This window comes from Bordetella trematum, assembly GCF_900078335.1.
Taxonomy (GTDB): Bacteria; Pseudomonadota; Gammaproteobacteria; order Burkholderiales; family Burkholderiaceae_B; genus Bordetella; species Bordetella trematum.
In genome coordinates, this window is record NZ_FKBR01000012.1 from 57000 (window position 1) to 112250 (window position 55251).

Here is a 55251-nt window from a genome sequence, read left to right on the forward strand (position 1 = left end):
TTCTATCCTAACCCGTGGCCGATTCTCCGGCCCAATCAAACTTGGCGAGCATGCTTCGATACGCCCAAACTGCGTCACCCGATTCGTTCTCCCTACTCGCCAAGCGCGGGGCACGCCTGCTTGCTTCGCTGGGTTGCCTGGCCGTGATGGCCGGCTGCGCCAGCAGCACAGCCCAGAAGTCCGCGGCCTTCGTCTCCGACACCGACGAAACCCGCGCCGAATGGCTCGCCGCCTCCGACGACCCCATCGGCATGCTGGTGTCGCGCAGCTCGCTCAAGCGCGACCGCAGCAGCGGCCAGGGCCTGAAAGCCTCGTTCGGCGGCGACGCCCTGCTGGCCGAGGCCATGAATCAACTCGGCGTGCGCTACCGTTTCGGCGGCACCAGCCCGGACAGCGGCTTTGACTGCAGCGGCCTGATCCTCTACTCGGCAGAACGCTCGCTGGGCCTCAAGCTGCCCCGCAACGCAGCGGAAATGGCCCGCCAGTCGCAGGTCATCGACCGTAGCGAACTGCGCCCCGGCGATCTGGTGTTCTTCAATACGCTCGGCCGACGCTACTCGCACGTCGGCATCTACATTGGCGAAGACAGCTTCATCCACTCGCCCAGCTCCGGCGGCGTCGTGCGCATCGAAAAAATGACGGTGGCCTACTGGAACAAGCGCTATAACGGCGCCCGTCGCGTCGTCAAGGACAACCGCCTGGCGTCGGCCCAGGCCCGCGACTGATCCAAACCCGTTCCCCCGGACCAGCTTTTTTCAACCAGGACGGAATAAACCGCCGCCCCCGGCCGTCTGCCTCCATGACTGCCTGTGCCAACCGGCGACAGGCTCACCCCTTGTCAGGAGCCATGATGAGAAAGATGCTGCGCCTCACCACGATTGCATTGCCGCTGGCCTTGCTGGCCGCCCAGGGCCACGCCGCCGCGCTCGACCAGGCCCAGGCCCGCCTGAAGGCCATCGCCGCCAACGACCTGCCCGCCGTAATGGCCGAGTATGGCGCCCAGCCGCGCTTCGAATGGGTCGGCGGCCCGCTGGACGGCAGCTACGCCGACGCCCAGGCCATCAATGCCGTCTGGCAACGTTTCTTCGCCGCCCAGGGGCCGCTCAAGGTCACCGTGGGAACCATCGACGAAGCCGCCAACCCCAAGGGGGCGACGGTCAGCGCCGACCTGCTGCTGGAAGGCAAGTCCGCCCTGACGCTGCGCTACGTCCTGACCTATCGTGATGGCAAGCTCGTCAACGAGGTCTGGCAGGTCGCCCCGCGTGCCGGGCTGACGGCGCCGCGCTGACCTCCACACTGCGCCATGCCCACGCTCTCGGTGGACCGCCTGCTGGACTGGATCCCCCGGCTCAGACGTTATGCGCGCCTGGCTTTTCACCTTGATGCACCATCTGCACGTCGACCGCGCACGCCGTCCCGGTCTTGCCACCGTGCCCTGGGATGAAAGCGGCGCTGAAAACGTCTGCGGCCCGGCAGCGCCGGAATCCGGCCTGCAGCTGCTCGACCTGGATCAGGCCCTCGCCCAGCTTCCTCCCGAGCAACGCGAGATCCTTCTGCTGGTAGCCCTGGAAGACATGAGCTATGCGGACATCGCCCGCAACCTGGGCATCCCACCGGGCACCGTCATGTCGCGCCTGTCGCGCGGACGTGAGCGCCTGCGGCAACTGATGGGCGGCGCGCGTCCCGCCGCACACATGCGAGTCGTGAAATGACCCCTGACGCCAAGCCTTCCCCAATCACCGAAGACGACCTGCACGCCTGGGTCGACGGTCAACTGGATCCGGCCCGGGCTGACGCGCTGGGGGCCTATCTCGCCGACCACCCCGAACAGGCGCGCCGCGTACAGGCCTGGCAGGCACAACGCCTGGCCCTGCGCGCCCGCTTCGCAGGCGTGCTCGACGAACCCATTCCCGAACGACTGCGCCAGGCCGCTAGTCCCCCGCGAACCGCCCGCGCTTCGCAAGGCCTGTGGCGACTGGCCGCCAGCCTGCTCATTGCCCTGGCCGGCGGTGTGCTGGGCTGGGGCCTGCGCGCCCAATGGCCGCAACCGACCCTGCTCGCCAGCGCCGCGCCGGCCAACGCCGGCGCCTTCGCCCTGCGGGCTGCCGTCGCCCATACCGTCTTTGTGCCGGACCTGCGTCGTCCGGTCGAAATCTCCGCCGACCATGAAGACCAGCTGGTCACCTGGCTGTCGAAACGCATGGGCGCGCGCCTGACACCCCCCAGACTGCAAGCGCTCGGCTACCGCTTGCAGGGCGGGCGGCTGCTGCCCGGCGGCCAGGGGCCGGTGGCACAGTTCATGTACGAAGATGCTGCCGGCATGCGGCTGACGCTCTATGTCACCAACGAAGACACTGCCACGGCGGCCCGGGGTGCGCCCACCACGTTCCAGTTCACCCACGACGGCCCGGTCAACGTTTTCTACTGGATCGAGGACGGCTTCGGCTATGCCCTGTCCTCCTATGCCGGCCGCAGCGAACTGGCGCGGATTTCGGCCGAGGTGTATCGCCAGCTCAACCCAGGGCAGTCACCCGCCCTGTCCGGCGGCGCCACGCCGGGCTGAGACGGACCCGCCACCCGGCGGCGATCGGCGGCAAGGATTAGAATGACGCCGGCGCGCCCGGCCTGACCGGGCACGCCCTCCCCTCCCGAGGCTTGCACCGATGTCCAATTCAAAAATTGCAGGATTGCTATGGCCCGCCGTGCTGTGCACGGTCACCGTGCTTGTCTACACCTTTCATGCCGACCTGTTCCGGCGCTTTCTGCCAGGCTGGAGCCCGGAAGCCTTCCGACGCGTCAGCGCCGCCCTGAGCTTTTACGCCTTCGCCTGGCTGGTCGGGCGCATGGCCACCGCCACCCTGACACGCCGGGCGCGGCGCAAGCGCAAAACGCCCCGGCTGCTGCGCGAGCTGATCACCGCCTCTCTGTTCGCCGTGGCGACAGTGGCCGCCATCGGCTTGCTGCTGGGGCAGACCGCTGGCGGCATCATTGCCAGCTCGGGCCTGATCATCGCCATCCTGGGCTTTGCCATCCGCAACGTGCTGGCCGACGTGCTGGCCGGGATCGCCATTGGCGTGGAAGCCCCTTACCGCATCGGCGACTGGGTCGGCTTCGATGCCACCACCCGGGGCCGCGTCACCGAGATCGGTTGGCGAACTACCCGCATCCTGACGCCCAACGGCACCTACATGATCCTGCCCAACAGCCAGATATCGCGGCAGATGCTGACCAACTACAGCGCACCCCGCAAGCAATACCAGGGTGATCTGGAAATCGTGCTCGGCCATGACATCTCCATCGCCGAAGGCAAGCTGCTGCTCTACGAAGCCGCCTTGAACAGCATGCCCAAGGCGGGCCTCGATCCCGACCAGACGCCACGCGTACGCGCCATTGCCTATGCCGCCGAGGGCGTGACTTACCGCATCAAATACTGGGTGCCGCAGTTTTCCGACAGCACCGACTGCCGCGATGCGATCCTGATCGCCATCGATGAAGCCGTCCGGGCCCGCGGCCTGCGCCTGCCCTGGCTGGACCCGCGCTGCCCCCCTGCCCCCGTGAACGCCGAAAAAACCTGAAAAAAAACGCCTCCCCAGGGAGGCGTTGTCAGTTTCCGGGCGGCGGATCGCCGCTGTTTCAGCGTCGGCCTGAACGGCCGGCTGTGGCACCGGTGAAATCGTGACGGCAGGTGCCGCCAAGGAGATTACGGGCTGGCTGGATCCTTTCAGTGACGGGTAAGCGGCTTTTCATAGGCCTGCTTCTCACAAGCCTTGGTGCACAGCCCGCATTGCTGCAAGGCCTGCTGCATGCTGCAGACCGAGCGGCGACAAGCCACGACCTTGATTCCGCCGCGCTGCGCCGCGTTGCGGAAGGTCTTCATGACGTTATGCCCCAGGAAGTCGGTCAACAGGATCACCAGTTGGGTGCCGGTGGGCAACTGCAGGGTCTTCTTCTGATGCGAAGGATCACGCCCGCTGATGTGATGCGTGATCGAAATGTTGTGTCCTTTCAGTAGATCCGGGATGTTGCCCAGACGATCTGCACCGACCACTACCGCGCTCAAGCCAGCCACCATGATTCACCTCATTGGTTGTTGCGTATGCGGTAATGATAATGATTCCCATTGATTAGTCAAATCAAATGAGAGTCATTCCCATTTTATTATTTCAATGGAGTCGACCCGGCGCATAGTCCCTGACTCGATGGCTTAGCGCCCTCCGCCCTGCACGGCGTCGTTGACGACCTGCCGGGTGAGCTGCGGCGCCAGCATCTCCAGAAAGGTATAGATGTAGTCACGCAGGAACACCCCGGACTTGACGCCCACGCGTGTGGTGTGAGTGCCGAACAGATGCCCCACGGGCAGTCCCACCAGATTGCTGTCGCGCCGCGGATCGTAGGCCACCCCGGCGATGATGCCGATGCCCAGGCCCACATCGACATAGGTCTTGATCACGTCGGCATCGATGGCTTCCAGAACGATATCGGGATGAATGCCCTGGTTGGCGAAGATCTCGTCGATCGTGCTGCGGCCCGTGAAGGCACGGTCGTAGGTCACGATGGGGAACTCGGCCAATTGCGCAAGCGTCAGGTTGCGCGCCTGTGACGACCTCAATTCGGCCAGCGGATGATCGGGCCGCACCACCACCGTGTGCTCCCAGGTATAGACGGGCAACGTGGCCAGGCCCGGCGTCAAAGCCAGCGATTCGGTCGCCAGGGCCAGGTCTGCCTGCTCGTGCAACACCATCTCGGCGAGCTGCGCCGGGCTGCCCTCGGCCAGCGACAGATGAACCTTGGGAAACTGCTGACGAAACGCAGGGATGACGCGCGGCAGGAGATAGCGTGCCTGGGTGTGCGTGCAGGCGATCACCAGTCCGCCCTCGTCGCGGCGCGCGAACTCATCGCTGACCTTCTTGAGATTGTCGACCTCGCGCATGATGCGGTCGATCACCTGCGAGACGGCCAGCCCCGGCTTGGTGAGGCCCTTGATGCGCTTGCCGTGGCGCTCGAAGATCTTGATGCCCAGCTCGTCCTCGAACTCGATGATGGCCTTGGACACCCCTGGCTGAGAGGTATAGAGCATACGGGCGGCTTCCGTCAGGTTGAAGTCGCGGCGTATCGTTTCCCGCACGAATCGGAATTGCTGAAGGTTCATGTCCGTAATTCCCCTTGCCTTGTGATGAACCTGATTATAAGTAATATAAAACAGTGCCTATATAACTTATAAGAATATGTTTAGTCATCGGAACGCAGGCGGGGAAGGGCTGGCGCTTCGATTACTATGCCCAGGTTCCGGCAACGGATATCCGAGTTTGTTTTCTTCTCTCAGGCTGCCATGCACGAAGACATCGCGACCCTCGTCAAGGACTCTCTGGCCAAGGCCAGAAAGCAGATCGGGCACGCCAATGTGCTGATCGCCGGCAAGACCGGCGTGGGCAAGAGCACGCTGGTCAATGCCATTTTTCAGGGCGAGCTGGCCACCACCGGCATTGGCCGGCCGGTCACGCAGAATACCCGCGAATACCGCAAGGATGGCATTCCGCTGACCATCATCGACACCAAGGGCATCGAGGCCGGCGCCTATCAGCAGACCCGCAGCCAGCTCGAAGAAGCGCTCAGAACACGCAATGCCTCGCGCGACGCCGGCCAGCACGTGCACGTGGCCTGGCTGTGCATCGCCGAGGACTCGCGCCGGGTGGAGCAGGCCGAAATCGACCTGCTGGCCCTGCTGGAGAAGTACCGCATCCCGACCGTGGTCGTCATCACCAAGGCGCGCAGCGACAACGGTTTTCGCGCCGAGGTCGAGAAGTTGCTGCCCGGCGCGCGCCAGTTTGTCCGGGTACGCGCACTGCGCGAAGAACTCGACGACGGGCCGGTGCTCGAACCCATGGGGCTGCGCCAGCTCGTGGAGGTCACCGCCCAGCTTTTTCCTGACGGCCACAAAAATGCCTTTGTGGCCGCCCAGAAAGTCGATCTGCAGCACAAGGTCGAACGCAGCCACGTTGCCGTAGGCACTGCAGCCCTGGCTGCCGGCACCGTGGGCGCCACGCCCATCCCCTTTGCCGATGCCGTCGGCATCGTCCCCGTCCAGGTCACCATGATCGTGACCATCTCGGGCATCTTCGGCCTGAAACTCTCGGAATCCTTCGTGACCACGCTCGTGGCGACGGCCGTCACGACCGTCGGCGGCACGCTGGCCGGTCGCGCAGCTGTCGGCTCGCTGCTCAAGCTGATCCCGGGCGTCGGCTCGGTCGTCGGCGGCGCGGTGTCCGCGGCCACCGCCGCCGCCCTGACCACCGCCTTCGGCGAAGCCTACATCCTGACGCTGCGAAAACTGTTCGCGGCCAAGATGCCGGCCGAGATCAGCGCCGAGGAAGTGGCTCGCGAGTTCGTCCACACGCTCAAGGCGCCCAAATGAAAACGGGGCAGGCTGCGCTCTTGCGAACGCAGCCCGCCCCGCCCTCACCCGCGCCGGATCAACGCATGGTGATGGTGGTATTGACCGAGCGGCCGTGCGCCGACCAGCGCGCCGTCACCGTCTTGGTCTGGGTCCAGAACTGCACTGCCTGCTTGCCGTTGGGGCCCAGGTCGCCCAGCTTGGAGGCGCGCGAACCCGTAAAGCTGAACCAGGCGACCGGCACAGGGATCGGAATATTGATGCCGATCTGGCCGACGTCGATGTTGTTCTGGAAGTAGCGCGCCGCGCCACCGTCCTGGGTGAACAGCGCCACGCCGTTGCCGTTGGGGTTGCGGTTGATGAAGGCGACCGCGTCCTCCAGCGTGTCCACACCCACCACGCACAGCACCGGGCCGAACACTTCTTCCTGGTAGATGGTCATCGACTGCGTCACGCCGTCGAAAATCGTCGGGCCCACGAAGTTGCCGTCGGCATAGCCTTCCACTTTGACGCCGCGGCCGTCCAGCAGCAGCTTGGCGCCCTCGTCCACGCCTTGCTGGATGAGGCTCTCGACGCGCTTGCGCGCATTGGGCGACACCAGCGGGCCGAGATCGGCCTGACGGTCCGTGCCGGCATTGACCTTGAGCTTCTTGGCGCGCTCGACGAAATCCGGCAGCCAATTGCGGGCCTCGCCCACCAGCACCGCCACCGACGTCGCCATGCAGCGCTGACCGGCAGCGCCGAAGGCTGCGCCCACCAGCTGATTCAGGGCGACTTCCGGATCGGCGTCCGGCAAGATGACGCAGTGGTTCTTGGCGCCCATCATCGACTGGCAGCGCTTGCCTGCCTTGGAGGCGCGCTCATAGATTTCCGTACCTACGCGGGTCGAACCGATGAAGGACACGGCCTTGATGTCGGGATGCTCGCACAGGCCATTGGCGATGTCCGGGCCGCCATGCACCACGTTCAGCACACCCGGCGGCAGGCCGGCTTCCAGAGCCAGTTCGGCAAGGTAAAGCGAGGCAGTGGGGTCTTGCTCGGAGGGCTTGAGCACGAAGGTGTTGCCGCAAGCCACTGCGATGGGGAACATGAAGCAAGGCAGCATCACGGGGAAGTTGAAGGCCGTGATGCCGGCGCACACGCCCAGGGGCTGGATCAGCGTGTAAACGTCGATGCCGGAAGCGGCATTCTCGGCATACTCGCCCAGTTGCAGGCTGACCATGGAGCAGGCGTGCTCGACCACTTCCAGGCCGCGGCCGACTTCGCCCTCGGCGTCCGGCAGGGTCTTGCCGTGCTCGCGGGTGATCATCTCCGCCAACTTGGTGGTGTTCTCGCGCAGCAGTTGCTGAAACTTCAGCATGACGCGCATGCGCTGGCCCTGGCCGGCGTTACGCCAGGTCTGGAAGGCCTCCTGGGCGTTGGCTACCGCCAGATCCAACTCTTCGCGCGTGGCGAACGGCACCTGGGCCACCACTTCCTGCGTGGCCGGATTGATGACATCACGCCACTGCGTGGTCTTGGACTGCACCAGCTTGCCGCCGATCAGCAACGGAACGCGGGGGACTTCACTCATTGCTTGCTCCTCATACTGCCAGGGAAAGCGGCCGCAAGGCCGCATGTTTCAAAAGAAAATCAGGGTTTGACCAACGGGCAGGTCGAGTCCGCCAGCGGCTGGAATGCTTCCTCGGCCGGGATCGTCGCCACCAGCTTGGAGTAGTCCCAGCCGCCCTTCGAATCGGCCGGCTTTTTGACTTCGTACAGATACATATCGTGGATCACCCGACCATCCGGGCGGATGGAGGCATTACGCATGATCGGGTCCTTGATGGGCAGCTCGCGCATCTTGTCGGCCACGACCTTGCCTTCGGTGCTGCCCGTGGCGGCGACCGCGCGCAGATAGTGCAGCACGCTGGAATACACGCCCGCCTGCGTCATGGTCGGCTTCAGCCCGCGGAAAGCCTTCTCGAAGCGATCCGACCACTGGCGCGTGTCGTCGTCATAATCCCAATAAAAGCCGTCGACGTACGACAGGCCCTGGGCATTGTCCAGGCCCAACGCGCGCAGATCCGACAGGAAGATCAGCAGCGATACCAGGCGTTGCCCGCCATCGACCACGCCGAACTCGCGCGCCTGCTTGACCGCGTTGACCGTATCCTGCCCGCCGTTGGCCAGGGCCACGACCTGGGCCTTGGAGCTTTGCGCCTGCAGCAGGTAGGAAGCGAAATCCGGAGCATTCAGGGGGTGGCGCACGCCACCGTTGACCTTGCCGCCCAGCGCCTGCACCGCCTTGGCGGTATCGGCCTCCAGCGAATGGCCAAAGGCATAGTCCACCGTGATGAAGTACCACGACTTGCCGCCGTCGCGCACAGTCGCCTTGGCGCCGCCTGCAGACTGCGAATAGGTGTCGAACATCCAGTGAAAGCCGACGGGCGAGCAGTCTTTATTGGTCAGGGCGGTCGTGGCCGGCCCCGAGAACAGCACGACCTTGTCCTTCTCGCGTGCGATGCCCTGCACCGCCAGCGCCACCGCCGAGTTGGTCAGGTCGGCAATCGCCGAGACACCATCGCGGTCGAACCACTCACGGGCGCGCGCCGCGCCCACGTCAGCCTTGTTCTGGTTGTCGGCCGACACCAGCTCGATCTTCATGCCCTTGCACTCGGCAGCCAGGCAGTCGTCGATGGCAAGCTGGGCTGCCGCCACCGACCCCGGACCGCCCATGGCGGCATAGTTACCAGACATATCGGTCAGGACGCCGATCTTCACCACCGGCTTGTCGGCGGCCAAGGCCTGCCCGACCAGCAAGGCGCCCAGACACAGGCCTGCGGCCGTTCCGCGTGCACGCAATTTCATGAGCTTGTCTCCTGTCATTTTTTTGGACCTCCTGCCGCTGGAGCCGCAGTGGTGAACCTAGTGTAGATGTGTGAAAATCAACAAGCAACGACACGAATGCACATGGATTGTGCATAAATAAACAAGGACAGCCCCATGCCGGCGCCAACGGCACAAAGGGCCGGGAGACTCCATGCTGGACTGGGACAGCCTGCGTTATTTTCTGGAAGTCGCACGCAGCCAGCGCGTAAGCGCCGCCGCCCGCACACTGGGGGTGGAACACACCACCGTGGCACGCCGCGTGCGTGCCCTCGAAGCCGAGCTGGGCAGCCTGCTGTTCGAGAAATCCCGCAGCGCCGGCTTCGTCCTGACCGAGGACGGCCAGCGCCTGCTGGTCTATGCCGAACAGCTGGAAAGCACCATTCACACGGCCCGGGAAAGCCTCTCCGGTATCGGCCAGGCGCTTTCGGGTCATATCCGGGTCGGGGCCACCGAGGGCTTCGGCAGCTACGTGGTCACGCCCCTGGCGGCAGACTTCCAGCGCCGCTACCCCCACATCACTCTGGACATCCTGCCTGTGCCGCGCTTTGTCAGCCTGTCCAAGCGCGAAGCCGACCTGGCCATCACCATCGAGCGGCCGCAACGCGGCCCCTACGTCTGCAGCCGGTTGTGCGACTACACCTTGCGGCTCTACGGCACGCGGCAATATCTGGAGCGCCACCCGCCCATCCGCGAACGCGCCGACCTGGCCGGCCACAGTTTCATTGGATATGTAGACGAGCTGCTCTTCAGCGAACGCCTTCGCTATCTGGAAGACCTGCTGCCCAACAGCCGTGTCGTGCTGCGCAGCACCAGCGTCGTGGCGCAGTACCATGCGGCACTGCAGGGCCAGTCACTGGCGATCCTGCCCGGTTTCATTGCCGCGCAGGATCCCCGCCTGGTCCCGGTGCTGGGCGACGAGCTCAGCATCACACGCAGCTTCTGGATGTACTGCCACGAAGATCTCTATCGCCTCAAGCGCGTGAGTCTCCTGTGGGATTTCATGCGCGAGGCGGCCGAACGCAACCGCGCGCTGCTTGCCGGGGCCAGCGGCCAGTTGCTGACCGACCCCGGCTGAGTCGACGCCCTCAGGCCGCCTGAGGGCTGCGCGGCGGCGCCTTCACGCGCAGGCGGCGATAGAGCAGCCAGCCCGTCAGGGCGAGCACCAGCGCATGGATGAGCCACACCCCCACCCCGAACGGCAGCTTGCCGCTGCTGATCCAGGCGCGCGAAAGATTGATCAGATTCATATAGAGCAGGCCCACCAGGCCTGCGATCAGCAGATCGCCGGAACGCCCCAGCCGTGGATTGACCGCGCCCAGCGGCACCGCCAGCAAGGCAAGGTTGAGCGCCGCCAGCGGCATGGAAATACGCCACATGACCTGCGACCAGGAGCTATTGGTATTGTCTTCCATCAGTTGCAGGGTGGAGCGCGCCTTGCTTGAGCGCTCGGCGGCCGCCCGCGCCTCGCCGATGGGGTCCTCGCCCGCCTTGCTCTCCAGGCGCATGCCATACTGATCGAAGGTGGTCACGCGCAGCTCCGGCGTACCCGGCTTCAGATCGTAGCGATGCCCGCCCGACAGCACCAGGAAGCGGTCGCCATTGGGCAGGGTCTCGCCACGCGCGCTGTTGGCCGTGAGCACGCTGAGCCACTCCGGATCGATGGCACGCGCAAACACCGCCCCCAACTCATCGCCCGGCTCGGTGGGGTCTTCGGCGAAGAACACGCGATCGCCACGCCCGGATTCGACAAACTGGCCGGCCGCGACCTTGGACAGATCGGAACGCTGTTCAAAGCGCTCGCGATACTCGCCGATCTGACGATAGGCCCAGGGCGAAGCCACCAGCGTCAGCCCCGCGACCATCAGGGCCACCGGCACCGCCACGCGCAGCACCGGGCGCAGCCAGTCGGCCAGCGACAGGCCGCTGGCAAACCACACCACCATTTCCGATTCGCGATAATTGCGCGTGACCGTGGTCAGCACCGCGATGAACAGCGCCACCGCCAGAATCGTGGGCAAGGCGGTGATCGTGGAGAAGGCCGCCAGGCCGAACACCACATCGGCGCCGATGCTGCCGCCTGCCGCTTCGCCCAACAGGCGCACCAGCAGAACACTCAGCCAGACGACGACGAGCGTAGAAAACACCACGCCGGCGTGACTGGTAATCTCGCTGACGACAGACCGTTTGAATAGAGACATGGGAGAATATGCGGGATAATCGACCGCATCGTTCGACGCACTCGGGAAATCTTCATGGAATTTAGCACACAGACCACCGCTTCCCTGCATCAACTCAAGACGGCGGCGCTGGCCGTGGGCGTTTACGCCGACGGCGTACTGAGCCCGGCCGCTGAATTGATCGACCGCGCCAGCAACGGCGCCCTGCAAAGCGTCATCAAAACCGAGTTCCGCGCCCGTCTGGGCGCCACTCTGGTACTGCGCGCGCTGCCGGGCGTCACCGCCCAGCGCGTGGTTCTGGTCGGCCTGGGCAAACAGGCCGAGTATTCTACCCGCGCGCATGCCAGCGCCGAGCAGGCCTTCGCCAACTATTGCGCCGGCGCCCAGCTCGCCGAAGGCGTGTCCACGCTGGCGGCACTGCCCATCGAGCACAGCACCATCCGTGACCGCGCCCGCGCTGCGGCCATCGCCGCCGGCCAGGCCACCTACTACTATGACGCCACGGTCGGCAAGACCGAGCGCGACGCACGGCCCAAGCTCAAGAAGATCACCCAGATCGTCGATCGCGCCGAAACCGCGCAGGCCCAGCTCGGCCTGCGCGAAGGCACGGCCATCAGCAACGGCATGGAGCTGACCCGCACGCTGGGCAACCTGCCGGGCAACATCTGCACGCCCACCTATCTGGGCGAGACAGCCCGCAAGCTGGCACGCAACTACAAGACCCTGATCAAAGCCGAAGTCCTCGACCGCAAACAGGTCGAAGCCCTGGGCATGGGCTCCTTCCTTTCGGTGGCGCGCGGCTCCGACGAACCGCTGCGCTTCATCGTGCTGCGCTACAACGGCAAGACCGCTACGGCCAAGAAGGCCAAGGACAACGGCCCGATCGTGCTGGTGGGCAAGGGCATCACCTTCGATGCCGGCGGCATTTCGCTCAAGCCCGCCGCCACCATGGACGAAATGAAATACGACATGTGCGGCGCGGCCAGCGTGATGGGCACCTTCCGTGCCCTGGCCGAATTGGCGCCCGCCCTGGATGTGGTGGGTCTGATCCCGGCCTGCGAGAACCTGCCCAGCGGCAAGGCCAACAAACCCGGTGACGTGGTCACCAGCATGTCCGGCCAGACCATCGAGATCCTCAACACCGACGCCGAAGGCCGCCTGGTGCTGTGCGACGCCCTCACCTATGCCGAGCGCTTCAAGCCCTCCGCCGTGATCGACATCGCCACCCTGACCGGCGCTTGCGTGGTGGCCCTGGGCAGTGTCAATTCCGGCCTGTTCTCCACGGATGACACGCTGGCCGAGGCGCTGCTGGCCGCCGGCCGCCAGACCCAGGACACCGCCTGGCGCATGCCTCTCGAAGACGCCTACCAGGATCAGTTGAAATCCAACTTCGCCGATATCGCCAATATCGGCAGCCCGGGCGCCGGCGCAGTCACGGCAGCCTGCTTCCTGTCGCGCTTCACCAAGGCCTATCCCTGGGCGCACCTGGACATCGCCGGCACGGCCTGGCGTGGCGGCAAGGACAAAGGCGCCACCGGCCGCCCGGTCCCGCTGCTGATGCAATACCTGCTCAATCAGGCCAATTGAGGCCGGCGCCGTCCGCATGACCCGGATCGATTTTGCCTTCGGCGCCCCGGATCGCCTGCGGGCGGCCTGCCAGACCGCCCAAAAGCGCTACCTGGCGGGCCAGCGACTGGTGGTGTACTGCACCGACGTCAATCGCCTGTCGGCCTTTGACCGGCTGCTGTGGGCCTTTGACGACAGCACCTTCGTGCCGCATGTCTCGGCGCGCGATCCGCTCGCCGCCGAGACGCCCATCCTGCTGACGGCAGCCGATCCCGGCCAGGCGCTGACGCTTGCCCCACAGGCCTGGCTGCTCAACCTGGACGACGCCTGTCCGCCGAACTACGATGGCTACCTCCGCGTGCTGGAAGTCGTCTCGGCTCAGGAAGCCGACAAGGCCGCCGCCCGCGTACGCTGGCGCGACTACGTCGCGGCCGGCCATAGCCCGCACAGCCACGATCTCAGCCGCAGCGCCTGACCCGCCCATTCATGTCCTCCCCCTACCCCGACTCCGGCATCCCAACCCTGACACAACGTGCCGAGCTGCCGACGCAGCCGCCCGGCCCTCCTCCTGCGGCCACGCCGGAGGTCCCTGCGCCAGTGCTTCGCGCCCTGTTGCATGCCGAGCTGGAGCAAGTCATCGAACAGGCCGTCGCCGACATGCGCGCGCGCCTGGAGGCCGAGCTGCCCGGCATCGTCGAGCGCGTACTGCAACGTACCCGCCCTGGATGAAAACCCTGCCCCCAAAACTGGATTTTTCAGGGAACCGTCAGTTATTCTTGCGTTCTAAGCTATTTGGGCAACCCTTTGCCACTCAGGAGTTCACATGAGCGAATACCGCCCCTCCCCCTTTGACCGCTCCGGCCCCCTGGCCGGCGCGCCGGGCGAAGTCGTCCGGAACAAGGTTCTACGCAACACCTACTGGCTGCTCGCCCTGTCGCTGATCCCGACGGTGCTCGGCGCCGCCGTGGGCCTGAATACCGGCCTGAACAAGATCATGGGCGCCAGCCCCGGCATGTCGGCCATCGTGTTCCTGGCCGGCGCCTTCGGCCTGATGTTCGCCATCGAGAAAAACAAGAACAACTCGATGGGCGTCGTGCTTCTGCTGGCCTTCACATTCTTCATGGGTGTGATGCTCTCGCGACTGCTGGGCTTCGTGCTCGGCATGAGCAACGGTTCGCAACTGGTGATGACCGCCTTCGGTGGCACCGCCGTGGTGTTCGGCACCATGGCCACCCTGGCCAGCACCATCAAGCGTGATCTTTCCAGCATGCAGAAATGGCTGTTCACCGGCGCCGTGGTGATCATCCTGGCCGCCCTGGCCAACATCTTCCTGCAGATGCCGGCCCTCATGCTGACCATCTCCGTGCTGGCCGTGGTGATCTTCTCGGCCTTCATGCTGGTGGACCTGCAGCGCGTGGTCAATGGCGGCGAAACCAACTACGTGTCCGCCACCCTGGCCATCTACCTGGACGTCTACAACGTCTTCTCCAACCTGCTGATGCTGCTGGGGATTTTCGGCGGCAACCGCGACTGAGCGACGCGCACGCCCGCAAGCCGGGGCCATCCCGCCCCGGCCTCAAGAGCCGCCCGCCAACGGGCGGCTTTTTTGCTCCCGAAGCACCGGCTGACATGAACTCCGGGGGCACGAGCGCCGGCACAGCCGCGGCGACGGGCCGTGCAAGGCACTGCGGAAGATCATGCCGGGAAAAGGGCTGAAATGCGGCCCCACTCAGAGGCGCTGCAACTCCATCAGCACACGACGGGTAGACAGAGGCCGACCCACCAGTTGCGCTTCAAGCCGCTGGCGCAGATCGCGCCGCAAGGCGGGTTCGATCCGGGCATCCTCGAAGTCCGGTTCGTCTTCATCCAGGCCATAACCCGTCTCGCGCAACAGCACCCACTCGAAGCGGCGCAAGGCGCCGGCCGCACGCGAGCCGCCCGCCAGCTGTTGCAATGCCGTCTCGTAGGCGTCAAACAGCACCGGGTGCGCATCCTCGCGAGGCAGCAGCCGCAACAACAGTTCGTTCATGTACCAGGCGGACATGAGGGCGGCGCCGCCCAGCCGGTGCACGCCGGCCACTTCGGCCCGGGTGAGCGTCTTGACCTCGCCACCGCCGCTCCAGGACATCAGAATGGGCTGAAAGGCCGACAGTACCGGCCTGAGGGTGGAGTAAGGGCGCTTGGCCCCCTTGGCCACCAGGGCCACGCAACCGTGATCGCGCGAGAATCCCTGCACGATGAGGGAAGTCTCGCGCCAGGCCGTCGCATGCAGCATATAGGCCCGGTTGTCATGCACGCGCTGGGCGCGTTTACTCATTGTGCTTACTCATAGCCCAGGTCGCGCAGGGCGCTTTCGCGCTCTGACCAACCCTTGCGCACCTTGATGTAGACCTCCAGGTGCACAGGCTTGTCCAGCAGCTTGGCGATATCCTGGCGCGCCTCGGTGGCAATGCGTTTCATGTGCTGGCCGCCCGCGCCCAACAGGATGGGCCGATGGCTTTCACGCTCGACCACCACGCAGGCGGCGATGCGCACGCCCCTTTCGTTCTCTTCCCATTGCTCGATCACGACCGTACAGCCATAGGGGAGCTCGTCGCCCACCAGGCGGAAGATCTTCTCGCGCACCAGCTCGGCGGCGATGAAGCGCATCGGCCGATCGGTCAACGCATCCTCTTCGAACATCGGTTCGCCTTCGGGAAGGCGCTGGGCGATCTCATCGAGCAGCTGATCCAGCTGATGGTTCTTGGTGGCGCTCACCGGCACCACGGCGCCGTACTGATGCTGCGCCATGATCTTGGCCACGAAGGGAAAAAGATCATCGCGGTGCTTCAGGGCATCGATCTTGCTGATCGCAAGAATGGTGCGCTCGGGCTTGGGCAGCAGCGGCAGCAGCTTGGCATCGCCTTCCGACCATTTCCCGGCCTCGACCACATGCACCACCACGTCGACATCGGCCAGCGCCTGCGTCACGACGCGGTTCATCATGCGATTCATCGCGCCGCCATGACGGGTCTGGAACCCGGGCGTATCGACGAAGACGAACTGCTCGTGCTCGCGCGTCAACACCCCGTGGATGCGATGACGCGTCGTCTGCGCCTTGCGCGAGACGATCGAAATCTTGGAACCGATCAAGGCGTTGGTCAGGGTGGACTTGCCCACATTGGGGCGCCCCACGATGGCGACGAAGCCGGTGCGGAACGGTTGAGTACTCATTTCACCTCTTGAGCCACTGCCACAGGCAGCGACAGTTGTGCGGTCTTGCGTCCGCGGGCGGGTTTGCGTGCCACGCGGGGGTTGACGGCCTGCACCGCCTCCAGCACCAGCTTGGCGGCGGATTGCTCGGCGGCGCGGCGGCTTGCGCCGGCAGCCGTCACCTTGATTTCGAGCGCCGGGATGGCGCACTCGACTTCGAACTGCTGGCTATGGGCCGCGCCATGGGTGGCGACCACCGTATAGACGGGCAACGCCATCTTGCGTCCCTGCAGGAACTCCTGCAACAGGGTCTTGGCGTCCTTGCCCAGCGTTTGCAGGTCGACGCTGGCCAGCACCGGCTCGTACTGGCGTTCGATGACGTGACGCGCAGCCGCAAAGCCGGCATCGAGAAAGACACCGCCAAACAGCGCTTCAACGGCATCGGCCAGGATCGACGGGCGGCGAAAACCGCCGCTTTTGAGCTCCCCCTCGCCCAGGCGAAGCACCGGCGAGAGATCCAGGCGCTGAGCGATATCCGCCAACGACGCCTGTTTCACGAGATTGGCGCGCACCCGCGACAGATCTCCTTCATCCAGCTCCGGATAACGCTCGTAAAGCATGGCGGCCACGACGAAATTCAGCACCGAGTCCCCCAGGAACTCCAAGCGCTCGTTGTGGTGGGCGCCATGACTGCGATGCGTCAGCGCCTGTTCGAGCAGGGCCTGGTCATGGAATTGATGACCCAGGCGGGTTTCCAGCTTGGCTAGGGACATGGGCTATCAGTGAAAACGGCCAATACGGCTCAAATCGCCAAAGTTCATCCAGATGAAGAACGCCTTGCCCACGACATTGCTGTCGGGCACGAAGCCCCAGTAGCGGCTGTCCGCGCTGTTGTCACGGTTGTCGCCCATGACGAAATACTGGCCTTCGGGCACTTTGCAGCGTACTCCATTACGGACGTACTGACAGTTATTGAAGTCAGGAAATTTCCAGATCGGGCCGATTTCCTGGTACTTATTCTCATCGAGCAGGATTTTGTGCTCGATTTTTCCTAGTTTTTCCTTGTACTGGGCAGTATAGGAAACCCGGTCAGGCTCGAAGTAATCGCCGTCGCGCTGGTGCGGCACCAGTTCACCGTTGATATAGAGCTTCTTGTCGAGATAGGCCACCTCATCGCCCGGCAGGCCGACCACGCGCTTGATGTAGTCGATGTCAGGGTCCACCGGGTAGCGGAACACCATCACATCGCCGCGCTCAGGCGCGCCCGTGGGAATCACCTTCTTGTCGATGACCGGCAGGCGGATGCCATAGCTGAACTTGTTCACCAGAATCAGGTCGCCCGACTGCAGCGTCGGCAGCATGGAACCCGACGGGATGCGAAACGGCTCGACCACGAAGGAACGCAGCACGAACACGAACAGGATCACCGGGAAGAAGCTCACGCCATACTCGATCCACCAGGGCACCCTGGTCGCGCTGGCGACCGCCTCCTGGCGCATCCGCTCGGCCGCCTCCGGGTCCTCGATGCCGGCCGCCCTCACCCGCTCGACCGCTTCCTGCGCACGCTGGCGGCGCGCCTTGCGCCAGACCAGCACATCGAGCGTCCAGATGACGCCCGTCACCACCAACAGTACAAAAAGAATGAGGGCAAAATTCCAGCTCATGGGTTCTATGGCCTATTCGGTTGCTACTTGTCTTCGACCTGCAGAATGGCGAGAAAGGCTTCCTGGGGTATTTCCACCGTCCCCACCTGCTTCATGCGTTTCTTGCCAGCCTTCTGCTTTTCGAGCAGTTTCTTCTTGCGCGAGATATCGCCGCCATAGCACTTGGCCAGCACGTTCTTGCGCAGGGCCTTGACGTTCTCGCGCGCGATCACCTCCGCGCCGATGGCGGCCTGGATCGCCACGTCATACATCTGGCGCGGAATCAGGGTGCGCATGCGCGCCACCACTTCACGCGCACGGTAACGGGCGTTGCTGCGGTGAGCAATCATGGCCAGGGCGTCGACGCGGTCGCCGTTGATCAGCAAGTCCACCTTGACCACGTCGGCAGAGCGGTTCTCCAGAAACTCGTAGTCCATCGAGGCATAGCCGCGCGAGACCGACTTCAGGCGGTCGAAGAAATCCAGCACGATCTCGGCCAGCGGAATCTCGTAGACCAGGTGCACCTGGCGGCCGTGATAAGTCATGTTGATCTGGTTGCCGCGCTTGTTGTTGCACAGCGTCATGACCGGGCCGACGTACTCCTGCGGCATGAACAGCGTCACCTTGACGATGGGCTCGCGAATGTCGTTGATCTTGCCCACTTCGGGCATGCGCGAAGGGCTTTCGACCGTCAGGACCGTGCCATCGCGTTGCTCGACCTCATAAACCACCGACGGCGCGGTGGTGATGATGTCCATGTCGAATTCGCGTTCCAGGCGCTCCTGCACGATTTCCATGTGCAGCAGACCGAGAAAGCCGCAACGAAAGCCGAAGCCCAGCGCCTGCGACACCTCGGGCTCGAACATCAGCGCGGCGTCGTTGAGCTTGAGCTTCTCCAGCGAATCGCGCAATTGATCGTATTCCGAGCTCTCGACCGGATACAGGCCGGCGAACACCTGCGGCTGCACCTCCTTGAAACCGGGCAGCGGCTTGCTGGCGGGCTTGCCGGCCAGCGTGATGGTATCGCCCACCTTGGCGTGTTCGAGTTCCTTGATGCCGGTGATCACAAACCCGACTTCGCCGGCCGACAACTGGGTACGGGCCTGCGACTTCGGCGTGAACACCCCGATCTGCTCGCACAGATGGGTGGCGCCGGAGGCCATCAGCTGGATCTTGTCCTTGGGGCGCAGAACGCCGTTGACGATGCGCACCAGCATGACCACGCCGACATAGTTGTCGAACCAGGAGTCGATGATCAGGGCCTGCAGGGGCGCGTCCACCTCGCCCACGGGCGGCGGCACGCGCGCGACAACCGTCTCCAGGATCTCATCGATGCCCATCCCCGTCTTGGCGCTGGCGCGGATGGCCTGAGTGGCGTCGATGCCGATGACGTCTTCGACTTCCTGGGCAGCGGCTTCCGGATCCGCCTGCGGCAGATCCATCTTGTTCAGTACCGGCAAGACCTCGACGCCCAGGTCGATGGCGGTATAACAGTTGGCGACGGTCTGGGCCTCGACGCCCTGGGAAGCATCCACCACCAGCAAGGCGCCTTCACAGGCCGACAGCGAGCGGCTGACCTCATACGAGAAGTCCACGTGCCCCGGCGTATCGATGAGGTTGAGGTTGTAGACCTTGCCGTCCTGGGCCGTGTACTGCAGGGCCGCAGTCTGCGCCTTGATCGTGATGCCGCGCTCGCGCTCGATGTCCATCGAGTCCAGCACCTGCGCCGACATTTCTCGAGCCGCCAGGCCGCCGCAACGCTGAATGAGGCGGTCGGCCAACGTCGACTTGCCGTGGTCGATGTGGGCAATGATGGAAAAGTTACGGATATGCTGCATAGAAGAAATTATAAAAGGGACGTAGCAAACCGGAATCGCGAACCGCCAGCCAGGACCCCAGGGCACGCCCGCCCGGAGTCATCATCGCGAAAAATCCTTGCCGGGCCGGTGCCCGGCAGACTTGGGCGTCCGGGGCAGCATCGAGCCAAAACAAGAAGGGGCGCCATGCGCCCCCTCTTGCGGCAACCAGCCATTTTAGCCGGTCTTGGCGCTTATTTGCTGGCAGGACGCAAGGCGAGCCACTGCGTCTGGTCGCCACGACGCACCAGCAGGGCCACGGTCTTGGCCTTGTCCAGCTTGCCGACCACCTTGGCGAACTGCGCCGCATCGGTGATGTCGGTATCGTTGACCGCCAACACGATGTCGCCTGGCTGCAGCCCGGCAGAGCCTGCCAGACCTTCGGCCACGCGCACTTCCACCCCGCCTTCGATGCGCAACTTGCTCTTGACGTCAGCCGGGACGTTGACCACGCTCAGTCCGAGGTGATTGTCCACCGCCGGCGCCTTCTCCGAACCGCCCTTGGCGCTGGCGGTGGTTTCAGCCTTCATCTCGCCGACCTTGACCGAAAGCGTCACGTCGCGGCCACGGCGCCAGACCTCCAGCTTGCCGTCGGTGCCCGGCTTGGCCTGGCCCACCAGACGAGGCAGATCCGACCAGCGCTTGATGGCCTGGCCATTGAACTTCAGGATCACGTCGCCCGGCTGCACGCCGGCCTTCTCGGCCGGCCCCTCGTGCTCGACATTGCTCACCAGCGCGCCTTCGGCACGCGGCAGCCCGATCGCTTCGGCAATGTCCTTGTTGACCTCGCCGATCTGCACACCGATGCGGCCACGCGTGACCTTGCCGTCCGCGCGCAACTGCTTGACCACACGCATCGCTTCATCGATCGGGATGGCCAGCGAAATGCCCATGAAACCACCGCTGCGCGAGATGATCTGCGAGTTGATGCCCACCACCTGGCCTTGCATGTTCAGCAGCGGGCCGCCCGAGTTGCCGGGGTTGACCGCCACATCCGTCTGGATGAAAGGCAGGTACTCGCCCGTATCGCGGCCGATGGCGCTGACGATACCGGAGGTGACCGTGGACTCCAGGCCGAAGGGCGAGCCGATGGCCAGCACCCACTGCCCCTTCTTCAACTTGGTGTCATCGCCAATAGGCAGCGCCACCATGTCCTTGGCGTCGATCTTGATCAGCGCGACATCGGTACGCTCATCCGAACCGATGACCTTGGCCTTGAACTCACGGCCATCGGTCAGCGTGACATAGATGTCGGTAGCATCGCTGATCACATGATGGTTGGTGAGAATGTAGCCATCGGCCGAAATGAAGAAGCCCGAACCCACGCCACGCGGCACGGTGCGCTCTTCAGGCTGGCCCTGCGGGCCGGGGCGACGAGGGCCCTGCCCCGGCGCCATGCCCGGCGGCTGCATGTCGGGACCGAAGAACCAGCGGAACAACTCATAGGGGTCGCCCGGACCATTCGGGCCACCGCGCACCGGGACGGTCGCCGTGGTGCGGATATTGACCACGGCCGGCTCGGCCATCTCGACGATGCCGGTGAAATCGGGCAGCGCACTGGTGGCGACGGGCGGGTTTTCCTGCGCCATCAGGGGCGCTTGCGATACTGCAAGTGCCGACCCGAGAAGCAGGGCGGCACACAAACGTCGGAGTGCAAAATTCGACGGTTCGGTTTTTTTCATACGACAGCTCCGTTATGACCCCAAACACCCGCCCGCAGGATTCTTTTTAATGGGATGCCGATTCGGGCACGTACTCGGTCGCTTCGGCCAGACTTTCCAACGTCGCAGCCGGTACTTCGCCCAGGACAGTCATCCAGTAGTCCGCGATACGGGAACCATAGATATTGATAGCACCCCGCTGGCCAAGGCCGGCGGGCGGATGCTGATGGCGAGCCCCGTCATAGGGTTCGATGAAGACGGATATCGCCGCCAACCCATCTGACAGCACCAACTGACTAACCGTTCCCTTATTCATCTTTCTTGACACTTCTTTAACCGGCAGGAAACCGCTGGGGGCAGGAATGCGCCAGCCCTGAGCGGCCAGGTCGACCGGTTGCATATCAGACTCGATGACATCCCAATCGCGTGTATTCCAGCGCGAACTCAACTGCGAGGCATCGACATCGCTGCCCACGCGCAATGAGGTAAAGGAAACCTGCTCGACCACGCCGCGGCTGCCATCGACGGTCTGCGCCTTGAGCAGCAGATTGGTGTCCACGTCGGCGCAGATGCGGTAGCCATAGCGTTTGTCATCCAGCGGCTCGATCGAGATGAGCCGGCACTCGCGATCGGCCACACGATGCAGACGGGGCTCCTCGCGAACCGTGTAGTACTCCATCAGGTGCTTGGGATCGCCCAGCAACAGCCCCGGGAAGCGGTCGCCGCGGCGGCGCTCCAGCAACACGGTCTTGCGGTCGGGGATCAGACACTGGACATCCTCGTTGTGCCTCAGGTATTCGCGCGGCTGGCCGTCGAGAATCTGCAGGCGCTCGCGCTCGCCGGTGCCGTCAACGACATGGACCAGCCGCGACGACTGGATCGAGTCGCCCTGCTGATACATGAAGACGCCCGAATAGTCCTGGCTGCGGGCAGCCTGCTGGATATCGGTCAGCAACTGCACCGGATCCTTGACCGGGGCTGCGCTCTGCGCGCGTGCACTCGAGTCCCAGACCAGAAACCCGCACAGCATCATCGCCATGAGGCCCCACTGGCGCTGCCGCCAGGCCTGGCGCTCACGCCCGCGCATAGACTGCCTACGGACCATCAGCGCACTCCGGTTTCAAACGAAACCTGACGCACGGCACTCGGGCCGGCCATCTGGCGATGCGCTTCCAGGTAATCGCCCAGGCCGCGTTCATCGCGACTGGCATCGGCCAGTATGGGAGCCGATACGGTATCCGTACTGCCGAGATAAGGTTGCGCCACCCAGGCCACCGTGGCAACGGCCGCCGCGACGGCCAGGCTGGACAGCCCCAGGCGCAGCGGCGAGCGCCGCTTGGGCGCGGCCACAATCGGCAACTCCGCATCCAGGGCGCGCGACAGGCGTGCCTGGAAGCCTTCCGACGGCTCGATCACGAGATCGCTGCTGCGCAGCGCGTCTCCGATCAGGTGATAGGTATCCCAGGCCTTGCGGCCCGGCTCGGATACCAGTTCGTTGATGAAGTCATCCGATCCTTCGCCATCCATCCAGGCGGAAACCAACTCCTCGAATGAGGCTTCGGCGATCACAGACTTGGCTGCTGTTTGCATGACTGCCACTCCTTACCAGCGACGCTCGGCATCGGTGTCAAGCAGGGGACGCAACCGGGTGGCAATCGCTTCGCGTGCGCGGAAAATCCGCGAGCGAACGGTGCCAATGGGGCAGTCCATGCTTTGGGCGATGTCTTCGTAACTCATACCTTCAATTTCACGCAGGACGATAGCCGTGCGCAACTCCTCGGGCAACTCCGCGATGGCTGCGTTCACGGTTTCGGCGATTTCGCGGCTGGCGAACTCGGCTTCCGGCGTGCTTATATCGGTTAGGTTGTCAGTTTCGTTAAAAGTTTCACCATCTTCGGTTTCAATTGCATTGGGCGCGCTCGGCCGGCGCCCGGACGAGGCCAGCCAATTGCGTGCCGTATTGATGGCGATACGATAAAGCCAGGTATAGAAGGCGCTTTCGCCCCGGAACTGGGGCAAGGCCCGGTAGGCCTTGATAAAGGCCTCTTGCGCCACGTCCTCGATCTCGGACGGGTCGCGGATCATCCTCGCCAACAGGCGCAGGATCTTGCGCTGGTACTTGAGCACCAGCAGGTCGAAGGCTTTCTTGTCGCCTCGCTGCACGCGAGCGACAAGCTCGGCGTCGACATCGCGTTCGCTCATGACGCCCCTCTGCGATATGCCGCTTTGCACCCGGCGACCCGCGCAATCACGCGCAGGCGACGCCAATGGTCCGGTGCCAAGTTTGTGGCCCAGACGGTGCAGCTGATCTTGCTGTTTGTAACACAGTCCCGCGTTGCGGGCTCAAATGACAAGGCCATATAGCCTTTGTGCGCCTGCGCACGGCGCAAGCTGACGGCCTGCCAGCCGCCCGACAGGCGGGCCTGCCAGCAGGCCGGATCCGGATGCACGCGCAGCGCCCGGACCGGGCGCTGCCCGGATAGCGACAGCAGGCCGGCCGGCAGCAAGGCCCAGCCCCAGGCGGGCGCGGCCAGCGTCGCGGCCGCAGCCAACAGGCTCACACCCACCCTGGGCCAGCCTGCGTCTGCCGCCAAGCCGGCAGGCACCTCGAACTGCCACGCCCTTTCCTGCCGGCAGCGTCGCAAGGTCAAACCCGGCGTACAGCCATGGAGCCGTTGGTACCGCCGAAGCCGAACGAGTTGGACAGCGCCACATCGATCTTCATGGGCCGGGCTTGATTGGCGCAGTAGTCCAGATCGCACTCGGGATCTTGATTGAAGATATTGATCGTGGGAGGCGAGATCTGGTTGTACACCGCCAGCGTGGTGAACACCGCCTCGATGCCGCCGGCCGCGCCCAACAGGTGACCCGTCATGGACTTGGTGGAGTTGACCACCAGTTTGCGCGCATGGTCGCCAAAGGCAGCCTTGAGCGCATCGGTCTCGTTCTTGTCGCCCAGCGGCGTGGACGTCCCGTGAGCATTGACGTAATCGACCTCGTCGAGGTTGATGCCGCCATTGCGCAGGGCGTTGATGACGCCGCGACGCGGACCGTCCATGTCGGGAGCGGTGATGTGGTGGGCGTCCGAGCTCATGCCGTAGCCGCAGAACTCGCCATAGATGCGCGCGCCGCGCTTCTTGGCGTGTTCATACTCTTCGAGCACCAGCACGCCGGCGCCTTCGCCCAGCACGAAACCATCGCGATCGATATCCCACGGGCGCGAAGCGGTCTGGGGATCATCGTTGCGCGTGGAAAGCGCGCGCATGGCGGCGAAACCGCCGATACCCAGCGGCGACACCGTCGATTCGGCGCCGCCGGCCACCATCACGTCCGCATCGCCGTATTCGATCAGGCGGGCTGCGTCACCGATGCTGTGCAAGCCGGTGGTACACGCCGACACCACGGCGTAACTCGGGCCCTTGAGCCCGTACATGATGGACAGATGGCCGGAAATCAGGTTGATCAACGAACCCGGCACGAAGAACGGAGAAATCCGGCGCGGGCCCTTGGCCAGCAGCTCGGTCTGCGTCTCTTCGATACGCGGCAGGCCGCCAATCCCGGAGCCGATGATCACGCCGATGCGATCGGCATTTTCCTCGGTCACTTCCAGGCCGCAATCACGCCACGCCTGCACGCCGGCAGCCAGGCCGTAATGGATGAAAGTATCCATCTGGCGGGCTTCTTTGGGCGACAGGTACTGGCCGATATCGAAATCCTTGACCTCGCCAGCAATATGGGAGTTCAAGGCCGACGGATCGAATCGCGTGATACGGCCAATGCCAGAACGTCCGTTGACGATATTGTCCCAAGCGGTGGCCACATCGTTGCCCACGGGGGATACGATGCCCAAGCCGGTGATGACGACACGTCGCTTCACGGATGACTCCTCAAACAGACAAAATAAAGGCGGTTTTTGGCCAGCCCTGCTGGTCTCGCGCGCCGGGAAACTGCCAGCCTATCCGGCTGGCAGCAACCCCCGCGCGGGATGCAAGGCAATACCCAAAACCGCCCTGACTCCCGACGTCGAATGACGCGGGATTTAGGCTTGTACAGATTACTGCTTGCCGTGCGAATTGATGTAGTCAATCGCTTGTTGCACGGTCGTGATCTTTTCGGCCTCTTCGTCGGGGATCTCGGTCTCGAATTCGTCTTCGAGGGCCATGACCAGCTCGACCATGTCGAGCGAATCGGCACCGAGGTCGTCAAGGAAGGAGGACTCGTTCTTGATCTCGGCTTCGTTCACGCCAAGTTGTTCAGCGACGATCTTCTTGACGCGCTGTTCGATGCTTTCCATGCAGATCTCCAATTGGGAAAAATCCCGCGAATTATAGCCAAGCGCAGAGCAATGCAAACGCCTGGCCGTGAGAAAAATAACATTCGCCTTCGTACGCCAGGCTGGCCTGGCAGCAGCGTCTTGCGGACGACTGCGGACACACGAAGAGACGATGCCACAAGCACACTGCGCACCAGCCCGGGGGCCGGACCGCGCAATGCAAGTTATTGCATGTACATCCCGCCGTTCACGTGCAGGGTCGTACCTGTAATGTAACCCGCCGCAGGGCTGGCCAGAAAGCCGACCGCATTGGCGATATCTTCCGGTTGGCCGAGACGACCTGCCGGAATTTGCTGCAAAAGCGCAGTGGTCTGGGCTTCACCCAGCACACGGGTCATATCGGTATCGATAAAGCCCGGTGCCACGCAGTTTACCGTGATATTGCGGCTGCCCAACTCACGCGCCAGGGCGCGCGACATCCCGGCCACGCCTGCCTTGGCGGCAGCGTAGTTGGCCTGCCCAGCGTTGCCGGCCGAACCAATCACCGAAGTGATGTTGATGATACGACCCCAACGGGCCTTCATCATGGGGCGCATCGCAGCACGCGCCAGGCGGAACACGGCGCTCAGATTGGCGTCGATCACGTCGCTCCAATCCTCGTCTTTCAGGCGCATGGCGAGCATGTCACGCGTGATGCCGGCATTGTTGACCAGGATATGGGGACCGCCTTCCTTGGCAAGCGCCTCGATCAGGGCCTCGACAGCCGGCGCGTCCGTCACGTTGAGGACCACGCCACGACCGCCGCTGGCGGCCAGCGTCTCGTTGATGGCTGCCGCGCCGGCCTCGGACGTAGCCGTGCCGACCACGGTGGCACCGCGTGCAGCCAACTCCAGGGCGATCGCACGGCCAATGCCACGCGTGGCGCCGGTGACCAGCGCGATCTTGCCTTCCAGGTCTTTCGTCGTCTGTTCCATGCTCAATTTCCCTTGATGGTGGCCAGCGCCGCTTCCAGCGAGGCCGGATCGGTCACAGCGAGCCCGGTCAGCTCGGAATCGATGCGCTTGGTCAAGCCGGTGAGCACCTTGCCCGGGCCAAACTCGATGACATGGGTCACGCCGGCGGCTTTCATGCGCTGGAGGGTTTCCACCCAGCGCACGGCATGCCATGCCTGGCGCACAAGCGCGTCACGGATGGCATCCGGATCGGTCTGCTCGGCCACATCGACGTTGTTGATGACCGCCACTTCGGGCGACTTCAATGCGATACCCGCCAGCGCGCCGGCCAGCACCTCGGCAGCCGGCTTGAGCAGGCTGGAGTGAAACGGAGCCGAAACCGGCAGCAGCAGCGCGCGTTTGGCGCCGGCGGCCTTGGCCGCCTCACAGGCGCGCTCGACCGCGGCCTTGTGGCCCGCGATCACCACCTGGGCGGGCGCATTGAAATTGACGGCTTCCACGACATCGCCCTGGGCCGCCTGCGCGCAGGCTGCACGCACGGCGTCATCGTCCAGGCCCAGCACAGCAGCCATGGCACCCGTGCCGACGGGCACGGCAGCCTGCATGGCGTCGGCGCGAATGCGCACCAGCGGCACGGCGTCTTCAAGCGCCAGCGCACCGGCCGCGGTCAGCGCGGCATACTCACCCAGGCTGTGGCCGGCCATGACGGCCGGCATCGGGCCGCCGGCCGCGCGCCAGGCAGCAAAACAGGCCACGCCGGCGGCCAGCATGGCTGGCTGCGTATTCGTCGTGAGATTGAGTTGATCCGCCGGCCCCTGCGCGATCAGGGCGGTCAGGTCCTGGCCGAGCGCAGCGCTGGCGCGGCCGAGGACATCGGCCACGGCGGCGTTGCCAGCCCAGCTGTCCATCATGCCGACGGATTGCGATCCTTGGCCAGGAAAAACAAATGCGAGTTTCATGGTGGTCCGTATCTCTCTTGGTTGATGCGACGGGCGGCAAGCCGCCCGCCCTGCATCACATGCGGGCCAGTACCGAGCCCCAGGTGAAGCCGCCGCCGACACCCTGCATCAGCACGTGCTGGCCGGGCTTGATGCGCCCGTCGCGCCGCGCGACATCCAGCGCCAGCGGAACGCTGGCTGCCGAAGTGTTGGCATGCTTATCCACCGTCATGACGACACGCTCGACGGGGACGCCAAGCTTGCGAGCCAGGAAATTGAGGATGCGCACGTTGGCCTGGTGAGGCACCAGCCAATCGATCTGATCGATCGTCATGCCGACCTCGGCGCAAACATCGCGAGCCGAACGATCCAGCACCGTAACGGCCTGCTTGAACACGGCCTGCCCGTCCATGCGCAGGAAGGGATCCCCCGTCACTGCGCCGTAAGCGACGTTGCCCGCCGCACACAGGATTTTGGTCAAGCTGCCGTCGGCATGCAAGTTGGCCGCCAGAATACCGGGCTCATCGGCCGCCTTGATGATCACGGCACCCGCACCGTCGCCGAACAGCACGCAGGTGCTGCGGTCGTTCCAGTCGAGGATGCTGGAGAAGACTTCGGCGCCGATCACCAGCGCACAACGCGCACGGCCGGCACGCACGAAGCTGTCCGCCGTGGTCAGCCCGTAGGCAAACCCGCTACAGACAGCCTGCACATCGAAGGCCGCGCCGCCCTTGGCGCCGAGATTGGCCTGCACCAGACAAGCGGTGCTGGGGAAAACGAAATCGGGCGTGGACGTCGCCACGATGATCAGATCGAGATCCTGCGGCCCGACGCCCGCGTCGGCCATCGCGCGGCGCGCCGCCTCGGTGGCCAGCACACTGGTGGTCACCCCGCGCTCGGCGAGGTGGCGTTGGCGGATGCCAGTGCGCTCGATGATCCACTCATCCGACGTCTCGATGCCGCGCGTGGCCAATTCCTCGGCCAACGCATCATTGGAGACGACCCGCTCGGGCAGAAAACTGCCCGTTCCCGCGATCACGGAGTATTTCATTGCCTTGTTCATCAAACGGAGCCCCCCACCGCAGCCTTGGCCACAGCGGCATCATCCAGCGGCTCGCGCTGGGTGATCTGAGCCATGGTTTGCGCGGTGCGGTCCAGCAATTTACTGAGCACGGCCTCGCGCGCGCGCTGCAAAGCAAAGCCATAGGCGTAGCTGTCGGCCGAGCCATGGCTTTTGATCACAACGCCGCGCAGACCCAGCAACGCGGCGCCGTTATAGCGCCGGTTGTCCACGCGTTTGCGCAGACGCTTGAGCACCGGCGTGGCAGCCAGGCCCAGCAGCAAAGTCAGGAAATTGCGCTTGAATTCTTCGCGGATGACGCTCGAGAGCATCTTGGCCAGCCCTTCGACCGATTTCAGCACCACATTGCCGACGAAGCCGTCGCAGACGACCACATCGACCGTGCCTTTGAAAATATCGTCGCCTTCCACGTTGCCGTAGAAATTGAGCGGGCTGGCGCGCAGCAGTTCGGCAGCCTCTTTGACCACCTCATTGCCCTTGATGACCTCTTCGCCGATATTGAGCAGACCGACCGTCGGGCGCTCGGGGCGGTCGATGGCTTGCGCCAAGGCCGCGCCCATGATGGCGAACTGCAGCAGATGCTCTGCCGTGCAGTCGACATTGGCACCGAGATCGAGAACCGTCGTGGCCCCACCAGTCTGATTGGGAATGGCGGTCGCGATCGCCGGGCGATCGATGCCGTCCAGCGTCTTGAGCACATAACGAGAGATCGCCATCCAGGCGCCGGTATTGCCTGCCGACACGCAAGCGTCGGCGCGACCGTCCTTGACGGCCTGGGCAGCCAGCCGCATGGATGAATCTTTCTTACGGCGCAACGCCACCTCCACGGGGTCGTCCATGGAGACGACCTCGGAGGCAGCAACGATCTCGAGGCGATCACGCGGCACCGAACGATGTTCGGCCAGGGCGGCCTCTATCGCGTCGGGCAACCCGACCAGCAACAGCCGGGTATCCGGGAATTGCCGGGCGAACTCGAGCGCGGCCGGAATGGTGACGGGCAGACCGTAGTCCCCGCCCATGCAGTCTATAGCGATGCGTATCACGGGTGCCAGGCCAGCCTTCAGCCGAAACGGTCCGGGTTACGAGTTCGGCCCGGGGGCCTTATTCGTCAGCCTTGGTCTTCAGGACCTTGCGGCCACGGTAGAAACCGTTGGGGCTGATGTGGTGACGCAGATGCGTCTCGCCCGTGTTGGGCTCGATAGCCGTCGGCGGGTTCACCAGAAAGTCGTGCGAACGATGCATGCCGCGCTTGGACGGGGATTTCTTGTTTTGTTGAACAGCCATGATGACTCCTAGAAACGGGCCGCATTGTACGCCAATGCCGCCCGAGTTGATTTCAATTCTTGCGTTTCAGTTGCTCCAGCACCGCGAACGGCGATGGACGCTTGCTTTCTTCAGCCGGCGTATCGGCATCCGAAACGGCCTTTTGCTCCGCATGACCCGGGCAGACTTCATGCCGGGGCACATACGGAATGCTCAAGATGAGCTCATCCTCGATCTGGGCCAGCAGATCGAAACGATGCGAACCCACGACCTTCTCAGGCACATCGGTCGCAAAATCCAAACCTTCTTCCTGGGCTTCCTGCAAGTCAGCCAGGTCATCGTCCAGGTCGTCTTCCGACTCGACCAGCTGCAATACGGCAGTGCTGTCGACCGGATAGACAAAGGGCTCGCCACAACGCTGGCAAACCAGCACCGGCGTTGCCGCCACGTGCAAATTCAGCAACGGCTGGCCTGAGATCACGGCACCGGTCTTGCCCGTGCCGCGCCCGATTTCGCCCCGCACGCTCCAGCGGAGCATCCCGGCGTCACCGGCGCCCTGCTCGGGCAACCCATCCATGAAACGCACCAGCCGCGTCAACGGGATCTCCCCGTGCGCCTCGGAACCCTGACGGGCCATGGCGAAAGCGTCAACAGCCATGGCGCCCGATGGATCCATGTTCTTGCCAGTCATTTCGCCTCTCCTGCCCCGAATCCCGGGCTTGCGCCCAACCATGCAACCACAACCGGCTGCCGCCCGACGCCCCGAACTACCCTGCACTTTCGGCGCCTCAACGCCGGTTCATGCCGGAACTTCATTTCAGGGCCGCCAGGGCCGTTTTTCCTTTTGCGTACTGCCTGCGCATGCCGCCCAGGCCTTGCTGTCCGGGTTTGCTGCGTGTTTCTGTCATGCATCTGACGCACATGCGTCACATGCATGGCATGCGACTGTGCTGCGCCAAACAGCAAAACAACCGGAAGTATAGGCGAGCGCCCGGCAATCTGTACGAAATCGCCGCACTCAAACCTCACACTTCGCGCCGGATCCCACGCTTTGCCGAAAAGGCTCGTTGCAAAACGAAATATGCTTCGCCAACAAGCGCCGCAAAACGGGCGCAAAGCAAAATCACCGCAAAACGTTAGATAATACCGTGGCTTACAGACCATCGTCAAATATCGCATGACCCAGATTCCACAACTTATCCTTGCCTCCAGCTCACGCTATCGGCGCGCCATGCTTGAGCGGCTGCGCATCCCCTTCGAAAGCATTTCACCGGATGTGGATGAAACCCCACACCCGGGCGAAACGCCCGCGGCGCTGGCGCTGCGACTGTCGATCGCCAAGGCGCAGGCCGTGGCCGGCAAGCATCCGGGCAGCATCGTGATCGGCTCCGACCAGGTCGCCACGATAGACGGCGTCCCCATCGGCAAACCCGGCAATTTCGAACGCGCACAACAACAGCTACGCCAGCTTTCCGGGCGCGTGGTTGAATTCCACAGTGCGCTGGCCGTCACCGATGGCCAGCGCATCGAACAGGCCGACATCATCACCTACTGCCATTTCCGCACCCTTTCCGAGGCCGCCATCGACGCCTATCTGCATGCCGAACAGCCGTTTGACACCGCTGGCAGCGCCAAGGCAGAAAGCCTGGGCATCGCGCTCATGGAAAGCATGCGCAGCGACGACCCGACCGCCATCATCGGCCTGCCCCTGATCGCCCTGACAGGCATGCTGTCGCGCTTCGGCCTGGATCCGCTGCGGAGCGCCTCATGAGCGGCACGCTGCATCTGATCCCGGTCAGCCTGGGCGAAGCGCCCGCCGACTCCTGGCTGCCCGCCCAGGCCCGCGCCTTGGCGGGCAGCCTGGACTGCTACATCGCCGAAAACGCCAAGACCGCGCGCGCCTTCCTCAAGCAGATCGGCACCGACCGACCACTGCAGGAAATCACCATCCATACACTTAACGCCCAGACGCCCATCCAGGACATCGAACACTGGCTGCGCCCCCTCAAGGCCGGCAAGGATATGGGTTTGGTTTCCGAAGCCGGCTGCCCCGCCGTGGCCGACCCCGGCGCCAAGGTTGCAGCCGCCGCGCATCGCATGGGCTTGCGAGTCAAGCCCTGGGTAGGCCCCTCTTCCCTGCTCCTGGGCCTGATGGCCAGCGGCCTGGAGGGCCAGCGCTTCGCTTTCCACGGCTACGCACCCGTCGACGCAACAGAGCGGGCCAAACAACTGCGCGCCTGGGAACAGCAGTCGGCACGCCAGGACCAGACGCAGATGCTGATCGAAACCCCCTATCGCAACGCGGCAATGTTTCAGACCCTGCTGTCGGCACTCAAGGGCGACACCCGGCTGTGCGTGGCCCGCGCCCTGACCACCGACCAGGAGCTGATCGCCACCCATACCGTGGCTCACTGGAAGACCTTGCCGCCCCCCGCACTGGACAAGCAGCCCACGCTGTTCCTGTTTCTGGCACGCTGACACATGGCCCTTGCACGCCTGCTTGGCCGGATCTGCCTGGCCGCCCTGCTGACCGGCTGTGCTGGCCAACAGGCGCTGGACACCCGCTACACCGCGCTGTCCCACAGCAGTCGGGTACGTCACGCGGTGATCCACTACACCGCCGAGAATGACGCCGACTCGCTTGGTCTGCTCACCAAGGGCGAGGTCAGCGCCCACTACCTGATCGACAGCCAGGGCAAGGCCTATCGCCTGGTGGACGAGCAGCAGGCGGCCTGGCACGCGGGCGCCAGCCGCTGGTATGGCCAGCCCGCCATCAACCTGACCTCAATCGGCATCGAGATCGTCAATCCCGGCGCCCAGACCGAAGCGGACGGCAGCATCAGCTACCCGCCCTACTCGACGGCCCAGATCGCCACGCTCGGGCGCCTGCTACAGGGGCTTGTACTGCGCCACCAACTGCGCCCGGAGAACATCGTCGGCCACAGCGACATCGCCCCGCAACGCAAACTCGACCCCGGCCCGCGCTTTCCCTGGCGCGCGCTGGCCCAGGACGGCCTGGGCCGGTGGTACGACGAAGCCCGCGCCCAAGCCGAACTCGCACGCCTGCGCCACGCGCCCCTGCCTGAAACGGCCTGGTTCCAGGATGCACTGCTACGACTGGGCTATGACTGCCCACAGAACGGCCGCCTGGATACCGCCACCCGCAATGTGCTGGCGGCCTTCCAGATGCACTATCGCCCGGCGCGCCACGACGGCCAGCCCGATGCAGAAACGGCCGCCATCATGAAATCGATGCTGGCGCAGCCTTGAGCGCCCGGCGACGACCGTACCAGGCCCACAGGCGCCAGCCCAGCAATACTGCAAGCACCAGACCATAAAGGATGGGGTCGCTGAAATCGTTCTTGCCGGCCTTGTGAAGCCAGAAATGCCAGATCGCCAAGCCTCCGACGACATAGACCAGACGGTGCAACTGCTGCCATCGACGGCCCATCGCCCGCATCGCCCTAGACGTCGAGGTGAGCGCCAGGGCGGCCATCAGGACAAAGGCCGCCATGCCGACCTGCACGAAAGTGCGCTCCAGCAAATCGCGCCAGACCGCCTCGGCATCCCAGCCACGATCCCACCACAGCCAGGCCACCATATGCAGGGATGCGTAGAAAAAAGCGAAGAGCCCGCACATCCGACGCAGGCGGATCAAGGCTGGCTGGCCCAATAGCCGGCGCATAGGCGTGACGGCCAGCGTCACCAGCAACCAGACCAGGGTCCACGTCCCGGAGGAGCGCGTCAGGAACTCGACCGGATTGACCCCCAGACCATCGTTAAAGCCCAGCCAGACCCATCGCAGGGCGGCAGCCAGGCCAAGCACGAAGAGCAAGGGCTTGAAGCGCCCGACCTGAACGGCCGACCATTGATGCGCCATGGTCATAGCCCTCAGAAGTTACGCCGCAGATCCATGCCCTGATACAGCGCCGCCACCTGCTCGCCGTAGCCATTGAACGGCAGGGTCGCACGGCGCGGCGCAAACAAGCCGCCCTCGCCGATGCGCCGCTCGGTCGCCTGACTCCAGCGCGGATGGGGCACATCAGGATTGACGTTGGCATAGAAGCCATATTCGCTGGGCGCCGCCGCCATCCAGCTGCTGACGGGCTCACGCTCCAGCAGGCGGATGCGCACCAGCGACTTGGCCGACTTGAAACCATATTTCCAGGGAACTGCCAGACGCAACGGCGCCCCGTTCTGCTTGGGCAGCACCTTGCCATAGACGCCAAAGACCAGCATGGTCAGCGGATGCATCGCCTCATCCATGCGCAGCCCTTCGACGTAGGGCCAATCGAGCACCCGACTGCGTACGCCCGGCATGTTTTCAGGCTGGAGCACCGTGGTGAATTCCACGAACTTGGCGTTACCGGTGGGCTCCACGGCCTGCAGCAGGCGCGACAGCGAATAACCCTCCCAGGGAATCACCATGGACCATCCTTCCACGCAACGAAGGCGGTAAATCCGCTCCTCCATGGGAGCCAGGCGCAACAGCTCGTCGATATCGAAGGTGCGCGGCTTGCCCACCTCGCCATCGACCGTTACCGCCCAGGGCCTGACCACCAGCTTGTCGGCACGACGCGCCGGATCGCTCTTGTCGAGCCCGAATTCGTAGTAATTATTGTAGGTCGTGACATCCTTGTAGGGCGTCTGCGCTTCCGTGACCGACAGCGCCGGGTTGGGCACACCGGGCAAAGACCCCTCCTGGGCCCAGGCAGCGCGCGACGTCCAGCCCGCCATGCCCAGACCCGCTGCCGCCACCGCAGTGCGCGTCATCCAGTCACGTCGCGACTGCCAGACGTCCTCTGAGGTCAGCTCCGAGGGCAGAATATGGGGCGGCTTGCGCACATGCATGGGACTCTCCGGGAACAGGCCGCAACGATGGCCTTCTTAGGCATAGACGCCCCGGCAGGCGGAAAAATTCCCGCCCGGGAAACAGAAAGCCCCGGGGGAGGCCCGGGGCAACACACGAAAAATAATCGCAACCTGCTGATTAAAAAAGAATTTCAGACCATGATCAGACAAGTCTGAAATTTTTGGGAAACGATATCAGACCCGCAAACGACCACCCAGCCACTGCGCCATGGCGGGCACGCTGTCGACCACGGCCTGGGAGGGACAACCCTGCAACTCGGCCAGGCTGTGCGCCCCATAAGAGACGCCCAGGCCATGCACTCCGGCATTGGCTGCCATCTGCAAGTCATGGGTGGTGTCGCCAATCATGATGACGGCGTCCGGATCGACATCCAGATCGCTCATCAGCTGGTTGAGCATTTCGGGATGCGGCTTGCTGAAGGTCTCGTCGGCGGTGCGGGTCGCATCGAAGACCGGGCCCAGGCCAGTGGCGGCCAGCACCCGATCCAGCCCGACACGGCTCTTGCCGGTGGCCACGGCCAGGCGCACATTGCGATTAGCCAGATCTTCCAGCAGCTCGCGCACCCCCTCGAACAGGCGCAACTCCGGATCTCGCAACAGGTAATGAATCCGATAGCGTTCCAAGAAGCGGGGCAGCAAGGCCGGCGTCAGCTCGGGCACGGCGCGCCGCAGCGCACTTTCGAGCGACAGACCAATGACCCAGCTGGCCGCCGATGCCGAAGGCACCGGAAGCTCAAGGTCGCGCGCGGCCGCCTGGATGGCCGCCACGATGCTGTGGGTGGAATCCATCAGGGTGCCGTCCCAATCGAACACCACCAATCCATACGACATACTAGGCAGCCTCCAATCGCTGTAACAGCTTACGACAGGCGGCGGGCAGTTCCGCCACCAGCTCTAAGGGCTCCCCCGTCAACGGGTGAGCCAGGGAAAGTTGATGCGCATGCAGGAACATGCGGTTAAAGCCCTCGCGGGCGAACTGGGCCCGGGTTGAATCCGTCCCGTATTTATCGTCGCCCACGATGGGAAAGCCGCTGGCCGCCAGGTGCACCCGGATCTGGTGGGTTCGTCCGGTACGTAGCTCTGCCTGCACCAGACTGTAGCCGCCAAAACGCTGGCGCAACGACACGATGGTGTGCGAGGGCGAGCCATCCGGATCCACCTTGACGCGCCGCTCGCCACTCTGGGTGGTCCAGCGGGTGAGGGGGAAACGGATGTGCTGCCGGTCATTGACCCAGTCGCCCTCGACCAGCGCCAGATAGCGCTTGCCGCCCTTGCCTTCGCGCAGCATGGCATGCAGAGCCAGCAGGGCGCTGCGTTTCTTGGCGACCATCAGCAGGCCAGAAGTGTCGCGGTCCAGGCGATGCACCAATTCGAGAAAGCGCGCCTGCGGGCGGGCCGCGCGCAATTGTTCGATTACCCCGAAAGATACCCCGCTGCCGCCATGCACGGCCACGCCGGCCGGCTTGTCAATCACCAGCAAGGCCTCGTCCTCATAGACCACCGGAAACTCAGCGGCCGGCACCGGGCGCGGCGCCCCCGGATCCGGCAGGCGCAGCGGCGGCACCCGCACGACGTCGCCTGCCTGCACGCGGTAGTCGGCACTGGTTCGTCCCTTATTTATACGAACCTCGCCGCCGCGAATCGCCTTATAGATATGACTCTTGGGCACACCCTTGCAGATGCGCAGCAGGAAGTTGTCGAGCCGCTGCCCCTCCTGCTCGGAATCGACCTCGACCAGACGCACCGACGGAACAGCCGGGGAAGTTTGTTTGCGCAATGCGGAAAGCGGCATATAATCGGGACAGCCTTAAGGGGCTGAACTACAAAGGCTGATTTCGGGTGTGAAACCGCTGCCTGGCGTTGAGATGCGGAAAGTTATTTTCGCGCGTCTCCGTCGGACGTGCGGGCCACCATTGTACTGCCTACGTTCAGCGCCTGGGTCTACTTGGTCGCCGGCGCGACCGCGATCTGCCGGACGGTGGTGAGGCATGCAGTGCCCGCCTTCCTGGCAGGGATCCGTCGCCTGCCGCAAGCGTCTTGATGCACTGCAAGAATCGTCGAATACTTATACGCACCAGATGTGCCGCGTACTTTGCGCCACATCTGACGTTCACAGCATATTTCCCGTCATCCACTACCGTGAAGCTGACCTCCCTGCTGACCGAACCCCGTGCCCCACGGCACGCAGTGCCCGCGTGACGCGCGGCGGATACGCCTGGGCCACAGCCCGGGTACGGTCCGCATTTTCTTGCCTGCACCAACCGCAGCCCGAGTGACCCGAGGTCGCGCGCCGATATTCGGCGCGTCCTGACTACGGAGAATCCCACTCATGAAGCGCATGTTGTTTAATGCGACGCACCAGGAAGAACTGCGCGTCGCAATCGTTGATGGGCAAAAGCTCATCGACCTCGATATCGAGACCGCCGGGCGCGAACAGCGCAAAGGCAACATCTATAAAGGCGTCATCACCCGCATCGAGCCGGGTCTGGAGGCCTGCTTCGTCAATTATGGCGAAGACCGGCACGGGTTCCTGCCCTTCAAGGAAGTGGCCCGCAGCTACTTCAAGGAAGGCGTGGACGTGCGCAGCGCGCGCATCCAGGATGCCCTGCGCGAAGGCCAGGAACTGATCGTTCAGGTCGAGAAGGAAGAACGTGGCAACAAGGGCGCCGCCCTGACCACTTTCATCTCGCTGGCCGGCCGCTACCTGGTCCTGATGCCGAACAATCCGCGCGGCGGCGGTGTTTCGCGCCGCGTCGAAGGCGAAGACCGCCAGGAACTGCGCGACACGATGGAACAGCTCGACGTGCCGCAGGGCATGAGCATCATCGCGCGCACGGCCGGCATCGGCCGCAACGTCGACGAACTGCAATGGGACCTTTCGTACCTGATGCAGCTCTGGACGGCCATCGATGGCGCGGCACGCGACAACGCGGCCCCCATCCTGATCTACCTCGAGTCGAGCCTGGTGATCCGCGCGATCCGCGATTATTTCTCGCCCGAAATCGGCGAGATCCTGATCGATACCGACGAGATCGCCGATCAGGCCAGCGCCTTCATGAGCGTGGTGATGCCGGACAACGTCCAGCGCGTCAAACGCTATCGTGACGATATCCCGCTGTTCTCGCGCTTCCAGATCGAACACCAGATCGAGACGGCCTATTCGCGCACCGTGCAACTGCCCTCGGGTGGCGCCGTGGTCATCGACCACACGGAAGCCCTGGTCGCCGTCGACGTCAACTCCGCCCGCTCCACGCGCGGCGCCGACATCGAAGAAACCGCCCTGCGCACCAACCTCGAAGCCGCCGACGAAGTGGCCCGCCAGTTGCGCCTGCGCGACCTGGGCGGCCTGATCGTCATCGACTTCATCGACATGGAAGACAGCAAGAACCAGCGTGCTGTCGAACAACGCCTGCGCGACGCCCTGCACTTTGACCGGGCACGCGTCCAAATGGGCAAGATCTCGCGTTTCGGCCTGATGGAGCTGTCGCGCCAGCGCCTGCGCCCGGCCCTGAACGAAGGCTCGCACATCACCTGCCCGCGCTGCACCGGCACCGGCGTGATCCGCGACGCCGAATCCAGCGCGCTGCAAGTGCTGCGCCTGCTGCAAGAAGAAGCCATGAAGGAAAACACCGCGGCGGTTCACGCCCAGGTGCCGGTCGATGTGGCCACCTTCCTGCTGAACGAAAAGCGCGCCGACATCACCAAGATCGAGACCCGCCTGAAGGTCAACCTGGTGCTGATCCCCAACAAGCACCTGGAGACGCCGCACCATCACCTGGAGCGCCTGCGCCACGACGATCCGCGCCTGGAAGACAGCAAGACCAGCTTCGAGCTGGCCGAAAGCCCGGCCACCGAGCTGACCTGGAATCCGCGCGAACAGGAAGTCAAGCCGCGTCCCGAGGCCCTGGTCAAAGGCATCACGCCGGCGCAGCCGGCCCCCGTATCCACCCCGGCTCCGGCTGCGGTTGCCAAACCGGCTGAAAGCGCCGGCCTGGGCGGGCTGTTCAAGCGCCTAATCCAATGGCTGTCCGGCGGCGCCGAAGCCAAGCCCGCCGAGAAACCGGCCGAACCGGTCAAGCGCAGCACCGGCAATCGCTCCAAGCGCGCCCATGACGGCCAGGAGCGCCGTGGTGAACGCCATGGCTCCGAGCGCAACCGCAACCGCCGCAACAATGCGGAAGGCGAAGGCCTGGAACCGCGCCAGGTTCGCGGCGGACGCCGCCAGGACGAGCGCCATGGCGAAGCCCGCCAGGACAACCGCAACCCGGAACAGAACCAGGAGCGCCAGGAACGCGCCGCCCGCAAGGCGGAAGCGGCGGCCGCCCCGGCCGGCAACCGTCCCGCCGCCAGCGAAAGCGATGACGGCCAGCCGCGCAACGGCCGCAACCGCCGTGGCCGTGGCCGCAATCGTCGCGAAGACGGCGCAGCACCGATGAGCGAGCAGGAAACCATGGTGGCCGCGCTGGCGGAAACCGTCGCCGACGCTCTGCCCGCGACGGCTGCGCCTGGCGCCTCGCAGGCCGCCGAGCCCCAGACCGCCCCGCAAGCCAGCCCGGCCGCCGCGGCCAAGCCGGCCTCCGAGACTGCTGACAAGGACGTCAACGCCACGGAAACCGAACTGGCCGACAACGTCGACGCTGACGGCAATGCCGATCCGGAGCGCAAGCGCCGCCGCCGCCGCAGCCGCCGTGGCCGTCGCAGCCAGGAAGATGGCGTGACCATGAACGCCGACGATCAGGGCAACGAAGACGGCACTGACGCCGAAAGCCCCGGCACCGCCCTGGTGCCGGCCCAGGCCTTTGACGTCACGCCGGTCAGCGAGCCGGTTCAGGTACAAGCCAAGGCCGACACCCAGCCCGCAGCCGCGCCCGAGGCCGCCGTCGCGGTTGCCGAGTCGCAACAGCCGGCGCCGGCTGCAGCCGCCGAACCGGCGCCGCAAGCCGCACCGGCCGAAGCAACGCCGGCGGTCCAGGCTGCCCCCGAGCAAGCCGTTGCCGCCGAGGTGGACACGACGCCTGCCGCCCAAGCCGTCGCGTCGGATGTGGCGCCTGCCGAGCCGGTCGAACCGGTCCAGGTTGTCGCCGCTCCGGCAGCAAGCCCCGAACAGGCAGCGCCGCCGGCCGCCGCAACGGTTGACGCCAGCGTAACGGTTGGCGCCGCCGAAACGGTCACGCAGACGGAAAGCGAAGCAACCGCGCCTGCCGCCACCCGGGAGCCGGCCGCTGCCGAGCCGGCGCCCGCAGCCGCTGCGCCCGCCACGCGCAGCGCGGCCCCGATCGTGGTCGGCGAGCAAGGCCTGCAGTCGGTCGTGCAAGCAGCAGGCCTGACCTGGGTGCAGACCGACCCCTCGCGCCATGCCGAGTCGCAAGCCCGCAGCGCCACCGAGGAAAAGCCGGTACGCCTGGGCCGTGAGCGCAAGCCCACGGCGCAAGTTTCCAGCCAGCCCCTGGTGCAGGTCGAGACCCGCGACTGAGCGCAAGCCAGCCGAAAAAACGCCGGACCCAAGGTCCGGCGTTTTTTTTTGCGCTCGCCTGACGTCTGCCGGCGCCGACGCGCCGCCCAAACAAAAACCGCTGGCAAGGCCAGCGGTTCATTGGTGCAGGCGGTGCAATCAGAATTGATAGGTATAGGTCATCTGCACCACATCCAGCCCCGGATTCGGGCGCTTGATGCCTGCATTGGAGAAGTGCGAATAACGCACGCCAATGCGGTTGTTCTTGGTCAGCAGGAAACCCATGCCGATGTGATCGCCAAACTGGAAGGCCGAACCGATGCGCTTATCGGCAAAGCTGGTGTGGCTGAAAGCCGTCGCGCCGATACCGGCTTCGATATAGAAGCGGTCATTGGCCCACCAGCGGAACATCGGGATGGCGTTGGCCTGCCACACATGACCAGGCTCGCGAGAACCATTGGCCCACCAGTAGGCCGCGCCAAATTCGCCGCTCAGATCCAGACGCCCCCAGCCATTGCTGAACTGGTGGCTCCACCAGCTGGGCGTCTCATAGTTCAAGGTAACGCGCTGATAATGGTTGCCGACACCGTAATGCAGGCTGACACCGCCTTCATCGCCCTGTTGGGCGAACGCCGTCACCGAACCACAGGCCAGCACCAACGCTCCCAGACCGCTCAGAACTTTCTTCTTGTTTATGCCGTACATGCTAACTCCGTACATCGTTCACGTGATGAACCCTAACGCCGCTCAACATTATCAAAAAATAAGACCAATCCTACCTAGATGTACACCCAATACAACATCTTAAGCAAAAAAAAAGCCAGGTACTGGTGAACTGACTGGTGATTACTGTGTTCCATGAAAAATTCGGGGCGTCATCGCCGGTGTGACGATGACGCCCCGAGCCAAACACGGTAGCGACTGCCTCAGGCGGGCATCACCACATCCGCTGACTGATTGGTCAGCAGCGCGAGCAGCTGGGCCAGCTCTTCGCGCAGCTGGCGGCGGTCGACGACCATGTCGACCGCGCCTTTCTGCAACAGGAACTCGGCGCGCTGGAAGCCTTCGGGCAGTTTCTCGCGCACGGTCTGTTCGATGACGCGCGGCCCGGCAAAGCCGATCAGGGCCTTGGGCTCGGCGATGACCACATCGCCCATGAAGGCGAAGCTGGCGGACACGCCGCCCATGGTCGGATCGGTCAGGACGCTGATGAAGGGCAGACCGGCGCCTGCCAGCTGCGTCAGCATGGCGTTGGTCTTGGCCATCTGCATCAGCGATAGCAGACTTTCCTGCATCCGGGCGCCCCCCGAGGCGGCCACGCAGATAAAGGGCGTCTTGTGCTCGATGGCGGCCTTCACACCGCGCACGAAGCGCTCGCCGACGACCGACCCCATGGAGCCGCCCATGAAGTCGAATTCAAAGCAGGCCAGCGTGGCCGGCACGCCGCGGATGGAACCGCTCATGACGACCAGCGCATCGCTCTCACCGGTGTTCTTGACTGCTTCCTGCAGGCGCTCGGGGTATTTGCGCGAGTCCTTGAACTTGAGCGTATCGACCGAACGCGTGTTCTGGCCGATCTCGACCCGGCCCTCGACGTCCAGCAGCGAGTCGATACGGGCGCGCGCCCCAATGCGCATGTGGTGGCTGCACTTGGGGCAGACATGCAGGTTGGCGGCCAGGTCCTCGCTGTAGAGCACCGTTTCGCAAGAGGGGCACTTGACCCAGAGCCCTTCCGGCACACGGCGCACGCCGCTGTCGCTATTCTTGTTGATGCGCGGCGGCAGGAGTTTCTCGATCCAGCTCATGGTTTTTATCCTGTAGATGTCGAGCGGCGGCTTCTCAAGCCGACGTGCGTTCTCGTTTGACTTGGTCCAATGCACGGCGCACGCCGGCCAGCCATTGGCTGGCGGCCTCGATCGCGGCATCGGCCTGCTGGGCAGGCGGCACGCTGGCGACGGCCTGCTCCATGGTTTCGATGAGTTTGCTGCCGATCACGACGGCATCGGCATGTTGCGCAATGCGACTGGCGCTTTCGGCATCGCGAATGCCGAAGCCCACGCCGACCGGAATCCCCACGTGGCGGCGGATCACGGCCAGCCGCTGGGCGACATCATCCGTGTTCAGGGTGCCGGAGCCGGTCACCCCCTTGAGGGAAACGTAATAAACATAGCCTCGCGCCACCCGCCCGACAGCCTGCATGCGGGCCTCGGTGGACGTCGGCGCAAGCAGAAAGATGGGGGCGATACCGGCGCCTTCGAGCATGCCGGCGAAGGCGTCCATTTCCTCGGGAGGATAGTCGACCACCAGCAGGCCGTCGACGCCGGCAGCGCTGGCGCGCTCGACGAAAACCTGCTGCCCCATGGCTTCGATAGGATTGGCGTAGCCCATGAGCACCACCGGCGTGTGCGAGTCGTCACGGCGGAACTCGGCCACGGTGTCGAGCACGCGGCCCAAGCCCATGCCTTGCGCGATCGCGCGTTCGGCGGCGCGCTGGATCACGGGCCCGTCAGCCATGGGGTCGGAGAAAGGCACACCCAGCTCGACAATGTCGGCACCGGCCTTGACCAGCGCGTGCATCAGCGGCACGGTGATGGCCGGCGCAGGATCGCCGGCAGCAATATAAGGAATGAGCGCCGAGGCCCGGCCTGATTGGTTCAGCCGGGCGAAGGCGGCGGCGATACGGTCGGTCATGGTCATCAGAATTGGATGCCCGCGCGCTCGGCGACGGTATGCATGTCCTTGTCGCCACGGCCCGACAGGTTGACCAGAATGATTTTGTCCTTGGGCAGCGTCGGGGCCATCTTCACAGCCTGAGCAATGGCATGCGAAGACTCCAGCGCCGGCATGATCCCTTCGATGCGGCAGCAATCGTGGAAAGCCGCGAGCGCCTCGTCATCGGTGATCCCGACGTAGCTCGCACGCCCGCAGTCCTTGAGCCAGGCATGCTCGGGCCCGACGCCGGGATAGTCCAGGCCGGCCGACACCGAATGGGTTTCGCTGACCTGGCCATCGGCGTCCTGCATCACATAGGTGCGGTTGCCATGCAGCACGCCGACCTTGCCGGTGGCCAGCGAGGCGGCGTGACGGCCGCTCTCCATGCCTTCGCCGGCCGCTTCCACCCCGATCAGCTGCACGCCCTCGTGCGGCAGATAGGGATAGAAGATACCGGCGGCATTGGAGCCGCCGCCTACCGCGGCCAGCACATAATCCGGCTGGCGGCCTGCGGCTTCGGGCATCTGCTGCAGGCACTCCTGGCCGATCACGGCCTGGAAGTCCCGCACCATGCGCGGATAAGGATCCGGGCCGGCGACGGTGCCGATGATGTAGAACGTGTTCTCGACGTTGGCCACCCAGTCGCGCATGGCTTCGTTAAGGGCGTCCTTCAGGGTGCGCGAACCGGAATCCACCGGCACGACACGCGCGCCCAGCAGCTTCATGCGATAGACATTGGAAGCCTGGCGGCGCACGTCCTCGCTTCCCATGTAGACCACGCACTCCATGCCATAACGCGCCGCCACGGTGGCCGTGGCCACGCCGTGCTGGCCGGCGCCGGTCTCGGCGATCACGCGCGGCTTGCCCATGCGCTGGGCCAGCAAGGCCTGGCCGATGCAGTTGTTGACCTTGTGCGCCCCCGTGTGATTGAGGTCCTCGCGCTTGAACCAGATCTGGGCGCCGCCCAGCCGCTCGGACCAGCGCTGAGCGTGGTAGACAGGGCTCGGCCGGCCCACGAAATGCTTGAGCTCGTAGTGGAACGCCTCGAGAAAGCGAGGATCGGTACGATACTTGTCGTAGGCGGCGCGCAATTCATCCAGGGCATGCATCAACGTCTCGGCGACGAAGACGCCGCCATAAGGACCGAAGTGGCCCCGCGCATCCGGAAAGTCGTAAGATTTCACCTAGGCAACCTGATAAATCACCGGGGCCGATTGACGCCAGGCCCTATGCCCGCCGCCCGCTGCCGCCGGTTATGCGACCGAACATTTTACCCGAGCGCGGCCCGATAGGGGCTGAGGCCTTTCGGCCCGCCCCTGCCGGCCCTGCGGCACGCCCGGCTCAGAGCGCCTGCGCCAGACGGCGCAGGAAGGTTTCGCACTGGGTCAGCTGATCGAGCGACACATACTCATTGGGCTTGTGGGCCTGCTCAATGTGACCCGGGCCGCAGACCACAGTCGGAATCCCTGCGGCCTGGAACAGCCCGGCCTCGGTGCCATAGGCGACCTTGCGCGTTTCCTGGTCACCCGTCAGGCGCCGCACCAACTGCGTGATCGCCGCAGCCTCGGCGGCATCCAGCCCGGGAGCCGCACCGCCGGCCTCGATCTCGATACGGGCATCGTCATACTCCGCACGCATGCGCGGCAGCAGGCTTTCCTCGACGTAACGCAGCACTTCGCCCTGAATGGCATCGGCCGGCATGCCGGGCAGGTTGCGGAACTCATAGGAGAACTCGCAGGCCTGCGGGATGGTATTGACGGCAATGCCACCGCGGATCTGATTGGTCGTCATGGTCGAGAACGGCACATCGTAGAAATTATCGTAAGGCCCGTCGGCCTTGAAACGATCTGCCAGATCCCGGATATGACAGATCAGGCGCGCCGCATACTCGATGGCATTGCAGCCTTGCGGCGTGAGCGAGGAGTGGGCCGCCTTGCCATGCACACGGCAATGAAAGAGATTGATGCCCTTGTGCGCCACCACCACGCGCATCCCCGTAGGTTCGCCCACCACGCAGCCATCGGCGCGGATGCCTCGGCGCTGCAACTCGGCCAGCATGCGCGGCGCCCCCACGCAGCCGACCTCCTCGTCATAGGAAAACGCCAGGTGGATCGGTTTGGCGCGTGGCATGGCCAGGAATTCCGGCACCAGCGCCAGCGAGGCAGCGATGAAACCCTTCATGTCGCAGGTGCCCCGGCCATACACCCGTCCATCGGCCTGCGTCAGGACAAAAGGATCGGTCGCCCAGTCCTGGCCATCAACCGGCACGACATCGGTATGCCCAGAGAGCACGATGCCGCCCTGCGTGGCGCCATCGGCGGCCGGCAGCGTCGCAAAGAGATTGGCCTTGCCCCCATCCTGGTCGTGCGCAAGCCAGGAGGACACCCCCTGGCCGGCCAGCCAGTCCCGCACCGTTTCGATCAGGGCCAGGTTCGAATTGCGACTGGTGGTATCCAGACCAACCAGCGTTTCCAGCCAAGCAAGCGTATTCATAAGCGCATACCTCGGACAAGACAAGAAAGGGAAAACCGGCAGGCATCGCCTCGTCGTGAGTGCGACACCCTGTCAACTGCTTATAGCCCGAAACCCTGGGACGGGTCAGCCTGTGCCCACGCTCAGCGCCGCACCACGGAAGACACGCCGGGGACGTCCTGCAGCGCCGCCTGCGCCTTCTGCAAGGCATCCGCCCCGCGCACCTCGACCGTGAAGATCATATGCGCCAGCGATTGCTTGCTCTGGGTGTTGACCCCCACGACATTCAGGCGCTGGCGTGCGAACACCTCGGACAGATCACGCAGCAGGCCGGGCCTGTCATGGGCCCTCACGCTGATGTCCACCGGGTAGAGGCTGTCGCCCGTGTCGCCCCAGGTCACCTCGATGACCCGCTCCGGCTCGCGCTGGGCCAGCGCCAGGAAGCTGTGGCAATCGGCACGGTGGATGGAGACGCCACGTCCGCGTGTCACGAAACCCTGGATATCATCGGGCGGCGCCGGGCGGCAGCAACGCGCCAGCTGGGTCAGCAAGGACCCCACGCCGACCACCAGCACGCCGCTCTTGCCGGCTTTCTCGGCGCTCGATGCGCTGCGTGCATGCGTGGGCATGGCGGGCTCGGGGGCCGCCGCCGGCTGCTGGAAAACGCTGTCGATCTGGCGCAGGCTGAACTCTTCCTTGGCCGCCGCGACGTACAGGTCCTCGGCCTTGGCGAAGCCGAGGTTCTGGGCAAGCTGCTCCTGGTTGACCGCGGTCTTGCCCAGGCGCTGAAGCTCTTTCTCGACCAGGGCCTGGCCCTGCGTGATGCGCTGCTGCAACTCGATGGCGTTGAACCACATGCGCACTTTGGCGCGCGCGCGCGGGCTGGCCAGATAGCCCAGCTGAGTGTTGAGCCAATCACGCGAAGGGCCGCCCGACTTGGCGGCGATGACTTCGACGGTCTGGCCGGTCGACAGGCGGGTCTGCAGCGGCACCATCTGCCCGTCCACGCGCGCCCCCCGGCAACGATGACCGAGGTCGGTATGCAGGTGATAGGCGAAATCGACTGGCGTCGCACCTACCGGCAGCTCGATCACGCGCGCCTGGGGCGTCAGAACGTAGATGCGCTCGTCGGCCTGACGTCCGGCCTGCCCGGCGGTTTCCACATCCTGGTTCCAGGCCAGCAACTGGCGCATCCAGGAAAGCTGACGATCGTAGTCGCTGGAAGCGGCGACCTGTCCGCCCCGAGGCCCGGCCTCCTTGTAGCGCCAGTGGGCCGCCATGCCGTACTCGGCGAACTGGTGCATTTCATGCGTGCGGATCTGCACCTCGAAGGCACGCCCCTGTGCATCGATCACCACCGTGTGCAGCGAGCGATAGCCATTGGGCTTGGGCCGCGAGATGTAGTCGTCGAACTCTTCGGGCAGAGGCGTCCACATTTCGTGGATCAGGGCCAGCGCGCCGTAGCAGTCGCGCACATCGTTGACGATGATGCGCAAGGCCCTCAGGTCGAACATCTGGCTGAAGTCCAGGCCCTTCAGGCGCATCTTGTTCCAGATGCTGTAGATGTGTTTGGGCCGCCCGCTCACCTCGCCCTTGATACCCGCCGCCGCCAGCGCCTGCTGCACCGTGGCGATGGTCTCGGCAATGAAGGCTTCACGCTCGACGCGCTTTTCCTCCAGGAGCCGGGCAATCTGCTTGTAGCGCTCGGGCTCCAGGAAGCGGAAAGCGAGGTCTTCCATTTCCCACTTGATCTGCCAGATCCCCAGCCGATTGGCCAGCGGCGTGTACAGATCCAGGGTTTCGCGCGCGAAGCCAGGCGCGCATGGGGTCTTGCTCTCGGCATACCAGAGCAGCGTCTGCAGCCGCGAGGCCAGCCGCATCAGGACGATGCGCAGATCCGCCGCCATAGCCAGCAGCATTTTGCGCTGCATTTCCTTCTGGGCGCCCGACTCGGCCTCGCTGTCGCTGGCCTGGCGTGCCACGATACCCAGCCGCAGCAGCGCACGCGAGCCCTGCACCAGACGGGCGATCTCGACACCGAAATCGACCGTGACCGGATCATTGCGCGCAGGCGGCGCATTCAGGTCAGTGGGCAAGGCCGCAAGCAGGGCCGCCACCCGGGTGGCGGCATCGGTATGCAACTCGGCCAGAATGCGCACCACCCCGGCGCCATGGCGCGCCAGCGGCTCTCCGGTGGCGGCCGCCTGCCCTTCAAAGCGCGGTTCGGCCCAGGCCACGGCGCGCTGCAGCAGTGCTGTCCCGGCCTCATCCAGGCCCGCGACGGCGGCCTGCAGCCAGGTCGAATCGAATGGCACGGAGGGCGGGGTCTCTGGCAGGACGGGCATGGCGACGGGCAGACGCAATACGGACGGCGGAAACAGGGATTCAAGGAATATTTCGCACACTCTACACTAAGGCTCGAACGCTTTCGCCGCCAGTGGCGGCACGGCAAAGGAATATGGATATGTTGAGATGGTTGAGGGGCCGCGGGGCTTCGCCGGCGCAGGTCGGGCAGATGCAGGCCCGCGTCCCGCCCGCGCTGTGGCAGCAGGTGCTGCAGGCCCACGGATTCTTTGCCCGCCTGGACGCGCAACAGCGCCAGGAACTGCTGGCGCGCACAGCCTGGCTGCTGGCCAGCAAACAGATCAATGGCGCGGCCGGCCTGGTCATGACCGACTTCATGCGCCTGTCGATCTGCGCCCAGGCCGCGTTGCCGGTGCTCATGCTGGAGCCCCAGCTCTATGAAGGCTGGGATGAGATCATCGTCTATCCTGCCGGCTTCGCCATCCCCCAGGTGATGCAGGATGAAGACGGCGTGGTGCATGAGTTCCTCGAGGAAGCCGCCGGACAGGCCTGGGACGGCGGTCCGGTGATCCTGTCATGGGACGACGCCATCCAGACGGAAGGTGCATTCAACGTCGTGATCCATGAGTTCGCCCACAAGCTCGATCTGCGCGCCGGCGGCGCCGACGGCATGCCGGCGCTGGGCGCCCACCCCGAACTGGAGCCGCGCCGCTGGCAACAGGTGCTCGGGCAGAGCCTGGAGCAGTTCCGCACCTGGCTGGAAGACATCGAGGCGGCCATCCCCGCGCACATCGACCCTGAAAGCCCGACGGCCGACCCCTGGTATGAAGCCCTGCCCCTGGACCCCTATGCGGCCAGCGACGAGGCCGAGTTCTTCGCCGTGAGCTCAGAACACTTCTTTGCCGCTCCCCTGCCCCTGCAACAGGCCCTGCCCGAATGGTATGGGCTGCTGCGGCAATACTACCGGCAGGATCCGGCGTAGGGCTGCCCATGAAGACGCTGACCATCATCTGGCATTCCCGCACCGGCGCGGCGCGGCAACTGGCCCGCGCCATGGCCGAGGGCGCCCGTGATGCCGCGCACCAGATGCAGGCGCAGCTGCAGATATGCGAGCTGCCGGCCGAACAGGCCACCCTGGAGGAATTGCTGCAGGCCGACGGCCTGCTCTTTTGCGCCCCCGAGAACCTTGCCAGCCTGAGCGGCGAAATGAAGGCCTTTTTCGACCGTCACTACTATCCGGTAGGAGACGCCCTGGCCGGACGCCCGTATGGCATCGCCATCAGCGCGGGCACCGACGGGGCGGGTGCGGCACGCCAGACCGAACGGATCTGCACCGGATGGCGCCTGCGCCTGTGCGCCGCGCCGCTCATCGTGCGCAATGGCGCGCAGACGCCGCAGGCCATCCTCGCGCCCAAGACCCTGGACGGGACGGCACGCGCGCAGGCGCAGGAGTTGGGGGGATTGCTGGCGGCCACGCTGCTGCTGGCCGCCTGAGCCTGAGGAGCCGGCCATGCCGGCACGGCTCCTGGCGCCACCGTTCAGGCGATGGCGGCCGTCACGACGATCTCGACCTTGTAGTCGGGATTGGCCAGACGGGCTTCGACCGTGGCGCGGGGAGGCGAGTTGCCAGGTGCGACCCAGGCGTCCCAGGCCTTGTTCATCGCGTCGAATTCCTTCATGTTGGCCACGTAGATCTGGGCCAGCAGGATCTTGGTCTTGTCGGTGCCGGCCTCGGCCAGCAGGCGGTCGATGGTCGCCAGGACCTGTTCGGTCTGGCCGACCATGTCCAGCGACGCGTCATCGGGCACCTGGCCGGCCAGATAGGCCACGCCGTTGTAGATCGCCATGTCGGACAGGCGCTTTTCGACGTTGAAGCGCTTGATGCTGCTCATAAACTACCCCTTAACGGATAAATTGAAAGGAATCAGGCCGGCGGCAGCTGGAAAACCTGCCGAAGATACGCCAGATATGCCGGATCGTCGCACATGGTTTTTTCCGGCGCGTCCGACACCTTGGCCACAGGCTGACCATTGCAGCGCACCATCTTCATCACGATCTGCAGGGGCTCGTGCCCGAGATCGTTGGTGAGGTTGGTCCCGATGCCGAAAGACACTTTACAGCGCCCGGCAAACTGACGGGCCAGCTCGATGGCGCGCGGAAAAGTCAGCGAATCGGAGAATACCAGGGTCTTGTCGCGCGGATCGACACGGTTCTCGCGATAGTGCGCAAGCAACCGTTCGCCCCAGACGAACGGGTCGCCGGAGTCATGGCGCGCGCCATCGAAAAGCTTGCAGAAATACATGTCGAAATCGCGCAGGAAGGCATCCATGCCATAGACATCGGATAGCGCGATACCGAGGTCGCCACGGTACTCCTTGGCCCAGACCTCCAGAGCGAACACCTGCGAATCACGCAGGCGCGGACCCAGCGCCTGACAGGCCTGCAGGTACTCATGCCCCATGGTGCCCAGCGGACGCACGTCGTGCTGCATGGCCAGCAGCACGTTGCTGGTGCCGGCGAAATGCGGCCCCATCTGCGTCTTCATGGTGGCCACGACCTCCTCATGCCAACGTTTGGAAAAACGCCGGCGCGTGCCGTACTCTGCCACCCGGAAATCGGCCAAGGCCGGATCGTCGAGCACCAGGTGCATCTTGGACTGCAGCCGCTGGCGGCCTTCTTCCCAGTCGGGTGCGGGCTGACTGTTGCGGAAGTAGACCTCGTTGACGATGGCCAGTACGGGGATCTCAAACAGAATGGTGTGCAGCCACGGGCCGCGCACCGTGATCGAGATTTCTCCCGGCCCCTGACCTTCCTCGATGGTGATGCAGCGCTCGGGCAGGTGGAACAGGCCCAGGAAGTCGACGAAATCGCTCTTGATGAAGCGCAGCCCGCGCAGATACTCGAGCTCGGCATCGGTGAAGCGCAGCTGGCACAGGGCGTGCACTTCCGCGCGGATTTCATCCAGATAGGGGCGCAGGTCCACCCCGGCGTTGCGGCATTTGTAGCGATACTCGACCTGCGCGGCTGGGAAGTGGTGCAGCACCACTTGCATCATGCTGAACTTGTACAGGTCGGTGTCGAGCAGCGAAGTGATAATCATGATGCGTCACCGGACATTTCGCGAACCATAGCATATCGGGCCATTTTCCTTCTCCCCACCCTGCCGCCATCCCGGGTTATCGGCCCGCCGCGCCGCGCTCGGGTAAAATCCCGGCAATCACAAGATAAGGCCCGTTTGCTCCCGGAGCTCCCAGAATGACTCACGTTGTTACCGAAAACTGTATCAAATGCAAGTACACCGATTGCGTGGACGTGTGTCCGGTCGACTGTTTTCGTGAGGGTCCCAACTTCCTGGTGATCGATCCTGACGAATGCATCGACTGCGCTGTCTGCATTCCCGAATGCCCGGCCAATGCGATCTATGCGGAAGAAGACGTTCCGCAGGATCAGATGAAATTCATCGCCCTGAACGCCGAACTGTCGCCTCAGTTCGCCAGCATCAGCCGCGCCAAGAAGCCCATGCCCGACGCCGACGAATGGAATGGCGTACAGGACAAGCTGCAATACCTCGAACGCTGATTTCAGGCCCCATGCGGATGTCTTCCGCCAAGGCCGCCTCCGCATGACCGATACCAAATACACGCGCCAGATCGTCACCGCCGTCCGCCCCTGGGTTCCGGGGAAGCTGTTTTCCCTGCGGGTCACGCGGGATCCGGGCTTCGCCTTCCAGGCCGGCCAATTCGCCCGCGTCGGGCTGCCGGCCGCCGATATGCCGGATGCCGAGCCGACGCTGTGGCGTGCCTATTCGATGGTGAGCGCGCCTGACGAACCCGAGCTGGAGTTCTACTCCATTGTGGTGCCCGAAGGCGAGTTCAGCCCTCGCATGGCGCAGCTGCGCGAAGGCGACGCGCTCTATGTCGAGAAAAAGCCCTTTGGTTTCCTGACCCTGGATCGTTTCGAGGCGGGCGGCTCGCTCTGGCTGCTGGCATCGGGAACGGGGCTGTCCGCCTATCTGTCGATGCTGCGCGACCCGGCCACCTGGGCGCGCTTTGACCGCATCGTGGTCGTGCACGGTGTGCGCCATGCCGAAGAACTCGCCTATCGCGACGAGATCGAACGCCTGCCCGACAACCCCGCCCTGGCCGCCTACTTCGCCCAGCGGCCGGACAAACTGCGCTACCTGCCCGTGGCCACGCGCGAGGCCCTGCCCGACACCCCGCAGGCAAGGCTCACCGCGCTGCTGGCCGACGGCCGCCTGGAAACCCTGCTGGGGGAGGCCCTCGATCCGGCGCAGGTGAAAATCATGCTTTGCGGCAACCCTGCAATGCTTTCCGATGCCCGGAAACTGCTGGCCGAACGCGGCTTCGCACCGGGTCGGCGCGGCATACCGGGCAACCTGGCCGTCGAAAATTACTGGTAAACCCGGGTTTTACGCTGCGTTTTCGCAACAGTTCGACGTCCAATAGGACTGAGGCACAGACATTGTCGAAATACCGTTATATTCCACGGCAATGATAGGCCTCTGCTTGACTAGGACTTCTGCCTGATGCTGTACGAATTGCATGAAATGCAGCGGGCGTTCATGCGCCCCCTGGTCGCATTCTCGGATGCGGGTTCGCAACTGTTTTCCAGCCCGTTCAGCCCGCTGGCCTACACACCGCTGTCGCGCCAGCTGGCGGCCAGCTGTGAGTTGATGCATCGCCTCGGCAAGGAATACCGCAAGCCCGAATGGGGTCTGGGAACGACCACCGTCGACGGGCAGGCGGTCAAGGTGCTGGAATCGGTCGTGATGGATCGCCCTTTCTGCCGCCTGGTGCACTTCAAGCGCGATCAACGCCGCACCAAGGGCCGCAAGGATCCGCGCGTCCTGCTGGTGGCGCCGCTGTCGGGCCACCATGCCACGCTGCTGCGCGAAACGGTGCGCGCCCTGCTGCCCGCCCATGACGTCTATGTGACGGACTGGGTCGACGCCCGCATGGTGCCGTTGAGTGCCGGGCCGTTCCATCTGAACGACTACGTGCGCTATGTGCAGGATTTCATCCGCCACCTGGGCGCCGATGACGACGTGCACGTCATTTCCGTGTGCCAGCCGACCGTGCCGGTGCTGGCGGCGATCTCGCTGATGGCCGAGGCCGGCGAGCCGGTGCAGCCCCGCAGCATGGTGATGATGGGCGGCCCCATCGATCCGCGCGAATCGCCCACCCAGGTCAACAATCTGGCGACCACCAAGCCCTACAGCTGGTTCGAATCCCAGCTGATCCACGCCGTGCCGCTGAATTACCCTGGCGCCGGCCGCAAGGTCTACCCGGGCTTTCTGCAACACGCCGGGTTCATGGCCATGAACCCGGATCGCCACCTGAAGTCGCACTACGACTTCTATCTGCACCTGCTGCGCGGCGACGACAGCGACGCCGCCGCCCATCGTCGCTTCTACGACGAATACAACGCAGTGCTGGACATGCCGGCCGAGTTCTACCTGGACACCATCCGCAGCGTGTTCCAGGAGTTCCGCCTGCCGGAAGGCACCTGGGAGGTGGACGGACAACGGGTGCGCCCGCAGGCCATCCGCAAGACCGCCCTGCTGACCGTCGAAGGGGAGCTGGACGATATTTCCGGGCAGGGCCAGACGCGTGCCGCGATCCGGCTGTGCAGCGGCATTCCTGCTGCGCGCAAGAGCCATTACACCGTGCAGGGCGCGGGCCATTACGGGATTTTCTCCGGACGACGCTGGCGCGAGCTGGTGTGTCCTAAAATCGCCGAATTCATCCGCAGCGCCTAGAACGGCCGCGCCGCCACCCCGACGGGCCTGCGGGCCCGTTGCTTTTTTCTATGCCTCTTTCTCTTACCGACCGCATCGACGCCCTGCTGCCGCAGACCCAATGCACCAAATGCGGCTATGACGGCTGCCGTCCCTATGCGCAGGCCCTCAGCGAGGGCAGCGCCCCGATCAATCGCTGTCCGCCTGGCGATCAGGCCGGCGTGGCGGCGCTGGCCGCCTTGCTGCAGCTTCCCGAAATCCCGCTGGACCGCAGCCGGGGCGAACCGGGCCCCTTGCTGGTCGCCCGCATCGATGAAGCCCATTGCATCGGCTGTACCCTGTGCATCCGCGCCTGCCCGGTGGACGCCATCCTGGGGGCCAACAAGCGAATGCATACCGTGCTGCCGGATCTGTGCACCGGCTGCGATCTGTGCGTGGCCCCCTGTCCGGTCGATTGCATCGAAATGGTGCCCGCCGGGCGCGCCTGGACACCCGCCGATGCGGCCCAGGGACGTCAGCGCCACCAGGCGCGGGCCAGCCGGCTGGCGCAGGAGTCGGCCGCCAATGCCCGCCTGATGGCCGACACCGGCGACGCTGCGGCCGATACGCGGCCGCCCCCCACCACGCCTGACGCGCAGACGGACCAGGCCAAGCGCGACGCCATTGCCGCCGCCCTGGCCCGCGCCCGCGCCCGTCGCAACCCGCGCCCCTGAGTATCCGCCCCATGAACGCCGCCAAACGCCGTGAGATCTTCGAGCGCCTGAAAGCCGCCAACCCCAAGCCCACCACCGAGCTGGAGTACGACACGCCATTCCAGTTGCTGATCGCCGTGCTGCTGTCCGCCCAGGCCACCGACCGGTCCGTCAACATTGCCACGCGCAAGTTCTTCCCCACACACGGCACGCCGCAGGGCATGGTCGAACTGGGCGAGGCCGGCCTGACCGAATGCATCAAGACGATCGGGCTGTTCCGCAGCAAAGCCAAGAACGCCATCGCCACCAGCCGCATCATCCTGGAGCAGCACCAGGGTGAGGTTCCACGCACGCGCGAGGCGCTGGAGGCGCTGCCCGGGGTGGGGCGCAAGACCGCCAACGTGGTGCTCAACACCGCCTTCGGCGAGCTGGCCATGGCGGTCGACACGCACATCTTCCGGGTTTCCAACCGCACCGGCCTGGCACCCGGCAAGAATGTGCTGGAGGTCGAGCTCAAGCTGATGAAATTCGTACCGCGTGAATTCCTGCTGGACGCGCATCATTGGCTCATCCTGCACGGCCGCTACATCTGTGTGGCCCGCAAGCCGAAGTGTCCGCAGTGCGGCATCTCGGATCTGTGCGAGTTCAAGTCCAAGACTCCTGCCTGATTCTCAGGCCCTGAGATCGGCATGAGTCCGATCTTGTTTGTGCGCCGCAACGGCGGCCAACGCGCCGCCAAGCGCCCCGCAACGCGCAGCAATGTCGCCTGGTTGACAATCTTTCATGGCGCAGCGCAAAACCTATGAGAAACCCTCATGGCATGCACCGGGACAGGTATCGCATACTCAGCTTCACTCTTTCAAAGAACGCCAACGCGGGTGCAGCTGAATGGACGATACGATCCTGGAGACAAAAGGGTTGACGAAGGAATTCCGTGGCTTTGTCGCGGTCAATAACGTCAATCTGCGCGTCAAGCGCGGGCATATCCATGCCTTGATCGGGCCCAACGGGGCCGGCAAGACAACCTGCTTCAACCTGCTGACCAAGTTTCTCTCTCCGACGTCGGGCAGCATCCATTTCAATGGCCTGGACATCACGCGCGAACGGCCGGCGCAGATCGCACG

Annotated in this window: 58 protein-coding genes (1 of these 58 cut by a window edge); 23 read left to right on the plus strand and 35 right to left on the minus strand. The window is 64.6% G+C overall.

Features of this window, described 5'->3' with window-relative positions; translation table 11 throughout:
• The first annotated feature begins 50 nt into the window (after positions 1-50).
• From A7V84_RS06270 to A7V84_RS06290, 5 genes are all read left to right on the plus strand, one after another.
• Positions 51-725 (plus strand): C40 family peptidase, encoded by a 675-nt coding sequence (locus tag A7V84_RS06270; RefSeq protein WP_033534214.1) that lies wholly within the window; start codon positions 51-53, stop codon positions 723-725.
• A 122-nt stretch (positions 726-847) separates the two neighbouring features.
• Positions 848-1288, plus strand: a complete 441-nt coding sequence (locus tag A7V84_RS06275; protein ID WP_231886754.1) for a Cif family virulence factor — start codon at positions 848-850, stop codon at positions 1286-1288.
• A gap of 70 nt (positions 1289-1358) precedes the next feature.
• Positions 1359-1712: an RNA polymerase sigma factor gene (locus tag A7V84_RS06280; RefSeq protein WP_063492045.1), complete on the plus strand. Its 354-nt coding sequence runs from the start codon at positions 1359-1361 to the stop codon at positions 1710-1712.
• Positions 1709-2563 carry an anti-sigma factor family protein gene (locus A7V84_RS06285; protein WP_025517869.1) on the plus strand — a complete coding sequence of 285 codons (855 nt, stop codon included), beginning with the start codon at positions 1709-1711 and terminating at the stop codon, positions 2561-2563. Before A7V84_RS06280 ends, A7V84_RS06285 begins: the two co-directional genes overlap by 4 nt.
• Positions 2564-2663: 100 nt before the next feature.
• Positions 2664-3575, plus strand: a complete 912-nt coding sequence (locus tag A7V84_RS06290) for a mechanosensitive ion channel family protein (protein ID WP_212760475.1) — start codon at positions 2664-2666, stop codon at positions 3573-3575.
• 146 nt (positions 3576-3721) lie between these two features.
• On the opposite strand, the gene A7V84_RS06295 is transcribed toward A7V84_RS06290, so the two are convergent.
• Complete coding sequence (locus A7V84_RS06295; RefSeq protein WP_025517872.1) at positions 3722-4072, minus strand: DUF2325 domain-containing protein; 351 nt, start codon at positions 4070-4072, stop codon at positions 3722-3724.
• A 132-nt stretch (positions 4073-4204) separates the two neighbouring features.
• On the minus strand, positions 4205-5149 hold the full coding sequence (locus tag A7V84_RS06300) for a CysB family HTH-type transcriptional regulator (protein ID WP_025517873.1): 945 nt from the start codon (positions 5147-5149) through the stop codon (positions 4205-4207).
• A gap of 180 nt (positions 5150-5329) precedes the next feature.
• On the opposite strand from A7V84_RS06300, the gene A7V84_RS06305 reads away from it, so the two are divergent.
• Positions 5330-6412, plus strand: coding sequence for a GTPase (locus tag A7V84_RS06305; protein WP_033534212.1), 1083 nt, complete (start codon positions 5330-5332; stop codon positions 6410-6412).
• 58 nt (positions 6413-6470) lie between these two features.
• Here A7V84_RS06305 and A7V84_RS06310 read toward each other — a convergent pair whose 3' ends face one another.
• Both A7V84_RS06310 and A7V84_RS06315 read right to left on the minus strand, forming a co-directional pair.
• Positions 6471-7964 carry a CoA-acylating methylmalonate-semialdehyde dehydrogenase gene (locus tag A7V84_RS06310; RefSeq protein ID WP_033534211.1) on the minus strand — a complete coding sequence of 498 codons (1494 nt, stop codon included), beginning with the start codon at positions 7962-7964 and terminating at the stop codon, positions 6471-6473.
• Between the two features lie 59 nt (positions 7965-8023).
• Positions 8024-9241: an ABC transporter substrate-binding protein gene (locus A7V84_RS06315; protein WP_025517880.1), complete on the minus strand. Its 1218-nt coding sequence runs from the start codon at positions 9239-9241 to the stop codon at positions 8024-8026.
• A gap of 172 nt (positions 9242-9413) precedes the next feature.
• Here A7V84_RS06315 and A7V84_RS06320 point away from each other — a divergent pair, with 172 nt between their 5' ends.
• Positions 9414-10337, plus strand: a complete 924-nt coding sequence (locus tag A7V84_RS06320) for a LysR family transcriptional regulator (RefSeq protein ID WP_025517882.1) — start codon at positions 9414-9416, stop codon at positions 10335-10337.
• A 10-nt stretch (positions 10338-10347) separates the two neighbouring features.
• Here the strand turns inward: A7V84_RS06320 and lptF are convergent, their stop codons facing one another.
• Entirely contained in the window at positions 10348-11460 is a 1113-nt protein-coding gene (lptF, locus tag A7V84_RS06325; RefSeq protein WP_082832988.1) for an LPS export ABC transporter permease LptF, read from the minus strand.
• Between the two features lie 54 nt (positions 11461-11514).
• Here lptF and A7V84_RS06330 point away from each other — a divergent pair, with 54 nt between their 5' ends.
• From A7V84_RS06330 to A7V84_RS06345, 4 genes are all read left to right on the plus strand, one after another.
• Positions 11515-13026, plus strand: coding sequence for a leucyl aminopeptidase (locus A7V84_RS06330; RefSeq protein ID WP_063492044.1), 1512 nt, complete (start codon positions 11515-11517; stop codon positions 13024-13026).
• A 16-nt stretch (positions 13027-13042) separates the two neighbouring features.
• Positions 13043-13480, plus strand: a complete 438-nt coding sequence (locus A7V84_RS06335; protein WP_025517887.1) for a DNA polymerase III subunit chi — start codon at positions 13043-13045, stop codon at positions 13478-13480.
• A gap of 11 nt (positions 13481-13491) precedes the next feature.
• The gene (locus A7V84_RS06340; protein ID WP_025517889.1) at positions 13492-13734 is read left to right on the plus strand and encodes a hypothetical protein; all 243 of its coding nucleotides are present in this window, start codon (positions 13492-13494) and stop codon (positions 13732-13734) included.
• A 94-nt stretch (positions 13735-13828) separates the two neighbouring features.
• Entirely contained in the window at positions 13829-14539 is a 711-nt protein-coding gene (locus A7V84_RS06345; protein ID WP_033534209.1) for a Bax inhibitor-1/YccA family protein, read from the plus strand.
• 195 nt (positions 14540-14734) lie between these two features.
• Here the strand turns inward: A7V84_RS06345 and recO are convergent, their stop codons facing one another.
• The 18 genes from recO to A7V84_RS06435 all read right to left on the minus strand — a co-directional run bounded on the left by recO (position 14735) and on the right by A7V84_RS06435 (position 30556).
• A complete protein-coding gene (gene recO / locus A7V84_RS06350) occupies positions 14735-15322 on the minus strand; it encodes a DNA repair protein RecO (RefSeq protein WP_025517891.1) in 588 nt (195 codons plus the stop codon).
• Positions 15323-15327: 5 nt separating this feature from the next.
• Complete coding sequence (gene era, locus A7V84_RS06355; RefSeq protein ID WP_025517892.1) at positions 15328-16218, minus strand: GTPase Era; 891 nt, start codon at positions 16216-16218, stop codon at positions 15328-15330.
• Complete coding sequence (gene rnc / locus A7V84_RS06360) at positions 16215-16970, minus strand: ribonuclease III (RefSeq protein ID WP_025517894.1); 756 nt, start codon at positions 16968-16970, stop codon at positions 16215-16217. The genes era and rnc overlap by 4 nt, the downstream gene beginning before the upstream one ends.
• Positions 16971-16976: 6 nt before the next feature.
• Positions 16977-17861, minus strand: a complete 885-nt coding sequence (gene lepB / locus A7V84_RS06365) for a signal peptidase I (protein ID WP_025517896.1) — start codon at positions 17859-17861, stop codon at positions 16977-16979.
• Positions 17862-17884: 23 nt separating this feature from the next.
• The gene (gene lepA / locus A7V84_RS06370) at positions 17885-19678 is read right to left on the minus strand and encodes a translation elongation factor 4 (RefSeq protein WP_025517897.1); all 1794 of its coding nucleotides are present in this window, start codon (positions 19676-19678) and stop codon (positions 17885-17887) included.
• Positions 19679-19890: 212 nt separating this feature from the next.
• The gene (locus A7V84_RS06375) at positions 19891-21378 is read right to left on the minus strand and encodes a DegQ family serine endoprotease (protein WP_025517899.1); all 1488 of its coding nucleotides are present in this window, start codon (positions 21376-21378) and stop codon (positions 19891-19893) included.
• Positions 21379-21424: 46 nt separating this feature from the next.
• Positions 21425-22462: a MucB/RseB C-terminal domain-containing protein gene (locus A7V84_RS06380; RefSeq protein WP_025517901.1), complete on the minus strand. Its 1038-nt coding sequence runs from the start codon at positions 22460-22462 to the stop codon at positions 21425-21427.
• On the minus strand, positions 22462-22947 hold the full coding sequence (locus A7V84_RS06385) for a sigma-E factor negative regulatory protein (protein WP_033534208.1): 486 nt from the start codon (positions 22945-22947) through the stop codon (positions 22462-22464). The genes A7V84_RS06380 and A7V84_RS06385 overlap by 1 nt, the downstream gene beginning before the upstream one ends.
• 12 nt (positions 22948-22959) lie before the next feature.
• On the minus strand, positions 22960-23559 hold the full coding sequence (gene rpoE / locus A7V84_RS06390) for an RNA polymerase sigma factor RpoE (RefSeq protein WP_025517904.1): 600 nt from the start codon (positions 23557-23559) through the stop codon (positions 22960-22962).
• Positions 23556-23918 carry a hypothetical protein gene (locus tag A7V84_RS21310; protein WP_127070797.1) on the minus strand — a complete coding sequence of 121 codons (363 nt, stop codon included), beginning with the start codon at positions 23916-23918 and terminating at the stop codon, positions 23556-23558. The genes rpoE and A7V84_RS21310 overlap by 4 nt, the downstream gene beginning before the upstream one ends.
• A gap of 86 nt (positions 23919-24004) precedes the next feature.
• Positions 24005-25234: a beta-ketoacyl-ACP synthase II gene (fabF, locus tag A7V84_RS06400; protein ID WP_025517908.1), complete on the minus strand. Its 1230-nt coding sequence runs from the start codon at positions 25232-25234 to the stop codon at positions 24005-24007.
• Positions 25235-25411: 177 nt separating this feature from the next.
• The gene (gene acpP / locus A7V84_RS06405) at positions 25412-25651 is read right to left on the minus strand and encodes an acyl carrier protein (protein WP_003813816.1); all 240 of its coding nucleotides are present in this window, start codon (positions 25649-25651) and stop codon (positions 25412-25414) included.
• Positions 25652-25854: 203 nt separating this feature from the next.
• The gene (gene fabG / locus A7V84_RS06410) at positions 25855-26604 is read right to left on the minus strand and encodes a 3-oxoacyl-ACP reductase FabG (protein ID WP_063492043.1); all 750 of its coding nucleotides are present in this window, start codon (positions 26602-26604) and stop codon (positions 25855-25857) included.
• 2 nt (positions 26605-26606) lie between these two features.
• The gene (fabD, locus tag A7V84_RS06415) at positions 26607-27542 is read right to left on the minus strand and encodes an ACP S-malonyltransferase (RefSeq protein WP_025517915.1); all 936 of its coding nucleotides are present in this window, start codon (positions 27540-27542) and stop codon (positions 26607-26609) included.
• A gap of 55 nt (positions 27543-27597) precedes the next feature.
• Positions 27598-28584, minus strand: coding sequence for a beta-ketoacyl-ACP synthase III (locus tag A7V84_RS06420; protein WP_025517917.1), 987 nt, complete (start codon positions 28582-28584; stop codon positions 27598-27600).
• The gene (plsX, locus tag A7V84_RS06425; RefSeq protein ID WP_025517919.1) at positions 28584-29645 is read right to left on the minus strand and encodes a phosphate acyltransferase PlsX; all 1062 of its coding nucleotides are present in this window, start codon (positions 29643-29645) and stop codon (positions 28584-28586) included. The genes A7V84_RS06420 and plsX overlap by 1 nt, the downstream gene beginning before the upstream one ends.
• 58 nt (positions 29646-29703) lie before the next feature.
• On the minus strand, positions 29704-29886 hold the full coding sequence (gene rpmF / locus A7V84_RS06430; RefSeq protein ID WP_025517921.1) for a 50S ribosomal protein L32: 183 nt from the start codon (positions 29884-29886) through the stop codon (positions 29704-29706).
• Positions 29887-29938: 52 nt separating this feature from the next.
• On the minus strand, positions 29939-30556 hold the full coding sequence (locus tag A7V84_RS06435) for a YceD family protein (RefSeq protein ID WP_025517923.1): 618 nt from the start codon (positions 30554-30556) through the stop codon (positions 29939-29941).
• A 486-nt stretch (positions 30557-31042) separates the two neighbouring features.
• On the opposite strand from A7V84_RS06435, the gene A7V84_RS06440 reads away from it, so the two are divergent.
• From A7V84_RS06440 to A7V84_RS06450, 3 genes are read left to right on the plus strand one after another with little or no spacing between them, the layout of a single operon-like run.
• Complete coding sequence (locus A7V84_RS06440; RefSeq protein WP_025517924.1) at positions 31043-31636, plus strand: Maf-like protein; 594 nt, start codon at positions 31043-31045, stop codon at positions 31634-31636.
• Positions 31633-32343, plus strand: coding sequence for an SAM-dependent methyltransferase (locus A7V84_RS06445; protein WP_025517926.1), 711 nt, complete (start codon positions 31633-31635; stop codon positions 32341-32343). Before A7V84_RS06440 ends, A7V84_RS06445 begins: the two co-directional genes overlap by 4 nt.
• Before the next feature lie 3 nt (positions 32344-32346).
• Positions 32347-33135 (plus strand): N-acetylmuramoyl-L-alanine amidase, encoded by a 789-nt coding sequence (locus A7V84_RS06450; protein ID WP_052125625.1) that lies wholly within the window; start codon positions 32347-32349, stop codon positions 33133-33135.
• Here A7V84_RS06450 and A7V84_RS06455 read toward each other — a convergent pair.
• The 4 genes from A7V84_RS06455 to A7V84_RS06470 form a co-directional block, all read right to left on the minus strand.
• Positions 33107-33745: a protein-methionine-sulfoxide reductase heme-binding subunit MsrQ gene (locus tag A7V84_RS06455; RefSeq protein WP_051348339.1), complete on the minus strand. Its 639-nt coding sequence runs from the start codon at positions 33743-33745 to the stop codon at positions 33107-33109. The genes A7V84_RS06450 and A7V84_RS06455 overlap by 29 nt on opposite strands.
• Before the next feature lie 11 nt (positions 33746-33756).
• Positions 33757-34716 (minus strand): protein-methionine-sulfoxide reductase catalytic subunit MsrP, encoded by a 960-nt coding sequence (gene msrP, locus A7V84_RS06460; protein WP_025517931.1) that lies wholly within the window; start codon positions 34714-34716, stop codon positions 33757-33759.
• Between the two features lie 195 nt (positions 34717-34911).
• Complete coding sequence (locus A7V84_RS06465) at positions 34912-35568, minus strand: HAD family hydrolase (protein WP_025517932.1); 657 nt, start codon at positions 35566-35568, stop codon at positions 34912-34914.
• Position 35569: 1 nt separating this feature from the next.
• Positions 35570-36529 carry an RluA family pseudouridine synthase gene (locus A7V84_RS06470; RefSeq protein ID WP_025517933.1) on the minus strand — a complete coding sequence of 320 codons (960 nt, stop codon included), beginning with the start codon at positions 36527-36529 and terminating at the stop codon, positions 35570-35572.
• 537 nt (positions 36530-37066) lie between these two features.
• Here A7V84_RS06470 and A7V84_RS06475 point away from each other — a divergent pair.
• Positions 37067-40210: an Rne/Rng family ribonuclease gene (locus A7V84_RS06475; protein ID WP_063492042.1), complete on the plus strand. Its 3144-nt coding sequence runs from the start codon at positions 37067-37069 to the stop codon at positions 40208-40210.
• Positions 40211-40348: 138 nt separating this feature from the next.
• Here A7V84_RS06475 and A7V84_RS06480 read toward each other — a convergent pair whose 3' ends face one another.
• The 6 genes from A7V84_RS06480 to A7V84_RS06505 form a co-directional block, all read right to left on the minus strand.
• Complete coding sequence (locus tag A7V84_RS06480; RefSeq protein ID WP_025517936.1) at positions 40349-40894, minus strand: acyloxyacyl hydrolase; 546 nt, start codon at positions 40892-40894, stop codon at positions 40349-40351.
• A 221-nt stretch (positions 40895-41115) separates the two neighbouring features.
• The gene (gene accD, locus A7V84_RS06485) at positions 41116-41994 is read right to left on the minus strand and encodes an acetyl-CoA carboxylase, carboxyltransferase subunit beta (protein WP_025517938.1); all 879 of its coding nucleotides are present in this window, start codon (positions 41992-41994) and stop codon (positions 41116-41118) included.
• Positions 41995-42028: 34 nt separating this feature from the next.
• Positions 42029-42886, minus strand: a complete 858-nt coding sequence (trpA, locus tag A7V84_RS06490) for a tryptophan synthase subunit alpha (RefSeq protein WP_025517940.1) — start codon at positions 42884-42886, stop codon at positions 42029-42031.
• Positions 42886-44085 carry a tryptophan synthase subunit beta gene (gene trpB / locus A7V84_RS06495; RefSeq protein ID WP_025517942.1) on the minus strand — a complete coding sequence of 400 codons (1200 nt, stop codon included), beginning with the start codon at positions 44083-44085 and terminating at the stop codon, positions 42886-42888. Before trpB ends, trpA begins: the two co-directional genes overlap by 1 nt.
• A gap of 157 nt (positions 44086-44242) precedes the next feature.
• Entirely contained in the window at positions 44243-45394 is a 1152-nt protein-coding gene (gene argE / locus A7V84_RS06500; RefSeq protein WP_025517943.1) for an acetylornithine deacetylase, read from the minus strand.
• Between the two features lie 122 nt (positions 45395-45516).
• Positions 45517-47718 carry a RelA/SpoT family protein gene (locus A7V84_RS06505; RefSeq protein ID WP_033534280.1) on the minus strand — a complete coding sequence of 734 codons (2202 nt, stop codon included), beginning with the start codon at positions 47716-47718 and terminating at the stop codon, positions 45517-45519.
• A 119-nt stretch (positions 47719-47837) separates the two neighbouring features.
• Between A7V84_RS06505 and A7V84_RS06510 the strand changes: the two genes are divergently transcribed.
• Entirely contained in the window at positions 47838-48659 is an 822-nt protein-coding gene (locus A7V84_RS06510) for a M90 family metallopeptidase (protein ID WP_063492041.1), read from the plus strand.
• 8 nt (positions 48660-48667) lie between these two features.
• A complete protein-coding gene (locus tag A7V84_RS06515) occupies positions 48668-49171 on the plus strand; it encodes a flavodoxin family protein (RefSeq protein WP_063492040.1) in 504 nt (167 codons plus the stop codon).
• Between the two features lie 44 nt (positions 49172-49215).
• On the opposite strand, the gene A7V84_RS06520 is transcribed toward A7V84_RS06515, so the two are convergent.
• The gene (locus tag A7V84_RS06520) at positions 49216-49569 is read right to left on the minus strand and encodes a RidA family protein (protein WP_025517949.1); all 354 of its coding nucleotides are present in this window, start codon (positions 49567-49569) and stop codon (positions 49216-49218) included.
• Between the two features lie 32 nt (positions 49570-49601).
• Positions 49602-50777, minus strand: a complete 1176-nt coding sequence (gene pncB, locus A7V84_RS06525; protein ID WP_025517951.1) for a nicotinate phosphoribosyltransferase — start codon at positions 50775-50777, stop codon at positions 49602-49604.
• A 155-nt stretch (positions 50778-50932) separates the two neighbouring features.
• On the opposite strand from pncB, the gene fdxA reads away from it, so the two are divergent.
• The 6 genes from fdxA to A7V84_RS06555 all read left to right on the plus strand — a co-directional run.
• A complete protein-coding gene (gene fdxA, locus A7V84_RS06530) occupies positions 50933-51256 on the plus strand; it encodes a ferredoxin FdxA (protein WP_025517953.1) in 324 nt (107 codons plus the stop codon).
• Between the two features lie 43 nt (positions 51257-51299).
• Positions 51300-52097: a ferredoxin--NADP reductase gene (locus tag A7V84_RS06535; RefSeq protein ID WP_063492039.1), complete on the plus strand. Its 798-nt coding sequence runs from the start codon at positions 51300-51302 to the stop codon at positions 52095-52097.
• A gap of 126 nt (positions 52098-52223) precedes the next feature.
• Positions 52224-53456, plus strand: a complete 1233-nt coding sequence (locus A7V84_RS06540; protein ID WP_025517957.1) for a polyhydroxyalkanoate depolymerase — start codon at positions 52224-52226, stop codon at positions 53454-53456.
• 50 nt (positions 53457-53506) lie between these two features.
• Positions 53507-54148, plus strand: coding sequence for an electron transport complex subunit RsxB (gene rsxB / locus A7V84_RS06545; RefSeq protein WP_063939976.1), 642 nt, complete (start codon positions 53507-53509; stop codon positions 54146-54148).
• Between the two features lie 11 nt (positions 54149-54159).
• Positions 54160-54795, plus strand: coding sequence for an endonuclease III (gene nth, locus A7V84_RS06550; RefSeq protein ID WP_025517960.1), 636 nt, complete (start codon positions 54160-54162; stop codon positions 54793-54795).
• 220 nt (positions 54796-55015) lie between these two features.
• Positions 55016-55251 carry the start of an ABC transporter ATP-binding protein gene (locus A7V84_RS06555; RefSeq protein WP_025517961.1) on the plus strand. It continues 538 nt past the right edge of the window, so only the first 236 of its 774 coding nucleotides appear in the window; it begins with the start codon at positions 55016-55018; its stop codon lies off the right edge, out of view.

What these genes read in the sequence shown, in the direction of transcription:
- A7V84_RS06270 (WP_033534214.1), top strand. Translation starts at nt 51, where the DNA reads ATGCTTCGATACGCCCAAACTGCGTCACCCGATTCGTTCTCCCTACTC.
- A7V84_RS06275 (WP_231886754.1), top strand. Translation starts at nt 848, where the DNA reads ATGATGAGAAAGATGCTGCGCCTCACCACGATTGCATTGCCGCTGGCC.
- A7V84_RS06280 (WP_063492045.1), top strand. Translation starts at nt 1,359, where the DNA reads ATGCGCGCCTGGCTTTTCACCTTGATGCACCATCTGCACGTCGACCGC.
- A7V84_RS06285 (WP_025517869.1), top strand. Translation starts at nt 1,709, where the DNA reads ATGACCCCTGACGCCAAGCCTTCCCCAATCACCGAAGACGACCTGCAC.
- A7V84_RS06290 (WP_212760475.1), top strand. Translation starts at nt 2,664, where the DNA reads ATGTCCAATTCAAAAATTGCAGGATTGCTATGGCCCGCCGTGCTGTGC.
- A7V84_RS06295 (WP_025517872.1), bottom strand. Translation starts at nt 4,072, where the DNA reads ATGGTGGCTGGCTTGAGCGCGGTAGTGGTCGGTGCAGATCGTCTGGGC.
- A7V84_RS06300 (WP_025517873.1), bottom strand. Translation starts at nt 5,149, where the DNA reads ATGAACCTTCAGCAATTCCGATTCGTGCGGGAAACGATACGCCGCGAC.
- A7V84_RS06305 (WP_033534212.1), top strand. Translation starts at nt 5,330, where the DNA reads ATGCACGAAGACATCGCGACCCTCGTCAAGGACTCTCTGGCCAAGGCC.
- A7V84_RS06310 (WP_033534211.1), bottom strand. Translation starts at nt 7,964, where the DNA reads ATGAGTGAAGTCCCCCGCGTTCCGTTGCTGATCGGCGGCAAGCTGGTG.
- A7V84_RS06315 (WP_025517880.1), bottom strand. Translation starts at nt 9,241, where the DNA reads ATGAAATTGCGTGCACGCGGAACGGCCGCAGGCCTGTGTCTGGGCGCC.
- A7V84_RS06320 (WP_025517882.1), top strand. Translation starts at nt 9,414, where the DNA reads ATGCTGGACTGGGACAGCCTGCGTTATTTTCTGGAAGTCGCACGCAGC.
- lptF (WP_082832988.1), bottom strand. Translation starts at nt 11,460, where the DNA reads ATGTCTCTATTCAAACGGTCTGTCGTCAGCGAGATTACCAGTCACGCC.
- A7V84_RS06330 (WP_063492044.1), top strand. Translation starts at nt 11,515, where the DNA reads ATGGAATTTAGCACACAGACCACCGCTTCCCTGCATCAACTCAAGACG.
- A7V84_RS06335 (WP_025517887.1), top strand. Translation starts at nt 13,043, where the DNA reads ATGACCCGGATCGATTTTGCCTTCGGCGCCCCGGATCGCCTGCGGGCG.
- A7V84_RS06340 (WP_025517889.1), top strand. Translation starts at nt 13,492, where the DNA reads ATGTCCTCCCCCTACCCCGACTCCGGCATCCCAACCCTGACACAACGT.
- A7V84_RS06345 (WP_033534209.1), top strand. Translation starts at nt 13,829, where the DNA reads ATGAGCGAATACCGCCCCTCCCCCTTTGACCGCTCCGGCCCCCTGGCC.
- recO (WP_025517891.1), bottom strand. Translation starts at nt 15,322, where the DNA reads ATGAGTAAACGCGCCCAGCGCGTGCATGACAACCGGGCCTATATGCTG.
- era (WP_025517892.1), bottom strand. Translation starts at nt 16,218, where the DNA reads ATGAGTACTCAACCGTTCCGCACCGGCTTCGTCGCCATCGTGGGGCGC.
- rnc (WP_025517894.1), bottom strand. Translation starts at nt 16,970, where the DNA reads ATGTCCCTAGCCAAGCTGGAAACCCGCCTGGGTCATCAATTCCATGAC.
- lepB (WP_025517896.1), bottom strand. Translation starts at nt 17,861, where the DNA reads ATGAGCTGGAATTTTGCCCTCATTCTTTTTGTACTGTTGGTGGTGACG.
- lepA (WP_025517897.1), bottom strand. Translation starts at nt 19,678, where the DNA reads ATGCAGCATATCCGTAACTTTTCCATCATTGCCCACATCGACCACGGC.
- A7V84_RS06375 (WP_025517899.1), bottom strand. Translation starts at nt 21,378, where the DNA reads ATGAAAAAAACCGAACCGTCGAATTTTGCACTCCGACGTTTGTGTGCC.
- A7V84_RS06380 (WP_025517901.1), bottom strand. Translation starts at nt 22,462, where the DNA reads ATGGTCCGTAGGCAGTCTATGCGCGGGCGTGAGCGCCAGGCCTGGCGG.
- A7V84_RS06385 (WP_033534208.1), bottom strand. Translation starts at nt 22,947, where the DNA reads ATGCAAACAGCAGCCAAGTCTGTGATCGCCGAAGCCTCATTCGAGGAG.
- rpoE (WP_025517904.1), bottom strand. Translation starts at nt 23,559, where the DNA reads ATGAGCGAACGCGATGTCGACGCCGAGCTTGTCGCTCGCGTGCAGCGA.
- acpP (WP_003813816.1), bottom strand. Translation starts at nt 25,651, where the DNA reads ATGGAAAGCATCGAACAGCGCGTCAAGAAGATCGTCGCTGAACAACTT.
- fabG (WP_063492043.1), bottom strand. Translation starts at nt 26,604, where the DNA reads ATGGAACAGACGACGAAAGACCTGGAAGGCAAGATCGCGCTGGTCACC.
- fabD (WP_025517915.1), bottom strand. Translation starts at nt 27,542, where the DNA reads ATGAAACTCGCATTTGTTTTTCCTGGCCAAGGATCGCAATCCGTCGGC.
- A7V84_RS06420 (WP_025517917.1), bottom strand. Translation starts at nt 28,584, where the DNA reads ATGAACAAGGCAATGAAATACTCCGTGATCGCGGGAACGGGCAGTTTT.
- rpmF (WP_025517921.1), bottom strand. Translation starts at nt 29,886, where the DNA reads ATGGCTGTTCAACAAAACAAGAAATCCCCGTCCAAGCGCGGCATGCAT.
- A7V84_RS06435 (WP_025517923.1), bottom strand. Translation starts at nt 30,556, where the DNA reads ATGACTGGCAAGAACATGGATCCATCGGGCGCCATGGCTGTTGACGCT.
- A7V84_RS06440 (WP_025517924.1), top strand. Translation starts at nt 31,043, where the DNA reads ATGACCCAGATTCCACAACTTATCCTTGCCTCCAGCTCACGCTATCGG.
- A7V84_RS06445 (WP_025517926.1), top strand. Translation starts at nt 31,633, where the DNA reads ATGAGCGGCACGCTGCATCTGATCCCGGTCAGCCTGGGCGAAGCGCCC.
- A7V84_RS06450 (WP_052125625.1), top strand. Translation starts at nt 32,347, where the DNA reads ATGGCCCTTGCACGCCTGCTTGGCCGGATCTGCCTGGCCGCCCTGCTG.
- A7V84_RS06455 (WP_051348339.1), bottom strand. Translation starts at nt 33,745, where the DNA reads ATGGCGCATCAATGGTCGGCCGTTCAGGTCGGGCGCTTCAAGCCCTTG.
- msrP (WP_025517931.1), bottom strand. Translation starts at nt 34,716, where the DNA reads ATGCATGTGCGCAAGCCGCCCCATATTCTGCCCTCGGAGCTGACCTCA.
- A7V84_RS06465 (WP_025517932.1), bottom strand. Translation starts at nt 35,568, where the DNA reads ATGTCGTATGGATTGGTGGTGTTCGATTGGGACGGCACCCTGATGGAT.
- A7V84_RS06470 (WP_025517933.1), bottom strand. Translation starts at nt 36,529, where the DNA reads ATGCCGCTTTCCGCATTGCGCAAACAAACTTCCCCGGCTGTTCCGTCG.
- A7V84_RS06475 (WP_063492042.1), top strand. Translation starts at nt 37,067, where the DNA reads ATGAAGCGCATGTTGTTTAATGCGACGCACCAGGAAGAACTGCGCGTC.
- A7V84_RS06480 (WP_025517936.1), bottom strand. Translation starts at nt 40,894, where the DNA reads ATGTACGGCATAAACAAGAAGAAAGTTCTGAGCGGTCTGGGAGCGTTG.
- accD (WP_025517938.1), bottom strand. Translation starts at nt 41,994, where the DNA reads ATGAGCTGGATCGAGAAACTCCTGCCGCCGCGCATCAACAAGAATAGC.
- trpA (WP_025517940.1), bottom strand. Translation starts at nt 42,886, where the DNA reads ATGACCATGACCGACCGTATCGCCGCCGCCTTCGCCCGGCTGAACCAA.
- argE (WP_025517943.1), bottom strand. Translation starts at nt 45,394, where the DNA reads ATGAATACGCTTGCTTGGCTGGAAACGCTGGTTGGTCTGGATACCACC.
- A7V84_RS06505 (WP_033534280.1), bottom strand. Translation starts at nt 47,718, where the DNA reads ATGCCCGTCCTGCCAGAGACCCCGCCCTCCGTGCCATTCGATTCGACC.
- A7V84_RS06510 (WP_063492041.1), top strand. Translation starts at nt 47,838, where the DNA reads ATGTTGAGATGGTTGAGGGGCCGCGGGGCTTCGCCGGCGCAGGTCGGG.
- A7V84_RS06515 (WP_063492040.1), top strand. Translation starts at nt 48,668, where the DNA reads ATGAAGACGCTGACCATCATCTGGCATTCCCGCACCGGCGCGGCGCGG.
- A7V84_RS06520 (WP_025517949.1), bottom strand. Translation starts at nt 49,569, where the DNA reads ATGAGCAGCATCAAGCGCTTCAACGTCGAAAAGCGCCTGTCCGACATG.
- pncB (WP_025517951.1), bottom strand. Translation starts at nt 50,777, where the DNA reads ATGATTATCACTTCGCTGCTCGACACCGACCTGTACAAGTTCAGCATG.
- fdxA (WP_025517953.1), top strand. Translation starts at nt 50,933, where the DNA reads ATGACTCACGTTGTTACCGAAAACTGTATCAAATGCAAGTACACCGAT.
- A7V84_RS06535 (WP_063492039.1), top strand. Translation starts at nt 51,300, where the DNA reads ATGACCGATACCAAATACACGCGCCAGATCGTCACCGCCGTCCGCCCC.
- A7V84_RS06540 (WP_025517957.1), top strand. Translation starts at nt 52,224, where the DNA reads ATGCTGTACGAATTGCATGAAATGCAGCGGGCGTTCATGCGCCCCCTG.
- rsxB (WP_063939976.1), top strand. Translation starts at nt 53,507, where the DNA reads ATGCCTCTTTCTCTTACCGACCGCATCGACGCCCTGCTGCCGCAGACC.
- nth (WP_025517960.1), top strand. Translation starts at nt 54,160, where the DNA reads ATGAACGCCGCCAAACGCCGTGAGATCTTCGAGCGCCTGAAAGCCGCC.